The organism is Burkholderia orbicola (assembly GCF_900100915.1).
In the GTDB taxonomy this organism is placed as follows: domain Bacteria; phylum Pseudomonadota; class Gammaproteobacteria; order Burkholderiales; family Burkholderiaceae; genus Burkholderia; species Burkholderia orbicola.
Genome location: NZ_FNKW01000001.1, coordinates 1,134,560 through 1,191,207, shown reverse-complemented (window position 1 = coordinate 1,191,207; position 56,648 = coordinate 1,134,560). Strand labels below are relative to the sequence as shown.

Annotated in this window: 49 protein-coding genes (2 of these 49 running past the window's edge); 34 read left to right on the top strand and 15 right to left on the bottom strand. The window is 67.7% G+C overall.

Annotation, left to right across the window (positions count from 1 at the left end; translation table 11 throughout):
* The 3 genes in view from BLS50_RS05610 to thiL are tightly spaced (at most 31 nt apart) and all read right to left on the bottom strand, a layout consistent with a single transcriptional unit that may run on beyond the window.
* Positions 1 to 102, bottom strand: the 5' end (the start) of a protein-coding gene (locus BLS50_RS05610) for a CinA family protein (RefSeq protein WP_011544551.1). 399 nt of this gene lie to the left of the window's left edge; the window shows 102 of its 501 coding nt (coding positions 1-102); its start codon is at positions 100 to 102; the stop codon falls past the left edge of the window.
* Positions 103 to 133: 31 nt separating this feature from the next.
* The gene (locus BLS50_RS05605) at positions 134 to 679 is read right to left on the bottom strand and encodes a phosphatidylglycerophosphatase A family protein (protein WP_006476949.1); all 546 of its coding nucleotides are present in this window, start codon (positions 677 to 679) and stop codon (positions 134 to 136) included.
* Entirely contained in the window at positions 669 to 1,667 is a 999-nt protein-coding gene (gene thiL / locus BLS50_RS05600; RefSeq protein ID WP_074801314.1) for a thiamine-phosphate kinase, read from the bottom strand. Before thiL ends, BLS50_RS05605 begins: the two co-directional genes overlap by 11 nt.
* A gap of 134 nt (positions 1,668 to 1,801) precedes the next feature.
* Between thiL and BLS50_RS05590 the strand changes: the two genes are divergently transcribed.
* The 4 genes from BLS50_RS05590 (at position 1,802) to BLS50_RS05575 (ending at position 6,481) form a co-directional block, all read left to right on the top strand.
* Positions 1,802 to 4,144, top strand: coding sequence for an NADP-dependent malic enzyme (locus tag BLS50_RS05590; protein WP_412668056.1), 2,343 nt, complete (start codon positions 1,802 to 1,804; stop codon positions 4,142 to 4,144).
* 373 nt (positions 4,145 to 4,517) lie between these two features.
* A complete protein-coding gene (locus BLS50_RS05585; RefSeq protein WP_006476946.1) occupies positions 4,518 to 4,949 on the top strand; it encodes a guanyl-specific ribonuclease in 432 nt (143 codons plus the stop codon).
* A 16-nt stretch (positions 4,950 to 4,965) separates the two neighbouring features.
* The gene (locus tag BLS50_RS05580; RefSeq protein ID WP_006476945.1) at positions 4,966 to 5,529 is read left to right on the top strand and encodes a barstar family protein; all 564 of its coding nucleotides are present in this window, start codon (positions 4,966 to 4,968) and stop codon (positions 5,527 to 5,529) included.
* A 208-nt stretch (positions 5,530 to 5,737) separates the two neighbouring features.
* A complete protein-coding gene (locus BLS50_RS05575) occupies positions 5,738 to 6,481 on the top strand; it encodes a hypothetical protein (protein WP_074801306.1) in 744 nt (247 codons plus the stop codon).
* A 313-nt stretch (positions 6,482 to 6,794) separates the two neighbouring features.
* On the opposite strand, the gene BLS50_RS05570 is transcribed toward BLS50_RS05575, so the two are convergent.
* From BLS50_RS05570 to speE, 3 genes are all read right to left on the bottom strand, one after another.
* The gene (locus BLS50_RS05570; protein WP_074802762.1) at positions 6,795 to 7,562 is read right to left on the bottom strand and encodes a 16S rRNA (uracil(1498)-N(3))-methyltransferase; all 768 of its coding nucleotides are present in this window, start codon (positions 7,560 to 7,562) and stop codon (positions 6,795 to 6,797) included.
* A 17-nt stretch (positions 7,563 to 7,579) separates the two neighbouring features.
* Positions 7,580 to 7,996, bottom strand: a complete 417-nt coding sequence (locus tag BLS50_RS05565) for a VOC family protein (RefSeq protein ID WP_011544556.1) — start codon at positions 7,994 to 7,996, stop codon at positions 7,580 to 7,582.
* An 88-nt stretch (positions 7,997 to 8,084) separates the two neighbouring features.
* On the bottom strand, positions 8,085 to 8,942 hold the full coding sequence (gene speE, locus BLS50_RS05560; RefSeq protein ID WP_011544557.1) for a polyamine aminopropyltransferase: 858 nt from the start codon (positions 8,940 to 8,942) through the stop codon (positions 8,085 to 8,087).
* A gap of 215 nt (positions 8,943 to 9,157) precedes the next feature.
* Between speE and tkt the strand changes: the two genes are divergently transcribed.
* Together tkt and gap are read left to right on the top strand one after the other, a co-directional pair.
* Entirely contained in the window at positions 9,158 to 11,230 is a 2,073-nt protein-coding gene (gene tkt / locus BLS50_RS05555) for a transketolase (protein ID WP_006485709.1), read from the top strand.
* Positions 11,231 to 11,321: 91 nt separating this feature from the next.
* A complete protein-coding gene (gap, locus tag BLS50_RS05550; protein WP_006476940.1) occupies positions 11,322 to 12,332 on the top strand; it encodes a type I glyceraldehyde-3-phosphate dehydrogenase in 1,011 nt (336 codons plus the stop codon).
* A gap of 77 nt (positions 12,333 to 12,409) precedes the next feature.
* Here the strand turns inward: gap and BLS50_RS05545 are convergent, their stop codons facing one another.
* On the bottom strand, positions 12,410 to 13,300 hold the full coding sequence (locus BLS50_RS05545) for a LysR family transcriptional regulator (RefSeq protein WP_074801303.1): 891 nt from the start codon (positions 13,298 to 13,300) through the stop codon (positions 12,410 to 12,412).
* A 152-nt stretch (positions 13,301 to 13,452) separates the two neighbouring features.
* On the opposite strand from BLS50_RS05545, the gene BLS50_RS05540 reads away from it, so the two are divergent.
* Together BLS50_RS05540 and BLS50_RS05535 are read left to right on the top strand one after the other, a co-directional pair.
* On the top strand, positions 13,453 to 14,226 hold the full coding sequence (locus BLS50_RS05540) for an SDR family NAD(P)-dependent oxidoreductase (protein ID WP_027812441.1): 774 nt from the start codon (positions 13,453 to 13,455) through the stop codon (positions 14,224 to 14,226).
* A 13-nt stretch (positions 14,227 to 14,239) separates the two neighbouring features.
* Positions 14,240 to 15,298 carry an L-idonate 5-dehydrogenase gene (locus tag BLS50_RS05535; protein WP_012327885.1) on the top strand — a complete coding sequence of 353 codons (1,059 nt, stop codon included), beginning with the start codon at positions 14,240 to 14,242 and terminating at the stop codon, positions 15,296 to 15,298.
* A gap of 133 nt (positions 15,299 to 15,431) precedes the next feature.
* Here BLS50_RS05535 and BLS50_RS05530 read toward each other — a convergent pair whose 3' ends face one another.
* A complete protein-coding gene (locus BLS50_RS05530; RefSeq protein ID WP_074801300.1) occupies positions 15,432 to 16,631 on the bottom strand; it encodes an MFS transporter in 1,200 nt (399 codons plus the stop codon).
* Between the two features lie 312 nt (positions 16,632 to 16,943).
* Here BLS50_RS05530 and cynR point away from each other — a divergent pair, with 312 nt between their 5' ends.
* The gene (cynR, locus tag BLS50_RS05525; protein ID WP_027812439.1) at positions 16,944 to 17,834 is read left to right on the top strand and encodes a transcriptional regulator CynR; all 891 of its coding nucleotides are present in this window, start codon (positions 16,944 to 16,946) and stop codon (positions 17,832 to 17,834) included.
* Positions 17,835 to 17,876: 42 nt separating this feature from the next.
* Here cynR and BLS50_RS05520 read toward each other — a convergent pair whose 3' ends face one another.
* Positions 17,877 to 18,599 carry a FadR/GntR family transcriptional regulator gene (locus BLS50_RS05520; RefSeq protein ID WP_027812438.1) on the bottom strand — a complete coding sequence of 241 codons (723 nt, stop codon included), beginning with the start codon at positions 18,597 to 18,599 and terminating at the stop codon, positions 17,877 to 17,879.
* A 210-nt stretch (positions 18,600 to 18,809) separates the two neighbouring features.
* Between BLS50_RS05520 and BLS50_RS05515 the strand changes: the two genes are divergently transcribed.
* From BLS50_RS05515 to BLS50_RS05505, 3 genes are all read left to right on the top strand, one after another.
* Positions 18,810 to 20,129: a C4-dicarboxylate transporter DctA gene (locus BLS50_RS05515; RefSeq protein WP_023475575.1), complete on the top strand. Its 1,320-nt coding sequence runs from the start codon at positions 18,810 to 18,812 to the stop codon at positions 20,127 to 20,129.
* Between the two features lie 104 nt (positions 20,130 to 20,233).
* Positions 20,234 to 21,241, top strand: coding sequence for an allantoicase (gene alc / locus BLS50_RS05510; protein ID WP_027812437.1), 1,008 nt, complete (start codon positions 20,234 to 20,236; stop codon positions 21,239 to 21,241).
* 14 nt (positions 21,242 to 21,255) lie between these two features.
* The gene (locus BLS50_RS05505; protein ID WP_011544566.1) at positions 21,256 to 21,789 is read left to right on the top strand and encodes an ureidoglycolate lyase; all 534 of its coding nucleotides are present in this window, start codon (positions 21,256 to 21,258) and stop codon (positions 21,787 to 21,789) included.
* A 93-nt stretch (positions 21,790 to 21,882) separates the two neighbouring features.
* On the opposite strand, the gene fur is transcribed toward BLS50_RS05505, so the two are convergent.
* On the bottom strand, positions 21,883 to 22,311 hold the full coding sequence (gene fur, locus BLS50_RS05500; RefSeq protein ID WP_006400349.1) for a ferric iron uptake transcriptional regulator: 429 nt from the start codon (positions 22,309 to 22,311) through the stop codon (positions 21,883 to 21,885).
* A gap of 141 nt (positions 22,312 to 22,452) precedes the next feature.
* Here fur and BLS50_RS05495 point away from each other — a divergent pair, with 141 nt between their 5' ends.
* The 9 genes from BLS50_RS05495 to BLS50_RS05455 all read left to right on the top strand — a co-directional run bounded on the left by BLS50_RS05495 (position 22,453) and on the right by BLS50_RS05455 (position 31,777).
* A complete protein-coding gene (locus BLS50_RS05495) occupies positions 22,453 to 23,259 on the top strand; it encodes an outer membrane protein assembly factor BamE (protein ID WP_011544567.1) in 807 nt (268 codons plus the stop codon).
* A gap of 65 nt (positions 23,260 to 23,324) precedes the next feature.
* Entirely contained in the window at positions 23,325 to 24,122 is a 798-nt protein-coding gene (dapB, locus tag BLS50_RS05490; RefSeq protein ID WP_011544568.1) for a 4-hydroxy-tetrahydrodipicolinate reductase, read from the top strand.
* Between the two features lie 18 nt (positions 24,123 to 24,140).
* Entirely contained in the window at positions 24,141 to 24,809 is a 669-nt protein-coding gene (locus BLS50_RS05485; RefSeq protein WP_023478171.1) for a MotA/TolQ/ExbB proton channel family protein, read from the top strand.
* Between the two features lie 24 nt (positions 24,810 to 24,833).
* Entirely contained in the window at positions 24,834 to 25,286 is a 453-nt protein-coding gene (locus BLS50_RS05480; RefSeq protein WP_074801297.1) for an ExbD/TolR family protein, read from the top strand.
* Between the two features lie 293 nt (positions 25,287 to 25,579).
* Positions 25,580 to 28,174, top strand: a complete 2,595-nt coding sequence (gene leuS, locus BLS50_RS05475; RefSeq protein WP_027807423.1) for a leucine--tRNA ligase — start codon at positions 25,580 to 25,582, stop codon at positions 28,172 to 28,174.
* Between the two features lie 38 nt (positions 28,175 to 28,212).
* Entirely contained in the window at positions 28,213 to 28,764 is a 552-nt protein-coding gene (locus tag BLS50_RS05470) for an LPS-assembly lipoprotein LptE (protein WP_006476923.1), read from the top strand.
* Between the two features lie 18 nt (positions 28,765 to 28,782).
* Complete coding sequence (holA, locus tag BLS50_RS05465) at positions 28,783 to 29,877, top strand: DNA polymerase III subunit delta (protein WP_053524953.1); 1,095 nt, start codon at positions 28,783 to 28,785, stop codon at positions 29,875 to 29,877.
* Positions 29,878 to 30,059: 182 nt separating this feature from the next.
* Positions 30,060 to 31,331, top strand: a complete 1,272-nt coding sequence (locus BLS50_RS05460; RefSeq protein ID WP_074801294.1) for a glutamate-5-semialdehyde dehydrogenase — start codon at positions 30,060 to 30,062, stop codon at positions 31,329 to 31,331.
* A 23-nt stretch (positions 31,332 to 31,354) separates the two neighbouring features.
* A complete protein-coding gene (locus BLS50_RS05455; RefSeq protein ID WP_089434541.1) occupies positions 31,355 to 31,777 on the top strand; it encodes a CopD family protein in 423 nt (140 codons plus the stop codon).
* A 94-nt stretch (positions 31,778 to 31,871) separates the two neighbouring features.
* On the opposite strand, the gene BLS50_RS05450 is transcribed toward BLS50_RS05455, so the two are convergent.
* Complete coding sequence (locus tag BLS50_RS05450) at positions 31,872 to 32,720, bottom strand: MurR/RpiR family transcriptional regulator (protein ID WP_006476919.1); 849 nt, start codon at positions 32,718 to 32,720, stop codon at positions 31,872 to 31,874.
* 294 nt (positions 32,721 to 33,014) lie between these two features.
* Here BLS50_RS05450 and edd point away from each other — a divergent pair, with 294 nt between their 5' ends.
* The 4 genes from edd (at position 33,015) to BLS50_RS05425 (ending at position 37,613) form a co-directional block, all read left to right on the top strand.
* Complete coding sequence (gene edd / locus BLS50_RS05445) at positions 33,015 to 34,871, top strand: phosphogluconate dehydratase (protein WP_074801291.1); 1,857 nt, start codon at positions 33,015 to 33,017, stop codon at positions 34,869 to 34,871.
* A 19-nt stretch (positions 34,872 to 34,890) separates the two neighbouring features.
* Complete coding sequence (gene eda / locus BLS50_RS05440; protein WP_011544577.1) at positions 34,891 to 35,517, top strand: bifunctional 4-hydroxy-2-oxoglutarate aldolase/2-dehydro-3-deoxy-phosphogluconate aldolase; 627 nt, start codon at positions 34,891 to 34,893, stop codon at positions 35,515 to 35,517.
* Between the two features lie 217 nt (positions 35,518 to 35,734).
* A complete protein-coding gene (locus BLS50_RS05430; protein WP_011544578.1) occupies positions 35,735 to 37,096 on the top strand; it encodes a GntP family permease in 1,362 nt (453 codons plus the stop codon).
* A gap of 13 nt (positions 37,097 to 37,109) precedes the next feature.
* Positions 37,110 to 37,613, top strand: coding sequence for a gluconokinase (locus BLS50_RS05425; protein WP_074801289.1), 504 nt, complete (start codon positions 37,110 to 37,112; stop codon positions 37,611 to 37,613).
* A gap of 72 nt (positions 37,614 to 37,685) precedes the next feature.
* Here the strand turns inward: BLS50_RS05425 and BLS50_RS05420 are convergent, their stop codons facing one another.
* Positions 37,686 to 38,333 carry a TetR/AcrR family transcriptional regulator gene (locus tag BLS50_RS05420; RefSeq protein ID WP_074801286.1) on the bottom strand — a complete coding sequence of 216 codons (648 nt, stop codon included), beginning with the start codon at positions 38,331 to 38,333 and terminating at the stop codon, positions 37,686 to 37,688.
* Between the two features lie 284 nt (positions 38,334 to 38,617).
* Between BLS50_RS05420 and BLS50_RS05415 the strand changes: the two genes are divergently transcribed.
* Positions 38,618 to 40,039, top strand: a complete 1,422-nt coding sequence (locus BLS50_RS05415) for an NAD(P)/FAD-dependent oxidoreductase (protein ID WP_074801283.1) — start codon at positions 38,618 to 38,620, stop codon at positions 40,037 to 40,039.
* A 77-nt stretch (positions 40,040 to 40,116) separates the two neighbouring features.
* Here the strand turns inward: BLS50_RS05415 and purB are convergent, their stop codons facing one another.
* Complete coding sequence (gene purB / locus BLS50_RS05410) at positions 40,117 to 41,505, bottom strand: adenylosuccinate lyase (protein ID WP_023477700.1); 1,389 nt, start codon at positions 41,503 to 41,505, stop codon at positions 40,117 to 40,119.
* Positions 41,506 to 41,771: 266 nt separating this feature from the next.
* Here purB and BLS50_RS05405 point away from each other — a divergent pair, with 266 nt between their 5' ends.
* From BLS50_RS05405 to BLS50_RS05380, 6 genes are all read left to right on the top strand, one after another.
* On the top strand, positions 41,772 to 42,737 hold the full coding sequence (locus BLS50_RS05405) for a LysR substrate-binding domain-containing protein (protein WP_074801280.1): 966 nt from the start codon (positions 41,772 to 41,774) through the stop codon (positions 42,735 to 42,737).
* Between the two features lie 286 nt (positions 42,738 to 43,023).
* A complete protein-coding gene (locus BLS50_RS05400) occupies positions 43,024 to 44,310 on the top strand; it encodes a Glu/Leu/Phe/Val family dehydrogenase (protein WP_011544584.1) in 1,287 nt (428 codons plus the stop codon).
* A 275-nt stretch (positions 44,311 to 44,585) separates the two neighbouring features.
* The gene (locus BLS50_RS05395) at positions 44,586 to 45,479 is read left to right on the top strand and encodes a glutamate/aspartate ABC transporter substrate-binding protein (protein ID WP_012327897.1); all 894 of its coding nucleotides are present in this window, start codon (positions 44,586 to 44,588) and stop codon (positions 45,477 to 45,479) included.
* An 84-nt stretch (positions 45,480 to 45,563) separates the two neighbouring features.
* Entirely contained in the window at positions 45,564 to 46,304 is a 741-nt protein-coding gene (locus tag BLS50_RS05390; protein ID WP_006476908.1) for an amino acid ABC transporter permease, read from the top strand.
* Positions 46,304 to 46,981: a glutamate/aspartate ABC transporter permease GltK gene (gene gltK, locus BLS50_RS05385; protein WP_011544586.1), complete on the top strand. Its 678-nt coding sequence runs from the start codon at positions 46,304 to 46,306 to the stop codon at positions 46,979 to 46,981. The genes BLS50_RS05390 and gltK overlap by 1 nt, the downstream gene beginning before the upstream one ends.
* Entirely contained in the window at positions 46,978 to 47,703 is a 726-nt protein-coding gene (locus BLS50_RS05380; RefSeq protein WP_011544587.1) for an amino acid ABC transporter ATP-binding protein, read from the top strand. Before gltK ends, BLS50_RS05380 begins: the two co-directional genes overlap by 4 nt.
* A gap of 79 nt (positions 47,704 to 47,782) precedes the next feature.
* Here BLS50_RS05380 and BLS50_RS05375 read toward each other — a convergent pair whose 3' ends face one another.
* Positions 47,783 to 53,074: an autotransporter outer membrane beta-barrel domain-containing protein gene (locus tag BLS50_RS05375; protein ID WP_074801277.1), complete on the bottom strand. Its 5,292-nt coding sequence runs from the start codon at positions 53,072 to 53,074 to the stop codon at positions 47,783 to 47,785.
* Positions 53,075 to 53,660: 586 nt separating this feature from the next.
* Positions 53,661 to 54,575, bottom strand: a complete 915-nt coding sequence (locus tag BLS50_RS05370) for a class II glutamine amidotransferase (RefSeq protein WP_006476906.1) — start codon at positions 54,573 to 54,575, stop codon at positions 53,661 to 53,663.
* Between the two features lie 205 nt (positions 54,576 to 54,780).
* On the opposite strand from BLS50_RS05370, the gene pyrC reads away from it, so the two are divergent.
* Both pyrC and BLS50_RS05360 read left to right on the top strand, forming a co-directional pair.
* The gene (pyrC, locus tag BLS50_RS05365; RefSeq protein ID WP_012327899.1) at positions 54,781 to 55,845 is read left to right on the top strand and encodes a dihydroorotase; all 1,065 of its coding nucleotides are present in this window, start codon (positions 54,781 to 54,783) and stop codon (positions 55,843 to 55,845) included.
* A protein-coding gene (locus BLS50_RS05360) for a DUF3025 domain-containing protein (protein WP_074801275.1) crosses the window boundary here: on the top strand, positions 55,842 to 56,648 show its 5' portion. 84 nt of this gene lie beyond the right edge of the window; 807 of the gene's 891 nt are visible here — the first part of the coding sequence; the start codon lies at positions 55,842 to 55,844; the stop codon falls past the right edge of the window. The genes pyrC and BLS50_RS05360 overlap by 4 nt, the downstream gene beginning before the upstream one ends.

Genomic DNA, 56,648 nt, shown 5'->3' with positions numbered 1-56,648 from the left:
CCCGCCGGTGCAGGATTCGGCGGTGGCGAGCGTCAGGTGCTCGTCACGCAGCTTGTTGCCTGCGCGGATCGCAAGCTGGTGGACGACGGAATCGGTTGGCATGCGCGTCGGGAAACGGGAGTCGGGAAATCGGTCAGCCGACCACGGAGCGCCACAGCGCGATCACGAGCAGCGTCATGAACGCGGCGACCAGATCGTCGACCATGATGCCGAGCCCGCCTTTCAGGCGGCGGTCGAAGTAGCGGATCGGCGGCGGCTTGAGCATGTCGAAGAAGCGGAACGCGACGAACGCCCACAACTGGCCGACGAAGGTCGCGGGCGTGACGAACAGCATCACGAGCCAGATCGCGACGATCTCGTCCCAGACGACGGCGCCCGGGTCGGCCACGCCGGCCTTCTTCGCGGTGAAACCGGTGACCCACGTGCCGGCCGCGAAGCCGACGGCGATCAGCGCCCACCATTCGGGCACCGTCAGGTAGCGGTTGAGCACGACGAACGTGAGCCAGCCGAACAGCGAGCCGAACGTGCCGGGCATGATCGGCGCGAGCCCGCTGCCGAAGCCGAGCGACACGAGATGCGCGGGGTGCGACAGCATGAAGCGGGCCGTCACGCGGGTCGGCGCGGGCGGCGCGGCGCCGGGCTCGGCCGCGGCGTGCGCGGGCGTCGGATCAGTCTGCATGGAAGTGGTCGAAGCCGTGCAACGTGAGAGCGAGGGGCGCGCCGGCGGCGTCGCGCCACGCGATGGCGGGGTGCGCCGACGGCGCGGACAACGCGCGTATTGTACCGATTCGCGTGACCCGCACGCCGGCCGTGGCGCCGGCCGCTTCGACCGCCGCGCGGGCCGCTGCCGGCGCGGTGAAGCACAGTTCGTAGTCGTCGCCGCCCGCCAGTGTGCAGCGGCGCTGCACGTCGGCCGGCAGCGTCGCGAGCGCCGCCGAGCGCGGCACCGCGTCGGCGTCGATCTCGGCGCGCACGTTCGAGCGCGTCAGGATGTGCTGGAGGTCGCCGGCCAAGCCGTCCGACAGGTCGAGCGCCGCGTGCGCGACGCCCGCGAGCGCCAGGCCGAGCGCGACGCGCGGTTCGGGCCGCTCGAGCGCGCGCCGGAACGCGGCAGCTTCATCCGCACCGGCCGTCCATTCGCCGCGGGCGACGCCGAGGCCCGCGCGCGCATCGCCGAGCGTGCCGGATACCCATACGTCGTCGCCGTCGCGCGCGGCATCGCGCCGCAGCGCCGCGTCGGGCGCGACTTCGCCGAACACGGTCACGCACAGGTTCAGCGGCCCGCTTGTCGTGTCGCCGCCGATCAGTTCGCAGCCGTATCGCTCGGCCAGCGCGAACAGCCCGTTGCTGAACGCTTCGAGCCATGCGGCCTCGGCGCGCGGCAGCGCGCACGCGAGCGTGAACGCGCGCGGCTCGGCGCCCATCGCCGCGAGGTCCGACAGGTTGACCGCGAGCGTCTTGTGGCCGAGCGCGTCGGGCGCGACATCGGGGAAGAAGTGGCGGCCTTCCACCAGCATGTCCGTCGAAATGGCCAGCAATTTCCCGGATCGGGGCGTAATCAGTGCGCAATCGTCGCCGATGCCGAGCGTCGACGCGCGGGCGCCCTGCGCGGCGCGGCGCGTGAAGAAGCGTTCGATCAGCGAAAACTCGGAGAGGGCGGCTGGCACGGCGGGCGATCCGAAACGGTTGAAGGAACGGCATTGTACGAGGCGGGCGACGGCGCTCCTGTACCGTCCAGTTCATTTTTGTCGCGACTGTTGTACCCGAATCGCCGGTCTGGCGGCCGATGATTGGCGCTACAATGCCGTCGAACAGTTATTCTAATCCGCCCGTCTCGAGACACATGTCCACCCAAGCCTCCTCCAAAGCCAAGCTCCGCGAAGCCGCGCTCGACTATCACGAATTTCCGACCCCCGGCAAAATCGCGATCGCCCCGACCAAGCAGATGATCAACCAGCGCGATCTCGCGCTCGCGTATTCGCCGGGTGTGGCGTACGCGTGCGAGGAGATCGTCGAGAACCCGCTGAACGCCGCGCGCTTCACCGCGCGCAGCAACCTGGTCGGCGTTGTGACGAACGGCACGGCGGTGCTCGGTCTCGGCAACATCGGCCCGCTCGCGTCGAAGCCGGTGATGGAAGGCAAGGCCGTGCTGTTCAAGAAGTTCGCGGGCATCGACGTGTTCGACATCGAACTGAACGAATCGGACCCGCACAAGCTCGTCGACGTGATCGCCGCGCTGGAGCCGACCTTCGGCGGGATCAACCTCGAAGACATCAAGGCGCCGGACTGCTTCATCGTCGAGCGCGAAGCCCGCAAGCGGATGAAGATCCCGGTGTTCCACGACGACCAGCACGGCACCGCGATCGTCGTGGCCGCGGCCGTCACGAACGGCCTGAAGGTCGTCAACAAGGACATCAAGAAGGTCAAGCTCGTCGCGTCGGGCGCCGGCGCGGCCGCGCTCGCGTGTCTCGACCTGCTGGTCGACATCGGCCTGCCGCTCGAGAACATCACGGTGACCGACCTGGCCGGCGTGGTCTACAAGGGCCGCACCGAGCTGATGGACCCGGACAAGGAGCGTTTCGCGCGCGAAACCGACGCCCGCACGCTGGCCGAAGTGATCGACGGCGCGGACATCTTCCTCGGCCTGTCGGCCGCCGGCGTGCTGAAGCAGGAGATGGTGAAGGGCATGGCCGAGCGCCCGCTGATCCTCGCGCTCGCGAATCCGACGCCGGAAATCCTGCCGGAGCTCGCGCTCGAAGTGCGCCCGGACGCCGTGCTGGCCACCGGCCGCACCGATTACCCGAACCAGGTCAACAACGTCCTGTGCTTCCCGTTCATCTTCCGCGGTGCGCTCGACGTCGGCGCGACGACGATCACGCGTGAAATGGAGATCGCGGCCGTGAATGCGATCGCCGAGCTCGCGCAGCACGAGCAGAGCGACATCGTCGCGACCGCGTACGGCATCCAGGATCTGTCGTTCGGGCCCGAATACCTGATTCCGAAGCCGTTCGATCCGCGCCTGATCGTGAAGATCGCACCGGCCGTCGCGCAGGCCGCGATGGACGGCGGCGTCGCGACGCGCCCGATCGAGGACATGGAGGCGTACCGCGTCCACCTGCAGCAATTCGTGTATCACAGCGGCACGACGATGAAGCCGATCTTCCAGATCGCGCGCGCCGCGCCGGAAGAGAAGAAGCGCGTCGTGTTCGCGGAAGGCGAAGAAGAGCGCGTGTTGCGTGCCGTTCAGATCATCGTCGACGAAAAGCTCGCGAAGCCGATCCTGATCGGCCGCCCGTCGGTGATCGAGCACCGTATCCAGCGGTACGGCCTGCGCCTCACGCCGGGCATCGATTTCACGGTCGTCAACACCGAGCACGACGAGCGTTACCGCGACTTCTGGCAGACGTACCACAAGATGATGGCGCGCAAGGGCATCAGCGAGCAGCTCGCGCGCGTCGAAATGCGCCGCCGCACGACGCTGATCGGCTCGATGCTGGTGAAGAAGGGCGAAGCGGACGGGATGATCTGCGGCACGATCAGCACCACGCACCGCCACCTGCACTTCATCGACCAGGTGATCGGCAAGCGTCCGGGCTGCAGCGTGTACGCGGCGATGAACGGCCTCGTGCTGCCGGGCCGCCAGATTTTCCTCGTGGATACGCACGTGAACGTCGATCCGACCCCGGAAGAGCTGGCCGAGATCACGATCATGGCCGCGGAAGAAGTGCGCCGGTTCGGCATCGAGCCGAAGGTCGCGCTGCTGTCGCACTCGAATTTCGGTACGAGCAATGCCCCTTCGGCGAAGAAGATGCGCGATACGCTCGCGATCCTGCAGCAAACCGCGCCGGAACTGAAGGTCGACGGCGAAATGCACGGCGACGTCGCGCTCGACGCGGCGCTGCGCAAGGAAATCCTGCCGGAATCGACGCTGGAAGGCGACGCGAACCTGCTGATCCTGCCGAACATCGACGCCGCCAACATCGCGTACAACCTGCTGAAGACGGCCGCCGGCAACAATATCGCGATCGGGCCGATCCTGTTGGGCGCCGCGGAGCCGGTGCACGTGCTGACCGAATCGGCGACCGTTCGTCGCATCGTCAACATGGCGGCGCTGCTGGTGGCCGACGTGAACGCCGCGCGCTGAGTCAAAACGAACGCGCCAGCCGGTCGAACGGCTCGGCGCGCGGGAAAATTGTAAACAAAAGCAAAAAGAGGCGTGCCCGCAATGGGCACGCCGCCGGGCAGGGCGCACACGCGCTTCCCGCAAAGCAACAGCAGCATCTCTCCACTCCAGGCAGCGAGCGAGGCAAGGAGGCAGTTCTTGCCAACCGAGAGGTGCCGCACGCATTTTATCTTATGTAAGATAAATGTAGTGTAATTTCGGTAAGAAATACGGTGTCCGGCGCATCACGAGGCTTTCGATTCCCAAACGGACATTGATTCGCGCGGCCAATAACGCTACGCTAACGCCTTTGTTGGTCGTCAACTACTTGATTTAACAGCGGGAACCCTGGTTCATGGCACGCAAGTGGCTCCGCAACGGCGCGCTCGCGTCCGTCTTCGCGATGTTCGCGATGGGTATCGTCGGCACGCCGACGGGCAGTCTGGTTTCCGCCGCTTACGCACGGGAGGCCGTTCCGGCCGACGTGGCTGCCAGCGGGCTCGATACGATCCCGACTGCCAGTCTTCCTCGCGAGGCCGTGACCACGCTGGGCCTGATCGGCGCCGGCGGCCCCTATCCGTACGAGAAAGACGGCGTCGTATTCGGCAATCGCGAGCGAATCCTGCCGAAGGCGAAGCGCGGCTATTACCATGAGTACACGGTGCCGACGCCGCGTGCGCGCAATCGCGGCGCGCGCCGGATCGTCTGTGGCGGGCCGTTGCGCCGGATCGACAACTGTTATTACACGGGCGACCACTACAACAGTTTTAAACGTATTGTTGAATGACTTCGGGACGAATGGCATGAGCGACTCCATCTACGCGCACGATACGGCGGCGGCGGAACTGTTCGCGGCCGGCGACGGCAATCTGTTTCAGCGTGTGATTCAGCTGCACGCGGCGGCGCAGGCCGGCGGCACGCCGGAGCAACAGGAAGCCGAGCCCGGGCTTTCATCGAACGAGGAGCCTATGAGCCTTTTCACGACCGTGCGACCCAATCTCGTGCAGTCGATCCGCGCGTTCCGCGTGCAGGATCTCGCCGACGAAGCCGGTCGGCTCGGCCAGCATTTCCTGTATGCGTATTGCGGCGCCGCGCAGTCGAAGCAGGAAGTAATGGAAACGATCGCGACCTCGTTCCTGTTTCCGAAGCATTTCGGGAAGAACTATGACGCGCTGTACGACTGCCTGACCGACCTCGTCGCGAAGGCGGGCGCGCAGCCCGGTTTCGTGATCGTCCTCGAAGGGTTGCCGATCGCGCAGAAATTCGACAAGGAAGGGCGCGAAACGCTGCTCGACGTGTTCCGCGAGGCGGCCGAATTCTGGGCCGAGCGCAAGGTCGCGTTCCGGGTGTTCTACTCGTTCGCGTAAGCGCATCGGCCCGCGCGGCCGATTCGTCGAACGACCAGTCAAAAGCCCGCTTCGAGCGGGCTTTTTTGTGTCTGCGCGTGTCGCGCGCGGCACGCAACCCGACACAAGCCTTTCATCGCGCACTTTTTTCCTCGACAATCGGTCGGCCCGGCCGCGGATGACGCGCCGGGCGCACAACACCAATCATTCGAGAGAGGGCCGTCTTCCTATGACCGCTACCCGATTCGCGGCGCGCGCTCGTGCGCGCCATCCGCTCGTCTGCGCGCTGACCCTGTGCGCGCTGTCGTTCGGCATCCCGCCGGCCGCGCAGGCCGCGGTGCTGACCCCCGAACAAACCACCGACCTGTATCTCGGCGCATTCGTCAATGGCGACGTATCGAAGGCCGAGCTGTTCAACGAGGCAACGCGCACGCACTTCGACGGCAAGGGCGTGCTCGACGTGGCGGCTGTTGCGAAGTTCGCCGACAAGGTGAGCGAGGTTATCGTCGCCTCCATCCTGAACAAGGTGCCGGCGACGGTGCGCGCAACGGTGAGGGAGCCGGCCACCGCGGCGATCGAGTCATTTCAGCATGCACTCGCGCGTTCCGAGTGCAAGGCCACCGGTTCGACCCGGAAGCCGAACGAATCCGTGGAAGGCGAATCGATCGCGACGGTCGAATTCGCGTGCCGCGTCGTCGAGGCGGAGCCTGGCTTGAGGGCGTTGCAGGAGAAGATCGAGGAGCCGCGTTCGGAGGACGACAACGCGCGCGCGGCATACCTCGCGACGTTCTTGAAGGGCCTGGTCCCCGTGTTCGACCACGCGCCGACGAGCCGACCGATGACGGGCCGGATCGACCTGCATGGCGCGGACGGCAAGGGCTGGATCGCGGATTCCCCCGCTCAGGTGCTGCGGCCCGTCGTCAACGCGCTGATGAGCCAGATGCGGGAGGCGAACGGCGACGCCGGCGAGTAATGAAAAGCGGCGCTGGATCGAGCTGAACACGCGGATCGACGCCGGCGGTTTCATCCAGGGCTGGAACGACACGGTCGATGCGGCCACGGCGCAGCACGACGGCCGGCCGGTCGGTATCGCGCAGGTCGTGCCGAGGCCGATGAACCTGCGCTATCGCGGCCCGTTGATCGAGGCGATCCAGGCGACGCCGCCGTTACGGGCCACCGCGACGACCTTCTCGTTCGAGACGGCCGGCATCGGTGCGTTCGCGTTGGTGCTCAAGGGTTCCGGCGTCATCGACATCGAACCGTTGAACGCGGCGCGCCGATACGCTTTACCACCCGCCCCAGCGCGCCGCCAACGCCGCGAGCACGGCCGCGCCGGCCGTCTCGGTGCGCAGCACGCGCGGCCCGAGCGACAGCGCGGTGAACCCGCGTGCGCGTGCGGCATGTTCCTCGTCGGGCGACAACCCGCCTTCGGGTCCGATCAGCAGCGTGACGGCCGCCGCGGGCGGCGCGTCGGGCAGCGACGCGAACGGGCTGCTTGCGCGCGGCGACAGCAGCAGCCGCAGCTCGCCGTCGGCCGGCGCGGCCGGCAGCGCGTCGAGCCACGCGTTGAAGCCGGCGACCGGCGCGACGTCGGGCACGCGGTTGCGTCCGCACTGCTCGCACGACGCGCGCACGACGCCGCGCCAGTGCGCGACCCGCTTGTCCGCCCGCTCGCCGGACAGCTTCACGACGCCGCGCGCGGTCGACAGCGGCACGACCGCCGCGACGCCGAGCTCGACGGCCTTCTCGATCACCCAGTCCATCTTGTCGCCGCCGGCGATCCCCTGCGCGAGCGTCACGCGATAGGGCGGCTCGGCCTCGGCGGGCTCGAACGTATCGACCTGCACGAGCGCGCTGCGCTTGTCGACTTCGACGAGTCGTGCGCGGTACTGGCCGCCCGTGCCGTCGAACAGCGCGAGCACGTCGCCGGGCTGCAGGCGCAGCACCTGCACGTGACGCGCGACGTCGGTCGGCAACGCGAGCGTGGCGTCGGCGCGCAGCGCGGCGTCGACGAAAAAGCGCGGCACGGCCGCGGTGGTGGTGGCTTCGTTCATGCGTGTGGCGGTTTCGGTCATGCGTCGAGACGGCACCCGAGCGCCCAGCGGTAACCGTCGAGATCCTCGATCTGCGCGAACCGGTCGCCCCAGAACTGATCCTGCGGCGCGCTCAGCGATTTCGCGCCCGCGTCGAGCGCGCGCTGCCAGGTGGCGTCGACGTCGTCGACATACAGATAGAACGATTGCGGCGCGGTGGCGTTCGCGCGCTTCGGTGTGAGCGCGGGCGAGCCGAACGCGCCTTCGGGCGCGAACATCACGATCAACTGGCCGCGATAGGCCATCTCGACGTGCATGATCACGCCGTCCTCGTCGTGCACGTCGCGCAGCGTGAAGCCGAATGCGGCCTGGAAGAAGTCGATGGCCGCGCGCGCGTTGCGTACGGCCAGGTAGGGCGTCAACCAAGGCACGTTGGCCGGACGTGGATCGGTCATGAAAATCTCCTGTTGCACGGTGTCGGCGCTTCTCGCGCCTGCGCCGGTCTCATGCTGGAACAACGGAACGTTGCGACCGTCCGGCTGTTCAGCGGCGAACGCCCAGTGTATCGCGCAGCGCGCGCGGCAGGGCAAAGAGGGACGCATGCAGCCGCGCATCGTAGTAGCGCAGGCCGTCGACGCGGCGGGCCGCGAGCCGTGCGTCGACGTCGTGCGCGAACAACGCGGCCGCATCGAGCGTGTCGCTCGCGATCGCCATCAGCCACTGCGAGCCGTACAGCGGCACGTGCGCGGACAGCGGATCGACGACCGCGAAGCTCGCGCGCAGGTCGTCGAGCAGCGCGGCGATGCGCGCGGCATGGAACACCGGCGAGCCGAGATGCATCGAGATCGCGCCGCAGCGCGTGAGGATTCGCTTGAGCCGCGCGTAGAACGCGCGCGTATAGAGGCCGGCCGCCGGCGAATCGGGCGGCGTGAGGTCGAACACGACGAGATCGAAATGTTCGATCGTCGAATCGACGAAATGCGCGGCGTCGCCGATCACGACCTCGACGCGCGGGTCGTCGAGCGCGCCCTGGTGCACGTCGTCGAGATAGCGGCGCGCCATCCCGACCACCTCGTCGTCGAGTTCGGCGATCACGATCCGTTCGATGCACGCGTGCTTGAGCAGCTGGCGCGCCGCGCCGCCGTCGCCGCCGCCGAGCACGAGCGCCTTCCTCGGCGCCGGATGCGCGAGCGCGGCCGGGTGCGTCATGCACTCGTGATAGACGAATTCGTCGCCGACCGACGTCATCGGCCGGCCGTCCAGCGTGAACAGCCGGCCGAGCTGCGGGGTTTCCCAGACTTCGATCTGCTGGTGCGGGGACGCGACGTGCGCGAGCCGCCGCGCGTTCGGGAAGCCGTAGGTGGCGTCGGGCGTCGGGTGAAAGAGAAGGGTGGTGCTCACGGGCGGGCCGCTGGGGCAGGCAGTTCCGACGCCTGAATTATAGGAGGCAGGCGGTTTGGCGGAAAACCGTGCCGGAACACTACGCGCCGACAAGGGAAATGTCAGCCCATCTGTTAAAATGACGAGCTTTGCAGCCCCGTCCGTTGGCTCCGTCCGCTTCGCGTCCGTCAGGCGCCGCACCGCGCGCCGGGAACGATTGACGCTCGAGCTTCCGGATGCCGCCGTGCCCCCGTTTCCTCGACTCGTTCTCCGGACTCGACATGACGACTTCGTCTCCCGCCTCCACCACCCTGATGGCCAACGCGATCCGTGCGCTCGCGATGGACGCCGTCCAGCAAGCGAACTCCGGCCACCCCGGCATGCCGATGGGCATGGCCGAAATCGGCGTCGCACTCTGGTCGCGCCATCTGAAGCACAACCCGACGAACCCGCACTGGGCCGATCGCGACCGTTTCGTGCTGTCGAACGGCCATGGCTCGATGCTGCTGTACTCGCTGCTGCACCTGACCGGCTACGACCTGCCGATCGAAGAGCTGAAGAATTTCCGCCAGCTGCACTCGAAGACCCCGGGCCACCCGGAATACGGGATCACGCCGGGCGTCGAGACGACCACCGGCCCGCTCGGCCAGGGCCTCGCGAACGCGGTCGGCATGGCGCTCGGCGAAGCGCTGATGGCCGACGAGTTCAACCGTGACGGCGCGAAGATCGTCGATCACCACACGTACGTGTTCCTCGGCGACGGCTGCCTGATGGAAGGCATTTCGCACGAAGCCTGCTCGCTCGCGGGCACGCTGAAGCTGAACAAGCTGATCGCGCTGTACGACGACAACGGCATCTCGATCGACGGCGACGTCGTGAACTGGTTCCACGACGACACGCCGAAGCGCTTCGAAGCGTACGGCTGGAACGTGATCCCGAACGTGAACGGCCACGACGTCGACGCGGTCGACGCGGCCATCGCGAAGGCGAAGCTGTCGGACAAGCCGACGCTGATCTGCTGCAAGACGGTGATCGGCAAGGGCGCGGCCACCAAGGCCGGCGGCCACGACGTGCACGGAGCGGCGCTCGGCGCGGAAGAAATCGCGAAGACGCGCGAAGCGCTCGGCTGGAAGTGGGAGCCGTTCGTGATTCCGCAGGAAGTCTATGCGGCCTGGGATGCGAAGGAAGCCGGCAAGCGCGCCGAGTCCGAATGGGACGCGACGTTCGCCGCGTATCGCGCGAAGTTCCCGGCGGAAGCCGCCGAATTCGAGCGCCGGATGGCCAACAAGCTGCCGGCCGACTGGGCCGAGAAGGCTGCGGCGATCATCGCCGGCGCGAACGAGCGCGCCGAGACGGTCGCGACCCGCAAGGCGTCGCAGCAGGCGATCGAAGGCCTCGCCGCCGCGCTGCCGGAGCTGCTCGGCGGCTCGGCCGACCTGACCGGCTCGAACCTGACCAACTGGAAGGCGTCGAAGGCGGTGCGCGCGAATCCGGAAGGCGCGGGCGTGCTGCTCGGCAACCACATCAACTACGGCGTGCGCGAATTCGGCATGAGCGCCGCGATCAACGGCCTCGCGCTGCACGGCGGCCACAAGCCGTTCGGCGGCACGTTCCTGACGTTCTCCGACTACAGCCGCAACGCGCTGCGCGTGGCCGCGCTGATGAAGGTGCCGTCGATCTTCGTGTTCACGCACGATTCGATCGGCCTCGGCGAAGACGGCCCGACGCACCAGTCGATCGAGCACGTGTCGAGCTTGCGCCTGATCCCGAACCACGACGTCTGGCGTCCGGCCGACACGGTCGAGACGGCCGTCGCCTGGACCCACGCGGTCGCCGCCGACCGTCCGTCGAGCCTGATCTTCAGCCGCCAGAACCTCGCGTTCAACCCGCGTACCGATGCGCAGATCGCCAACATCGAGAAGGGCGGTTACGTGCTGAAGGACTGGGATGAAGAGATCGTCGCACGCAAGATCATCCTGATCGCGACGGGCTCGGAAGTCGAACTCGCGATGAAGGCCGTCGAGCCGCTCGCGCAGCAGGGCATCGCGGCGCGCGTCGTGTCGATGCCGTCGACCAACGTGTTCGACCGCCAGGACGCCGAATATCGCGAACGCGTGCTGCCGCACGGCGTGCGCCGCGTCGCGATCGAAGCGGGCGTGACGAGCTTCTGGCACAAGTACGTTGGCCTCGAAGGCGGCGTCGTCGGGATCGACACGTTCGGCGAATCGGCGCCGGCCGGCGTGCTGTTCAAGTACTTCGGCTTCACCGTCGAGCACGTCGTCGAGACGGCCAAGGCCGTGCTGGCCTAAATAAAAGCATACGCGACGCGCGCCACCCGTTGCGCGCGTCGCACCGTGAAGCTGCACGAAACGAATTTTTTCAGCCATCAGGAGATAGACCATGACGATTCGCGTCGCAATCAACGGCTACGGCCGTATCGGCCGCAACACGCTGCGCGCGTTCTATGAAAACGGCAAGAAGCACGATCTCGAGATCGTCGCGATCAACGACCTGGGCGATGCGAAGACCAACGCGCACCTGACCCAGTACGACACCGCGCACGGCAAGTTCCCGGGCGAAGTGTCGGTCGACGGCGACTACCTCGTCGTGAACGGCGACAAGATCCGCGTGCTGGCGAACCGCAACCCGGCCGAACTGCCGTGGGGCGAGCTGGGCGTCGACGTCGTGATGGAGTGCACGGGCTTCTTCACGACGAAGGAAAAGGCGAGCGCGCACCTGAAGGGCGGCGCGAAGAAGGTGATCATCTCGGCGCCGGGCGGCAAGGACGTCGACGCGACGATCGTCTACGGCGTGAACCACGACGTGCTGAAGGCCGAGCACACGGTCATCTCGAACGCATCGTGCACGACGAACTGCCTCGCGCCGCTCGTCAAGCCGCTGAACGACAAGATCGGCCTCGAAACCGGCCTGATGACGACGATTCACGCGTACACGAACGACCAGGTGTTGACGGACGTCTATCACGAAGACCTGCGCCGCGCGCGTTCGGCCACCCACAGCCAGATCCCGACGAAGACGGGTGCCGCATCGGCCGTCGGCCTCGTGCTGCCGGAACTGAACGGCAAGCTCGACGGCTACGCGATCCGCGTCCCGACGATCAACGTGTCGATCGTCGACCTGTCGTTCATCGCGAAGCGCGACACGACCGTCGAGGAAGTCAACGCGATCATGAAGGAAGCATCGGAAGGCGCGCTGAAGGGCATCCTCGGCTACAACGACGCACCGCTGGTGTCGATCGACTTCAACCACAACCCGGCTTCGTCGACGTTCGACGCGACGCTGACCAAGGTGTCGGGCCGCCTCGTGAAGGTGTCGAGCTGGTACGACAACGAGTGGGGTTTCTCGAACCGCATGCTGGATACGGCAATCGCATTCGCGAACGCGAAGTAATCCCGCACGTCGCGCGGCCGCGGCACCGCGGCTGGCGTGGCGAACGAACCCGGCCCGGGGTTTCCCGGCCGGGTTTTTTATTGCCCGGCGTGCACCGTCACGTGCTCGACCGCATCGACGAACGCGCGCTTCAGCGGGCTGTCGAGATCGGTCCACGCGAGCCCGATGCCGCTGCGGTGACCGGCCAGGTCGAGCGGTCGCGCGAGCACGTTCGGCGGCAGCGCGTTGGCCGCCTGCGCCGGAATCAGCCCGATCCCCATCCCCGCCGCGACGAGCGCGAGCATCGTCGTGAATTCGCCGAATTCCTGCGCGATCTCGAGCGTCGTGCCCGCGCGGCTCAGCGCGAGCAGCATGTCGTCGTGAAAGCCGGGCGCGTAGCGGCGCGCGAGCACGAACGCGGGGTGGTCGCGCAACGCGGCCGGCGCGATCGTGTCGTGCGCGGCGAGCGGATGATCCAGCGGCAGTGCGACCACGAAGCCTTCCTCGAGCACCACCCGCGTGTCGATGCCCGCATACGCGGCCGGCAGCCGGATCATCCCGAAATCGATCCGCCGGTCGCGCAGCGCGGCGATCTGGTCGGGCGTCGGCATGTCCTTCAGTTCGAGCGCGATCAGCGGATAGCGCTCGCGCATCGTGCGCAGCACGGCCGGCAGCAGCGTGGGCAACACCGACGATACGAACGCGATCCGCAGCGTGCCGATTTCGCCGCGGCTCGACAGCCGCGCCAGCTGCTCCGCGCGCGCGGCCTGCTGCAGCGTCGCGCGCGCTTCCGGCAGGAACACGCGCCCGGTGTCGCTCAGTTCGACCTTGTGCCGGTCGCGCTCGAACAGGCGCGCGCCGAGTTCCGCCTCGAGCGCCTTGATCTGCATGCTCAGCGCGGGCTGCACGATGCACAGGCGTTGCGCGGCGCGCCCGAAATGCAGTTCTTCCGCGAGTGTGACGAAGGCGCGCAATTGCTTGAGTTCCATGTGGCGGCGGGCGAGAGAGAGCGGTAATCAATTTTCATGATAACCGGATCAAAAAAGACCATTGGCGCTGGCCGGGCCGGCGGCCGAAGATAGCGTGAACGCGAGACCGGCCGCGACAAGGCAGCCGGCTCGACTGGCACGAGGAGACCTCCATGACCCATGCGCTTGACCGATTCCGCCTCGACGGCCGCCGCGCGCTGATTACCGGTTCCGGCCGCGGGATCGGGCTGACGCTCGCCCGCGGGCTCGCGGAAGCGGGCGCGGCGATCGTCATCAACGATCGCAATGAAGAGAAGGCCGCGACGCTCGCGCGCCAGTTCCGCGACGAAGGCTTCGCGGCCGACCATGCGGTGTTCGACGTGGCCGAGCACGCGCAGGTACGTGCGGCGGTCGACGATTTCGAGGCGCGCGTCGGCGCGATCGACATCCTCGTGAATAACGCGGGCATCCAGCGCCGCGCGCCGCTCGACGCTTTCGACCCGGACGACTGGCATGCGCTGATGCGGGTGAATCTCGACGGCGTGTTCAACGTCGCGCAGGCCGTCGCGCGGCACATGATCGCGCGCGGCCACGGCAAGATCATCAACATCTGCTCGGTGCAGAGCGAACTCGCGCGGCCGACGATCGCGCCGTATGCGGCGACCAAGGGCGCGGTGCGGATGCTGACCAAAGGGATGTGCGCCGACTGGGCGCGCCACGGCATCCAGGCGAACGGCCTCGCGCCCGGCTATTTCGAAACCGAACTGAATCGCGCGCTGGTCGACGACGCGGCGTTTTCGGACTGGCTGTGCAAGCGCACGCCGGCCGGTCGTTGGGGGCAGGTCGACGAGCTGTGCGGCGCGGCGATCTTCCTCGCGTCGGCCGCGTCCGATTTCGTGAACGGCCAGACGCTGTTCGTCGACGGCGGGCTGACCAGTGCCGTCTAACCAGGAGCGCGTCATGCGGTTGCGTTGCATGTGTGTGGTGATCCACGGGCCGAACGACCTGCGGGTCGAGGAGCAGGACGCGGGCGAGATCGGCCCGGGCCAGGTGCGCGTCGACGTCGCGATGGGCGGCATCTGCGGCTCCGACCTGCATTATTTCCGGCATGGCGGCTTCGGCGCGATCCGCCTGCAGCAGCCGATGGTGCTCGGCCACGAGGTCGCCGGCACGGTCGCGGAAGTGGCGCCGGACGTGACGTCGGTGAAGGTCGGCGATCGCGTTGCGGTCAATCCGAGCCGGCCGTGCGGCGCGTGCCGCTACTGTCTCGAAGGGCTGCCGAACCAGTGTCTCGACATGCGCTTCTACGGCAGCGCGATGCGGATGCCGCACGTGCAGGGCGCGTTCCGCAACGCGCTCGTGTGCGACGCGGTGCAGTGCGTGAAGGTCGCCGATCACGTGCCGCTGTCGCTCGCGGCGCTCGCCGAGCCGTTCGCGGTCGGGCTGCATGCGGTGTCGCGCGCGGGCCCGCTGATCGGCAAGCGGGTGCTCGTGTCGGGGTGCGGGCCGATCGGCGTGCTGGCGGTCGCGGCGGCGCGCGTGCACGGTGCCGCGGAGATCGTCGCGACCGACGTCGTCGACGCGCCGCTGGCCGTGGCGAGCGCGCTAGGCGCGGACCGCACGATCAATGCGGCGGCCGATGCCGGCTGGGTCGAGCGCTACGGCGCCGACAAGGGCACGTTCGACGTGATGATCGAGTGTTCGGGCAATGCGCGCGCGCTGCGCGACGGGCTGGACGTGATGCGTCCGCGCGGCGTCGTCGTGCAGCTCGGGCTGGGCGGCGACGTGAGCCTGCCGCAGAACGTGGTGGTCGCGAAGGAGCTGTCGATCTGCGGTTCGTTCCGGTTCCACGCGGAATTCGCGCTCGCGGTGCAGTTGATCAACGCGGGGCGCGTCGACCTGCGGCCGGCCGTCACGCGCGTGTTCCCGATGCGCGACGCGAACCTCGCATTCGAACTGGCGGGCGACCGCCAGCGTGCGATGAAGGTGCTGATCGATTTCGCGAACGAGGCCGCGTGACGGCGCGGCGCTAGCGCGTCGAGACGGCAGCGACGCCCCTGGCAAAAAGGCACGCCCGCGATGCGCGGCGCGTGCCTTTTTCGTCGTGCGGCGCAAACGGATCGCCGGATTGCCGGACCGCCGGTCTACCGCCTCACTGCGTGACCTGCCGCGAGCCGACGCGTTGCGACGCGAGCCACAGCGCGATCAGCACGCCCGACAGCGCCGCACCCGCGATACACACGCCGCGCCAGCCGTCGAGGCCGTACGCGACGCTCGCCGCGAACGAGCCGAGCGCGCCGCCGATGAAGTAGCTCGTCAGGTAGATCGTCGTCACGCGGCTGCGCGCATGACCGGCGAGCGCATAGATCACGCTCTGGTTCGAGATGTGCATGCCCTGCACGCCGACGTCGAGCAGCAGGATGCCGGCGATCAGCGCCGCGAGCGAATGCGCGCCGGTCGCGATCAGCGCGAACGAGCCGAGCACGGCCGCCGCGAACAGGCCGGTGGCCGCATTGCCGTGACCGCGATCGACGAGCCGGCCGGCCGACGTCGCCGCGAGCGCACCGACCGCGCCGACGATGCCGAACAGGCCGATCTGTCCTTCGGAATAGCTGTACGGCGGCTGGCTCAGCAGGAACGTCAGGCCGGTCCACAACAGGCTGAAGCACGCGAACACGAGCGCGCCGTAGGTCGAGCGCAGCGCGATCAGCGGCTGCGCGCGCACCAGCGCGACGAGCGACTTCATCAGCGCCGGATAGTCGACGCGCGCGTGGCGGCGATCCTTCGGCAGCTTCACGGCGAGCACGACGGTCAACGCGAGCACCATCGCCGCGGCGATGCCGTACACCGTGCGCCAGCCGAACCCGTCGGCGATCGCGCCGGCCGCGACGCGCGCGAGCAGGATGCCGAGCAGGAGGCCGCTCATCACGGTGCCGACCGCGCGGCCGCGCGAGCGCGCATCGGCGAGCGACGCCGCGAACGGCACGAGCAGCTGCGTCGAACAGGTGACGAAGCCGACCGCGACGTTCGCGACGACGAACATCGTGAAGTTCGTGCTGAACGTGACCGCGACCAGCGCGACGACGTTGAGCATCAGCAGCCGCACGATCAGCGTATGGCGGTTGACCGCGTCGCCGAGCGGGACGATCAGCAGCAGGCTGGCCGCATAGCCGAGCTGCGTCAGCGTGACGAGATAACCGAGTTCGGTCGGCGCCCGCCCGAAGCTGTGCGCGATCGCGGCGAGCAGCGGCTGCGCGTAGTAGATGTTGCCGATGACGATGCCGCACGCGCACGCGAACAGCAGTGTCATGCCGCGGGTAAGGGGAGGGTGGTTGTCGTGATGCGGTTCCATGGTCGCGAAAAACGGCGGCGCCGGCCGGCGGCACGGGGCCGTCGGCTGCGCGGGGTGACGGAAATCGGGGCCGGCGTCGACGGATCGGCGGTGAGCCGATGCGCGCCGGGCGGATCGCGGCCGGACCCGGATCGGGCGGGCGGCGGATCGTCGTGCGGCGGGCGAAGGCAGGGCCGGCCCAGGCGTGCCGCTCCGGTACGCCGGCAGCGGCGTTGCACGGAAGCGGATGTGCGTATGATGCGGGCATCGACTCATAGCGTCCAAGACTGGATCGTTATGGTCTCCATTGGCAAAACCAATACGTTGGCCGCGATGCTTCTCCGCCACATCCGCTATTTCCTTGCCGTCGCCGAGCAGCGCAGCTTCACGCGCGCGGCCGACGCGCTGCACGTGTCGCAGCCGACGCTGTCGCAGCAGATCCGTCAGCTCGAGGACACGCTCGGTGTGCAGTTGTTCGACCGCTCGGGCCGCACGGTGCGGCTCACCGAATTCGGCGAGGTCTATGCACGCCATGCGCGCGCCGCCCTGCAGGCGCTCGATACCGGACAGCGCGCGCTGCACGACGTCGCCGAGCTTGGCAGCGGCTCGTTGCGGCTCGCGATGATGCCGACTTTCGCGGCCTACCTGAGCGGCTCGCTGATCGACGCATTCCATGCCGACCATCCGAACGTCGCGCTGACGATCGACGCGATGCCGCAGGAGCGCATCGAGGCGTTGCTCGCCGACGACCGGCTCGACGCCGGCTTCGCGTTCATGCCGCCGCGTGCGCCGGACATCGATGCGCTGCCGCTGTGGGACGAGCCGCTCGCGCTGGTGACGGGCCGCACGCATCGTCTCGCGCGCCGGCGCCGTGCGCTCACGCCGGCCGAGCTCGGCGGCGAGCCGCTGGTGCTGCTGAGCCGCGCGTTCGCGACGCGCGAGCGCATCGACCGGTATTTCGTCGAGCACGGCGCGCGGCCGTTGGTCGCGATCGAGACGAATACGGTTACTTCGGTGCTGGAACTCGTGCGGCGCGGCCGGCTCGCGACGGTGCTGCCGGACGCGGTCGCGCGCGAGAGCGGCGACCTGTGCGCGCTGGAGATCGATCCGCCGCTGCCGACGCGCACGGCCGCGCTGCTCACGCGCAAGGGTGCGTACCGCAGCGTCGCGGCGCGCGCATTCATCGAGCGCGTGCTCGCGTATCGCGATCCGTCGGAACGGTGACCGGACTGGCCGGGCGGAAGGTCGGGCGGCGGCGCGGGAGGATTACGCGCCGGGCGTCGGGAAGAAGACGCCCGCGCGCTGCGCCGCGTTCGCGATGTGCGTTTCGATCGCGGTGCCGGCGGCTGCCGCATCGCGTGCGATCAGCGCGTCGACGATCGCGCGGTGCTCGTGCCACGTCGACAGCAGCAGCTCGCGCCGGTAGAACGGCATGCGCTGGCTTTCCTTCATGATGTCCGCGCTGCTGCGCAGGATCGATTCGATCGCCGCGTTGCCGGCCAGATGGATGATCCGCATGTGGAAGTCGAAGTCGAGCCGCGATGCCTCGTCGAGCGCGCTTTCGGTCAGCGCGACGTGCAGGTCGGCGAGATTGTCCTCGAACCACGCGATGTCTTCGTCGCTGACGACGTGCGCGGCCATCCGCGCGGCGAAGCCTTCGAGCGCATAGCGCATCTGGTACGTATCGGGCGGGGACGACTGCTCGGCGAATTGCCACGGATGCGCGGCGGACGCCTGCGCGCTTTCGACGTACACGCCCTTGCCCGCGCGGATGCGCAGCATCCCGAGCGCCTCGAGCGTCGACAGCGCCTCGCGCAGCGACGCGCGGCTGATCTCCAGCTCCTCGGAGAGCTGGCGCTGGGCCGGCAGCAGGCTGCCGACCGGATAGACGCCTGCCTCGATCCGGTCGCGGATCGTCGCGATGGCGGCGTCGGTCACGGTATGCGGAACGTTCTTCATGATGTGAGCGATGGCCGGTCTGACCGGCATTGTAATCCGCACGCGGGCGATGCATGACCACCCTACGGGAAAGCCACGATCCGCCCCTTTGCGCGGCGCGCAAACGGGGCGCAGGGGCGGGAAATCCCTATTTTGTCCGTCCTTGACGCCACTATATCGGCTTCCTACTATCCACCATAACATCACTGGTCTTACCAGTATGAACAGACGAAACTGCAACCGTTGGATCGGGAGAGCGCCGTGTCGAAATTCCTCAATTCGCTGTTTGGCCGGGTAGTCGTCGCATTGATACTGGGGGTCGCGCTCGGCGCGTTCTTCCCGCACTTCGCCGAGTCGCTACGACCGCTCGGCGACGGTTTCCTGAAGCTGATCAAGATGGTGATCGGCCCGATCGTGTTCTGCGTCGTGGTCAGCGGGATGGCCAATGCGGGCGATCTGAAGAAGGTCGGCCGGGTCGGCCTGAAGGCCGTCGTCTACTTCGAGGTGATGACGACGCTCGCGCTCGGCATCGGGCTCGTGCTCGCGTGGGTCACGCGCCCGGGCGTCGGGATGAACATCGACCTGCGCTCGCTCGACGCGGCGTCGCTGTCGACGTACGCGAAGAACGCCGAGAGCCTGAAGGACACGGCCGGCTACCTGATGAAGATCATTCCCGAGACTGCGATCGACGCGTTCGCGAAGGGCGACATCCTGCAGATCCTCGTGTTCGCGGTGCTGTTCGGCTCCGCGCTGTCGCTGCTCGGCGACAAGGCGCAGCGCGTGAACAGCCTGATCGAGGAGCTGTCGCACGTGTTCTTCAAGATCATCGGCTTCATCATCAAGCTCGCGCCGCTCGGCGTGCTCGGCGCGATCGCGTTCACGACCGGCAAGTACGGCGTCGCGTCGCTCAAGCAGCTCGGCTACCTGGTCGCGGTGTTCTACCTGAGCTGCTTCGTGTTCGTCACGGTCGTGCTCGGCGCGGTGATGCGGCTCGCGGGCTTCTCGGTGTTCAAGCTGATCCGCTACCTGCGCGAGGAACTGTCGATCGTGCTCGGCACGGCGTCGTCGGACGCGGTGCTGCCGCAGGTGATGAGCAAGCTCGAATACATGGGGATCAAGGATTCGACGGTCGGCCTCGTGATCCCGACCGGCTATTCGTTCAACCTCGACGGCTTCTCGATCTACCTGACGCTCGCCGTGCTGTTCATCGCGCAGGCCACCAACACGCCGCTGTCCACGCACGACCTGATCGTCGTGCTGCTCGTGTCGCTCGTCACGTCGAAGGGCGCGCACGGGATTCCCGGCTCGGCGATCGTGATTCTCGCGGCGACGCTGTCGGCGATCCCCGCGATTCCGGTGCTCGGCCTCGTGCTGATCCTGCCGGTCGACTGGTTCGTCGGCATCGCCCGCGCGCTGACCAACCTGATCGGCAACTGCGTCGCGACGGTGGTGGTCGCGGTGTGGGAGAACGACATCGACCGTGCCCGCGCGAAGCGCGTGCTGAACCGCGAGCTGCGCTACGTGGCCGATGTGCCGGGCGGCGGCGCACCGGTCGCGGGCGATCAGGCCCACGCGCTCTGAACCCGACACGCGCGCGGCGCGGCTTCCCCGGCCGCCTCGCGCGACCGAATTTCCCGCGACCGGCGTGATGACGCGCCGGCGCTTCTCAAAATAATGGAGACGACATGGCAGCCCCCATCCTCGATCCGAACGCGCCGGCTTTCACGCGGCGCTACATGAACCTCGCCGATCCGCGCCTGGGCGCGCAGGCGCTCTTCGCCAGCGACGAATTCTTCGCGCCGAAGGAGCGCATGCTCAATCCCGAGCCGGCCGTGTTCATTCCCGGCAAGTACGACGACCACGGCAAGTGGATGGACGGCTGGGAAACGCGCCGCAAGCGTACGACCGGCCACGACTTCTGCGTGATCCGGCTCGCGCGGCCGGGCGTGATCCACGGCGTCGATCTCGATACGAGCCACTTCACCGGCAACTTCCCGCCGGCCGCGTCGATCGAGGCCTGCGCGGTGGACGGCGACACGCCGCCGGACGATGCCGCATGGCGCACGATCGTTCCCGCGACGACGCTGCAGGGCAATTCGCATCACTACGTGAGCGTCGACGACGCGCGGCCGGTCACGCACCTGCGCGTGAACCTGTACCCGGACGGCGGGCTCGCGCGGCTGCGCGTGTACGGCCAGCCGCAGCGCGACTGGCGCCACGTGCCGGCCGGCGAGCTCGTCGATCTCGCGGCGATCGAGAACGGCGGTTATCTGGTGGCCGCGAACAACCAGCATTTCGGCCCGGCGTCGCAGATGCTGATGCCGGGGCGCGGCGTGAACATGGGCGACGGCTGGGAAACGCGGCGGCGCCGCGAGCCCGGCAACGACTGGGCGATCGTCGCGCTCGCGCGGCCGGGCATCATCCGGCGCGTCGAGGTCGACACGGCGTTCTTCAAGGGCAATTTCCCCGACCGCTGCTCGCTGCAGGCCGCGCACGTCACGGGCGGCACCGACGATTCGCTCGTCACGCAGGCGATGTTCTGGGCCGAACTGCTCGGCGAGCAGAAGCTGCAGATGGACCACGTCCACACGTTCGACGCGCTCGCGGCGCTCGGCCCCGTCACGCACGTGCGCTTCAACATCTTCCCGGACGGCGGCGTGTCGCGCCTGCGTCTGTGGGGCGAGCCGGCTTGAAGGAGGGCAGCGGCATGAGCGGAACTCCGATCCTGCGCGTCGAGCGCCTGACCCGCGAAGCATTCGCGCCGTTCGGCGACGTGATCGCGCTCGAAGGCGCGCGGCATTTCCCGATCAACGGCGGCACGACCGAGCGCTTTCACGATCTCGCGACGATCGACGTCTGCGCGGACGGCGGCCGGCCGCTCGTCAGCGTGTTTCGCGCGCAGCCGCGCGCGTTGCCGGTCGCGGTCACGCTGATGGAGCGTCATCCGCACGGCAGCCAGGCGTTCATCCCGCTCGCGGCGGTGTCGCGCTACGCGATCGTCGTCGCGCCGGCCGGCGAATTCCGGCCCGACGCGATGCGCGCGTTCCTGGCCGAGGGCTGGCAGGGCGTCAATTATGCGAAGGGCGTCTGGCACCATCCGCTGCTCGCGCTCGACGCGGTCAGCGATTTCGTGATCGTCGATCGCGGCGGCCCGCAGCCGAACTGCGACGAGATCCCGCTGGAACGCGCGTGGGCGCTCGATTTCGAGCCGGCCTGCGCGGGCGCCGAAGGGCTTTCGTAAGCATGTCGGGCGCGCGGCAGGCGCGCCGAAAAAGCACACGGCCCGGGCGGCGAGATGCCGGCCGGGCCGTGCTGCGTGCGCGGGTGGCGCGATTCAGTGCTTGCGGTGCGGGCAGTTCTCGGTCGTGCACGAGCCGTACATCGCGAGCGAATGCTCCTGGAGCCGGAAGCCGCGCTCCTTCGCGATCGCCTGCTGGCGGCTCTCGATCTCGGCGTCGAAGAATTCCTCGACGCGGCCGCAATCGAGGCACACGAGGTGGTCGTGGTGCGAACCTTCGTTCAGCTCGAACACCGCCTTGCCGGATTCGAAGTTGCTGCGCGACAGCAGGCCGGCCTGCTCGAACTGCGTGAGCACGCGGTAGACGGTGGCGAGCCCGATGTCGAGTTGCTCGTTGAGCAGGTTGCGGTAGACGTCTTCGGCCGTCAGGTGGCGCACGGGGCTCTGCTGGAAGATCTCGAGAATCTTGAGGCGCGGTAGGGTGGCCTTTAGCCCGATATTCTTGAGATCCGTCGGATTGGTCATGGCTAGGCATCCCTAGAGTACAATGCAGGGCTTCAATGTTACCGGCTTTTCGCCGTTCCAGATATACGCGCGGCCTGCACGCGGGCCAGCACGGTGAAGGAAATGATCCCAGAATCGCTTTCGCACTTTCAGAGGAGTCGCATGCGGAGTGCCATCATCGCTGCCGCCGCCGTTGTCGCGCTGGCGGGTTGTTCGTCGTACGACAGCGTGACGCAGCGCATTGCGCAGAGCATCACGCCGTATCGGATCACCGTCGTGCAGGGCAACTTCGTGTCGCAGGAGAAAGCCGCACAGTTGCAGGCCGGCATGACGCGCGAGCAGGTCCGCGCGCTGCTCGGCACGCCGCTGCTGGCGGACATGTTCCACGCGGATCGCTGGGATTACCTCTTCTACTTCAAGCGCGGCTCGACGTCGATCGTCCAGCAGCGTGACCTCGTGGTCAACTTCTCCGGCGATCGCGTCGCGAGCTGGACCGGCGCCGACAACCTGCCGTCCGAACTCGACCTGCTGGCCGACATCGACGGCGACCGCGGCGGCAAGAAGGCGAAGGCCGCTGCCGCGGCGAAGAAGGCTTCCGAAGCCGCTGCGGCCGCGAGCGCCGCAAGCGCCGCGCAGGCTGCCGCTGCCGCGAGCCCGGCCACGGTGCCGGCGTCCGGCGCGGTGGTCGACCAGGATGCGAACGCCCAGGCGGCGCGCGCGGCGAACCGCGCGACCAACCAGGTGTCGGGGCAGGGTTCGGGTTCGCGCCGGTTCACGCCGGCCGCGCAGGCCTCGGGCGGCGCGCCGGTGCCGGGCGGGCAGCCGCCGGGCGCCGCGCCGGCGATCCAGCCGCAGTTCCAGTTCCATCGTCCGCCGCAGCCGAACGTGTCGAACGAAGCGTCGCCGCCGGTCGGCCCGCAAGGCTCGGACAACCTGCAGAACCAGCCGCTCACCGCACCGGCGCAGTAAGCGGCCGGCGTGCGGAAACGGGGCGGCATGCGCCGCCCGCCTTTAGACTTGTCGTGTAGAAAGCCATGAAGATTGCGATTGCCGGCGCATCGGGCCGAATGGGCCGGATGCTGATCGAAGCCGTTCTCAACGATGCCGACGCGCAGCTCGTCGGCGCGCTCGACCGCGCCGGTTCGCCGTTCCTCGGGCAGGACGCCGGCGCGTTCCTCGGCAAGGACACCGGCGTCAAGCTGACCGACGACCTCGACGCCGTGTTCGCGCAAGCCGAGTACCTGATCGATTTCACGCGTCCGGAAGGCACGATGGCCCATATCGAGGCCGCGCTGCGCCACGACGTGAAGCTCGTGATCGGCACGACCGGCTTCACCGCCGAGCAGAAGGCCGACCTGCAGGCCGCGGCGGCCAGGATCGGCATCGTGTTCGCGGCGAACATGAGCGTCGGCGTGAACGTCACGCTGAAGCTGCTCGAATTCGCGGCGCAGCATTTCTCGCACGGCTACGACATCGAGATCATCGAAGCGCATCACCGCCACAAGGTCGATGCGCCGTCGGGCACCGCGCTGATGATGGGCGAAGCCGTCGCCGGCGCGCTCGGCCGCTCGCTCGACGACTGCGCGGTGTACGGCCGCCACGGCGTGACGGGCGAGCGCGATCCGTCGTCGATCGGCTTTGCCGCGGTGCGCGGCGGCGACATCGTCGGCGACCACACCGTGCTGTTCGCCGGGATCGGCGAGCGCATCGAGATCACGCACAAGTCGTCGAGCCGCGTGTCGTACGCGCAGGGCGCGTTGCGTGCGGTGCGCTTCCTGTCGGCGCGCGGCGCCGGCCTGTTCGACATGCAGGACGTGCTCGGCCTGCGCTGACACCGCGAGGAAACTCCGATGGCGATTCCCACCGGCGTTGTCCACTACCTCGAAAGCGGCGATGCGATCACGCACGCCGTCTCCTATGTGCTGCTGGCGATGTCCGTCGCCAGCTGGTGCTTCCTCTTCATGAAAGCCTGGCTGCTGGTCCGCGCGAAGCGGCAGGGGCCGCGCGCGCTCGCCGCGTTCTGGCGCGCGCCGTCGCTCGACGCGGGCATTGCCGCGCTGGCCGGCGCCGATCGCGAGCGCGTGTTCGTGCCGCTCGCCGAAGCCGCGCGCGATGCGGCCGACGATCACGACCCCACCGCGCTGGCCGCGCGCGTCGAGCGTAGCGAACGCGTGCTGCGCGCGTTGCGTCACGCGATGCTGCGCTCGCAGCGGCGCCTCGAATTCGGCCAGGTGCTGCTTGCGTCGATCGGCAGCACCGCGCCGTTCGTCGGGCTGCTCGGCACCGTATGGGGCATCTATCACGCACTCGGCAGCATCGCCGCGAGCGGGCAGGCGCAGATCGAGAACGTCGCGGGGCCGGTCGGCGAGGCGCTGATCATGACCGCGTTCGGGCTGGTCGTCGCGATTCCCGCGGTGCTCGCGTACAACATCCTCGGCCGGCTCGTCCGGCAGCTCGCCGAGGAACTCGACGGCTTCGCACGCGATCTGCACGTCTTCGTGTGCGCGCAGGGCGCCTGACGCGCCGGCTCCGGAGGAACGATCATGGCATTCGGCGGGCTCGAGCACCACAAGACGTCCGCGCCGATGGCGGAGATCAACATGACGCCGCTGATCGACGTGATGCTCGTGCTGCTCGTCATCTTCATCATCACCGCGCCGCTGATGACGCACGCGATCCGGCTCGATCTGCCGAAGGTCGCGGCGAGTGTCGCGCGCGACACGCCGCAATCCGTCACACTGTCGATCGACGACGCGGGCAAGCTCTACTGGGACGATGCACCGGTGGCGCTCGACGCGCTGCCCGCGCGGTTCAAGGCCGCCGCCGCGGGCGCCGTGCCGCCCGAGCTGCGGCTGCGTGCGTCGCGCGCGACGCGCTACGACGTGATCGCGCAGGTGATGGGCGCCGCGCAGGCCGCGGGCCTTACGCGGATCGGCTTCGTGACCGACGTGCCGCCGGCGGGTGCTGCGGCGCCCGCCGCCGGCGCGAAACCCTGACGCGCCGCTGGGCCGCCACGCCAATCGTCAGGCAAGTTCCCGCCCGTCGCGGGGGCGGGCCGCACGCCGCAAGACCGGCCGGATGCGCGGGCGCTGACGGTATAATCATTGTTTTTCCCGGCTGGCAGGTTTTTTCCAGGTAACCCGGTATTTTCCAGGCAACCCGGAAAATATCCGGACACCCCGAACAGGTCCCGCCACAGCGAACCTGCAGCGCCGCCGGGCCAGCACGATTTCCGATCCAATCCGCGCGCGAGCCGTCGCGCCGCTTAAAGCCTAGCCCGAACCACACCATGCACGAGAGATACGTACCCGCCGACGTCGAAGCCGCCGCCCAGGGCGACTGGCGCGCAGCCGATGCCTACAAGACGAAGGAAGATTCGCAGAAGCCGAAGTTCTACTGCGTATCGATGCTGCCGTACCCGTCCGGCAAGCTGCACATGGGTCACGTGCGCAACTACACGATCAACGACGTGATGTACCGCTATCTGCGGATGAACGGCTACAACACGCTGATGCCGATGGGCTGGGATGCGTTCGGGATGCCGGCCGAGAACGCCGCGATGGCGAACGGCGTGCCGCCCGCGAAGTGGACCTACGACAACATCGACTACATGAAGGGCCAGATGCAGTCGATGGGCCTCGCGATCGACTGGTCGCGCGAAATCGCGACGTGCAAGCCCGACTACTACAAGTGGAACCAGTGGCTGTTTCTGAAGATGCTCGAGAAGGGCATCGCGTACAAGAAGACGGGCACCGTGAACTGGGACCCGGTCGACCAGACCGTGCTCGCGAACGAGCAGGTGATCGACGGCCGCGGCTGGCGCTCGGGCGCGCTCGTCGAGAAGCGCGAGATCCCGATGTACTACCTGCGCATCACGCAGTACGCGGATGAGCTGCTGAACGATCTCGACGGCCTCGGCTGGCCCGAGCGCGTGAAGATCATGCAGCAGAACTGGATCGGCAAGAGCTTCGGCGTGAACTTCGGTTTCCCGTACGAACTCGACGGCGAGCAGAAGCTGCTGCGCGTGTTCACGACGCGCGCCGACACGATCATGGGCGTCACGTTCTGCGCGATCGCGGCCGAGCACCCGCTCGCCACGCGCCTCGCGCAGGACAAGCCGGAACTGCTCGCGTTCATCGAGGAATGCAAGCGCGGCGGCGTCGCCGAGGCCGACGTCGCGACGATGGAGAAGAAGGGCGTCGCGACCGGCTTCTCGGTCAAGCACCCGCTGACCGGCGAGCCGGTCGAGGTGTGGATCGGCAACTACGTGCTGATGAGCTATGGCGAAGGCGCGGTGATGGGCGTGCCGGGTCACGACGAGCGCGATTTCGCGTTCGCGAAGAAATACGATCTGCCGATCAAGCAGGTGATCGCGAGCGAAGGGCAGACGTACTCGCTCGACGCATGGCAGGAGTGGTACGGCGACAAGGAAACCGCGGTCTGCGTGAACAGCGGCAAGTACGACGGCCTGCGCTACGCGGAAGCGGTCGACGCGGTCGCGGCCGACCTGAAGGCTGGCGGCTTCGGCGACAAGCAGGTCACGTGGCGCCTGCGCGACTGGGGCGTGTCGCGCCAGCGCTACTGGGGCACGCCGATCCCGATCATCCACTGCCCGTCGTGCGGCGACGTGCCGGTGCCGGAGCAGGACCTGCCGGTCGTGCTGCCGGAAGACCTCGTGCCGGACGGCTCGGGCAACCCGCTCGCGAAGTCGGAAGCGTTCCTGAACTGCACGTGCCCGAAGTGTGGCGCGGCCGCGAAGCGCGAAACCGACACGATGGACACCTTCGTCGATTCGTCGTGGTACTTCTCGCGCTACACGGCGCCGGACGCCGAGACGATGGTCGACGCGCGCACCGACTACTGGATGCCGATGGATCAGTACATCGGCGGCATCGAGCACGCGATCCTGCACCTGCTGTATTCGCGCTTCTGGACCAAGGTGATGCGCGACCTCGGCCTCGTGAAGTTCGGCGAGCCGGCGAAGAACCTGCTCACGCAGGGGATGGTGCTGAACGAGACGTACTACCGCGAGGACGCGGCGGGCAAGAAGACCTGGTACAACCCGCTCGACGTGACGGTCACGCACGACGACAAGGGCCGCCCGGTCGGCGCGACGCTGAACGCGGACGGCCAGCCGGTCGTGCTCGGCGGCATCGAGAAGATGTCGAAGTCGAAGAACAACGGCGTCGATCCGCAACTGCTGATCGACCAGTACGGCGCCGATACCGCGCGTCTGTTCACGATGTTCGCCGCACCGCCCGAGCAGCAGCTCGAGTGGTCGGGCGCGGGCGTCGAGGGTGCGAGCCGCTTCCTGCGCCGCGTGTGGAGCTTCGGCTACGGTAACCGCGAAGCGCTCGCCGCGCGCGCCGGTTTCGACGCCGCGACGCTCGGCGATGCCGACAAGGCGCTGCGCCGCGAGATCTACAGCGTGCTGAAGCAGGCCGATTTCGACTACCAGCGCCTGCAGTACAACACGGTCGTGTCGGCCGCGATGAAGATGCTGAACGCGATCGACGGCGCGAAGGGCGCGACGCCCGCCGTGCTGCGCGAGACGTACGGCGTGCTGCTGCGCGTGCTGTACCCGGTCGTGCCGCACGTCACGTTCGAGCTGTGGAAGACGCTCGGCTACGCGGACGAATTCGGCCCGCTGCTCGATGCGCCGTGGCCGAAGGTCGACGAGGCCGCGCTGGAGCAGGCCGAGATCGAACTCGTGCTGCAGGTGAACGGCAAGGTGCGCGGCGCGCTGAAGGTCGCGAAGGACGCGAGCCGCGACGCGATCGAAGCGGCGGCGGTGGCCGACGAGGCATTCGCGAAATTCAGCGACGGCAAGCCGGCGAAGAAGATCGTCGTCGTGCCGGGCCGCCTCGTGAACATCGTCGTCTGACGGCCGCCGGCCGTCGGACGTACCCAGAAGGAGCGAAGGTGATCCGCAGATCGTTTTTGATGCTCGTCGGCAGCACGGTCGTGCTGTCGGCATGCGGCTTCCAGTTGCGCGGCCAGCAGGACTACGCGTTCAAGCACCTGTTCGTGGCCGGTGCGCCGGCGCCCGTCGAGGCGCGGCTCACGCGCCTCGTCCAGGCCGGCAGCGACACGAAGATCGTCAAGTCGGCGGACGACGCCGACGCTGTGCTGCGCATGTGGGAGTCGCGTGGCCAGAACACGCTGACGCTCAACAAGTACGGCTCCGCGCAGGAGTACGCGCTGTTCTACACGCTGAACTACACGCTGACGAGCAAGGACGGCACCGTGCTGATCCCGCCGAGCGCGATCGCGCTGAACCGCGCGATGACGTACAGCGACCAGTACACGAACGCGAAGGCGCAGGAAGCCGACATCCTGTACGGCGACATGCAGAACGACGCGGTCGACCAGCTGATGCGGCGTCTCGCGATCGTCCACTCGCTGACGCCGGCGCCGGAGGACGTGGTGCCGGGCGTGGCGCCGCGTGCGCCGCTGCCGCCGCCGCCGCTCTGATCGCGGGCGCACGCAGCGATGCAATTGCGACTTGATGCGCTGGAGCCGCACCTCGCGAAGGGGTTGGCCGGGCTCTATACCGTGTACGGCGACGAGCCGCTGCTCGCGCAGGAAGCGTGCGACCGCATTCGTGCGGCCGCGCGCGCGGCCGGCTTTACCGAGCGTTCGGTGCATACGGTCGAGCGCGGCTTCGACTGGAGCGTGCTGCTCGGCGCGACCCAGGCGATGTCGCTGTTCGGCGAACGTCAGCTGATCGAACTGCGCATTCCGTCGGGCAAGCCCGGCAAGGAAGGCGCCGACGCGTTGAAGACGCTTGCGGCCACACCCAATCCCGACGCGCTGATGCTCGTCACGTTGCCGCGCCTCGACGCGGCCACGCAGAAATCCGCGTGGTTCACCGCGCTGCAGAACGGCGGCGTCGCGCTGAAGATCGATCCGGTCGATCGCGCGCAACTGCCGAACTGGATCGGCCAGCGCCTGTCGATGCAGGGGCAGCGCGTCGCATCCGGCGACGACGGGCGCCGCGCGCTGCAGTTCATCGCGGAGCGCGTCGAGGGCAACCTGCTCGCCGCGCACCAGGAAATCCAGAAGCTCGGGCTGCTGTATCCGCAGGGCGCGCTGTCGTTCGAGCAGGTGCACGACGCGGTGCTGAACGTCGCGCGCTACGACGTGTTCAAGCTGAACGAAGCGATGCTCGCCGGCGACGCCGCGCGGCTCGCGCGGATGATCGACGGGCTGAAGGGCGAAGGCGAGGCGATCGTGCTCGTGATGTGGGCCGTCGTCGAGGAATTGCGCACGCTGCTGCGGATCAAGCGCGGCACGACGGCCGGCAAGCCGCTCGCGACGCTGTTGCGCGAGAACCGCGTGTGGGGGCCGCGCGAGCGGCTGATCGCGCCCGCGCTGAACCGCGTGTCGGAAGCGGTGCTCGAAAAGGCGCTCGCATTCGCCGCGAAGCTCGACCGGCAGGTCAAGGGCTTGTCCGCCGTCACGCCGGGCCGCCGCACGCAGGACGAACCGCCGCCCGACCCGTGGGACGGGCTGTTCCAGCTCGCGATGACGGTCGCGGGCGCCCGCGGCGAACGACCGCCGACCGCGGGTCGCGTGCGACGCTAAGTCCCGTTCGGGCCTTCAGCGCGCGCTGCGCAACCCGCTTACAATGCTTCGATAGCTGGCGCGGCATATCGGCCGCTGCCCTGCACGGACGGCTGTCCCGCGGATCGTCACTCCCGGGTGGCCGTCCCCCGCTTCCCCACGAATTCATGCCGCCCCGCGCGGCTCGCTTCTCGAGTCACACGATGGATATCGATCAGTACATGACCGACCTGGGCCGTCGCGCCCGGCACGCTTCCCGCGCGATGGCGCGCGCCAGCACGGCCGCGAAGAACGCGGCGCTCGACGCCGTGGCCCGCGCGATCGAACGCGATGCGCAGGCGCTGAAGGACGCGAATGCGCGCGACGTCGCCCGTGCCCGTGAAAAGGGGCTCGATGCGGCGTTCATCGACCGCCTGACGCTGTCGGACAAGGCGCTGAACACGATGGTCGAGGGGCTGCGCCAGGTCGCGTCGCTGGCCGATCCGATCGGCGAGATCGGCAACCTCAAGTTCCGCCCGAGCGGAATCCAGGTCGGCCAGATGCGCGTGCCGCTCGGCGTGATCGGCATCATCTACGAGTCGCGCCCGAACGTGACGATCGACGCGGCCGCGCTGTGCCTGAAGTCGGGCAACGCGACGATCCTGCGCGGCGGCTCCGAGGCGCTCGAATCGAACGCGGCGCTCGCGAAGCTGATCGGCGAAGGGCTGGAGGCGGCAGGCCTCCCGCAGGACGCGGTGCAGGTCGTCGCGACGGCCGATCGCGCGGCGGTCGGCAAGCTGATCACGATGACCGAATACGTCGACGTGATCGTGCCGCGCGGCGGCAAGAGCCTGATCGAACGGCTGATCAACGAGGCCCGCGTGCCGATGATCAAGCACCTCGACGGCATCTGCCACGTGTACGTCGACGATCGCGCCGATCTCGCGAAGGCGCTGACCGTCTGCGACAACGCGAAGACGCACCGATACGGCACCTGCAACACGATGGAGACGCTGCTCGTCGCGAGCGGCATCGCCGCGAAGCTGCTGCCGCCGCTGGGCAAGCTGTATCGCGACAAGCAGGTCGAGCTGCGCGTCGACGCGGCCGCGCGCGCGGTGCTCGCCGATGCGGGCGTCGGCCCGCTCGTCGACGCGACGGAAGAAGACTGGCACACCGAATATCTGGCGCCGGTGCTCGCGATCAAGGTCGTCGACGGCCTCGACGCCGCGATCGAGCACATCAATCATTACGGCTCGCATCACACGGATGCGATCGTCACCGAGGATCACGACCGCGCGATGCGTTTCCTGCGCGAAGTCGATTCGGCGAGCGTGATGGTCAATGCGTCGACGCGCTTTGCGGATGGCTTCGAATTCGGCCTCGGCGCGGAAATCGGCATCTCGAACGACAAGCTGCACGCACGCGGCCCGGTCGGCCTGGAAGGGCTCACGTCGCTGAAGTACGTGGTGCTCGGGCACGGCGAAGGCCGTCAGTAAGTCAACAGCGAGGCGCACAACCAATGGCAATGCTCTGGGTCAAGACGTTCCATGTCGTTCTGATCGCCGCGTGGTTCGCGGGGCTCTTCTACCTGCCGCGCATCTACGTGAACCTGGCCATGGAGACCGATCCGGCCGCGGTGCGGCGCCTGCTGCTGATGGCGCGCAAGCTGTTCCGCTTCATGACGATGATCGCGGTGCCCGCGCTCGCGTGCGGGTTGTGGCTGTGGCTCGTGATCGGCATTGGGCAAGGGCAGGGGTGGATCCACGCGAAGGTGACGGTGGTGCTGCTGCTGATCGTCTATCACGCGTATTGCGGGCACCTGCTGCGGGTGTTCGAGCGCGGCGAGAACCGCCGCACCGACAAGTGGTATCGCGTGTTCAACGAACTGCCGGTGCTCGGCATGCTCGCGGCGGTCGCGCTGGTGGTGATCAAGCCGTTCTGAGCGGCGCGGCCGGCGAAACCGTCGCCGTCGAATCATGCGCAACGGCGCCCCTCGGGGCGCCGTTGTTCGTTTACGCGCGGCGTTCCGCGAACCGCTACTCCTTCGTCGGATCGTCGATCCGCCTGCGCGTGATCGCTTCCTTCGCGCGGCCGACGCGCTCCATCAGCGCCGGCCCGCGCGACAGCGCGACGCCGACCGCGAGGATGTCGCCGATCGCGAGATGCGACATCCGCGACGTCATCGGCGAGAACACGTCCGTTTCCTCGGCGACGTTCGACGCGAGACTGACCGTCGCGAGCTTCGCGAGCGGCGAATGGCTCTGCGTGATCGCGACGACTTTCGCGCCGCACGCGAGCGCGGAGCGCGCGGCGTCGACGATGTCGCGCGTGCGGCCGGTGTTCGAGATCGCGACGACGACGTCGTGCGGCCCGAGCAGCGCCGACGACATCGAGAACGTGTGCGGGTCCGAATACGCGACGCTCGGCACGCCGAGCCGGAAGAACTTGTGCTGGATGTCCTGCGCGGCGATGCCCGAACCGCCGGCGCCGTAGAACTCGATGCGCGACGCGTTCGACAGCAGCGCGATCGCGTCGGCGACGCTGCCGGCGGACAGGCTGTTGCGTACTTCGATCAGCGCGCCGATCGTGCGGTCGAACACCTTGCCGATGATGCCGGGCGCCGGTTCGTTCGGCTCGACGTCGCGGTACACCGACGACACGCCCGGCGCGACGCTCTGCGCGAGCCGGATCTTGAACTCGCGAAAGCCGCTGCAGCCGAGCGCCTGGCAGAAGCGCGCGATGGTCGGCTGGCTGACGCCGGCGCGCATCGACAGCTCGGTCATCGCGAGGTCGAGCACCTCGCGCGGCGCGGCGAGGATGTAGTCGGCGAGCTTGCGCTCGGACGGGCGCAACTCGGCGCGGATCGCTTCAATGCGGGGCAGCATGGGACGGCAGGTGGAAATCGGGTTCGGATGAGCGAGTGTATCGCAATCGAATTGTAGAAAATCTACATGAAAATACTAGCGCAATCGCAATGGTTTCGATGCGAGGTTAGCGACGCGAATTAGGGTTTTCACTGATTAAAGCCTTGCTGGTAGCGGGAATGGCGGTTGCGGGCGTGCTAATCAGCATTGCGTGCTTGTAGTTTTTCTACTAGACTGCCTTCGTTCGATCGACGAAGCTCGACCGTCCCCACGATTCCAACCGCCGGTGTCGGCCGGCATACAGGAGCGCCCAGCATGACATCGCTGCACCCCACTCTGGCGAAGGTCACCGAACGCGTGATCGCCCGCAGCCAATCGACCCGTTCCGCCTATCTGCAGCGCATCGACGGCGCGCAAGGCAAGTTCCCGGCACGCGGCGCGCTGTCGTGCGCGAACCTCGCGCACGGCTTCGCGGGCCTCGAGGGCAACGACAAGTTCACGATCAAGGCGATCCGCGAGCCGAACATCGGCATCGTGTCCTCGTACAACGAGATGCTGTCCGCGCACGCGCCGTACAAGGATTTCCCCGAGATCATCAAGGCGGCCGCGCGCGAGAACGGCGGGGTCGCGCAGTTCGCGGGCGGCGTGCCGGCGATGTGCGACGGCGTCACGCAGGGCAACCCGGGGATGGAGCTGTCGCTGTTCTCGCGCGAGGCGATCGCGATGGGCACGGCGATCGCGCTCACGCACAACATGTTCGACGCGGCGCTCTGCCTCGGCATCTGCGACAAGATCGTGCCGGGTCTGCTGATCGGCGCGCTGCAGTTCGGCCACCTGCCGACGATCTTCGTGCCGGCCGGCCCGATGACGAGCGGCCTGTCGAACGACGACAAGGCGAAGATCCGCCAGCAGTTCGCGACCGGCCAGGTCGGCCGCGACGCGCTGCTCGAAGCCGAATCGGCTGCATATCACGGCCACGGCACCTGCACGTTCTACGGCACCGCGAACAGCAACCAGATGCTGATGGAGCTGATGGGGCTGCACCTGCCGGGCTCCGCTTTCGTTCACCCGCACACGCCGCTGCGCACCGCGCTGACGGCCGAGGCCGCGCGCCGCGTGCTCGACCTGACCGTCGAGCGCGGCCACTACACGCCGATCGGCCATGTGATCGACGAAAAGGCGATCGTCAACGGCATCGTCGCGCTGCTCGCGACGGGCGGCTCGACCAACCACACGCTGCACTTGGTCGCGATCGCGCGCGCGGCCGGCATCCTGATCGACTGGAACGACTTCGACGAGCTGTCTGCCGTCGTGCCGCTGCTCGCGAAGATCTACCCGAACGGCAAGGCCGACGTGAACCATTTCCACGCGGCGGGCGGTGTCGCGTTCCTGGTACGCAACCTGCTCGAAGGCGGGCTGCTGCACGAGGACGTGACGACGGTCGCAGGCAAGGGGCTTGCGCACTATACGAAGGAGCCGAAGCTGATCGACGGCAAACTGACGTGGGTCGACGGCGCGGCCGAGAGCCACGACACGAAGGTGCTGCGCGGCATTCGCGAGCCGTTCCAGCCGGACGGCGGCCTGCGCCTGATGCAGGGCCGCCTCGGCCGCGGCGTGATCAAGATCTCGGCGGTCGCGCCGGAGCACCGCAAGGTGACGGCGCCCGCGATCGTGTTCGACTCGCAGGAAGCCGTGCAGGAAGCGTTCGATCGCGGCGAGCTGAAGCGCGATTTCGTCGCGGTGGTGCGCTTCCAGGGCGCGCGCGCCAACGGCATGCCCGAGCTGCACCGTTTGACGCCGCTGCTCGGCGTGCTGCAGGATCAGGGCTTCCACGTCGCGCTGGTGACCGACGGCCGCATGTCGGGCGCATCGGGCAAGGTGCCGGCCGTGATCCACGTGTCGCCGGAGGCGCTGCTGGCCGGCCCGATCGGCAAGGTGAAGACGGGCGACATGCTCGTGATCGACGCCGAAGCCGGCGTGCTCGACATCGAGGTCGACGACGCCGAGTGGCGCGCGCGCCCGGTCGCGCAGCCGCGGCACCAGGCCGAGAACGAAGTCGGTTTCGGGCGCGAACTGTTCGGCGTGTTCCGCGCGGCCGCGGCGCCGGCCGAGCAGGGCGCATCGGTTTTCGGGACGCTGGTCGGCGAAACGGCCGCCCACGTCACCGCATGAATTTCAAGGAGCCAATTCAATGAAGACGATTGCTGAAATCGTGAAGCTGGGCCCGGTCATTCCGGTGCTCGCATTCGACTCGGTCGAGCAGGGCGAAAACGTGTCGCGCGCATTGCACGCGGGCGGGGTGAAGGTGCTCGAGATCACGCTGCGCACGCCGGCCGGGCTGGAAGCGATCCAGCGCGCGAGCCAGCTCGCGGACGACATCGTCGTCGGCGTCGGCACGATCACGAAGCCCGAGCACTGCGCGCAGGCCAAGCGTGCGGGCGCGAAGTTCGGCGTGTCGCCGGGCCTGACGAAGGAGCTGCACCTCGCGTCGCTCGACGCCGGCCTGCCGCTGCTGCCGGGCGTGATGACGCCGAGCGACATCATCCAGGCGCTCGAATTCGGCTACGACATCGTGAAGTTCTTCCCCGCGCAGCAGGCGGGCGGCGTGCCGATGCTGCAGGCGTTCCATGGCCCGTTCCCGGCGCTGAAGTTCTGCCCGACCGGCGGCATCACGGTCGACACCGCGCCGAACTTCCTGAAACTGCCGAACGTCGTGTGCGTCGGCGGCTCGTGGCTCACGCCGAAGGCCGCACTCGCCGCGCAGGATTGGGCCGAAGTCACGCGCCTCGCGCAAGCAGCGAGCCAACTGCCCCGTTAAGGCTTGTACCAGATGACGGTTCAGCCCTCGGAAAGCAAGCGTTAGTGCTTGTTTTACCGAGGGTTTTTGCTGATGGAACCGGTTCTATCCGCGGATCGCAAAGATAAGTAAAATTCAGCGTCCTGACGGGGGGGTACCCCCGTGTTTCGGAGACCCGCATAGCCGGGCATACTCGCAACGACTCGCCCGGTTCGAACAATTCTAGGAGGAGTGCCACATGGGGGCCGTCCAAGGCAGCATGCTGCTCGTATTCACGCTGATCGCGATTGCCGCGCTGATCCTGATGATCGCGCGCTACAAGATCTACCCGTTCCTGGTGCTGATCATCGTCTCGCTCGGCCTCGGTCTCGTCGTCGGCATGCCGATGGACAAGATCGTCAAGTCGTTCGAGACGGGCACCGGCGGCACGCTCGGCCACATCGCGATCGTCGTCGGCCTCGGCACGATGCTCGGCAAGATGATGGCCGAATCGGGCGGTGCCGAACGGATCGCGACCACGCTGATCGACTGGTTCGGTGAAAAGAACATCCACTGGGCGATGATGTTCGTCGCGATCATCGTCGGCCTGCCGGTGTTCTTCGAAGTCGGCTTCGTGCTGCTGATCCCGATCGCGTTCAACGTCGCGAAGCGCACCGGCAAGTCGCTGCTCGTCGTCGGCCTGCCGATGGTGGCCGGCCTGTCGGTCGTGCACGGGCTGATCCCGCCGCACCCGGCTGCGCTGCTGGCCGTCCAGCAATACGGCGCCGATATCGGCAAGACGATCGCCTTCGGCCTGGTCGTCGGCGTGCCGACCGCGATCATCGCGGGCCCGCTGTTCGCGCTGATGATCTCGAAGTTCGTGAAGCTGCCGGAAAACAACCCGCTCGCGTCGCAATTCGTCGATTCGCGCACGGACGGCGGCAAGCGCGAACTGCCGAGCTTCGGCATCACGCTGTTCACGATCCTGCTGCCCGTCGTGCTGATGCTCGTCGGCAGCTGGGCCGACCTGGTGTTCACGCCGAAGTCGCTGCCGAACAACCTGCTGCGCTTTGCTGGCAACTCGGACGTCGCGCTGCTGATCGCCGTGCTCGTGAGCTTCTGGACCTTCGGCGCGAAGCAGGGCTTCAACCGCGACCAGATCCAGAAGTTCTGCGGCGAGTGCCTGGCGCCGATCGCCGGCATCACGCTGATCGTGGGCGCGGGCGGCGGCTTCGGCGGCGTCCTGCGCGACAGCGGGATCTCGCAGCAGATCGTCGAGACCGCGAAGCACGCACACCTGTCGCCGCTGCTGCTCGGCTGGTTCGTCGCGGCGCTGATGCGTCTCGCGACGGGTTCGGCGACGGTCGCGATGACGACGGCTTGCGGGATCGTCGCGCCGATCGCGGCGGCGTCGGGCGCGTCGGTCCGGCCGGAGCTGCTGGTGCTCGCGACGGGCTCGGGCTCGCTGATCTTCTCGCACGTGAACGACGGCGGCTTCTGGCTGATCAAGGAATATTTCGGGATGACGGTGGGCCAGACGTTCAAGACCTGGTCGCTGCTTGAAACCATCATCTCGGTGCTCGGTCTGAGTTTTACGCTGTTGCTGAGCGTGGTTCTGTAACAAGGGGTAGTCAATGATTCTGATCGCAATGGGCGTGTCGGGCGCGGGCAAGTCGCTGATCGGCGAAATGCTGGCGGAACGCCTGTCGTGCAGCTATACCGATGGCGACGCGTTTCACAGCGCGGCGAACAAGGAAAAGATGCACCACGGCATTCCGCTGACCGATGAAGACCGCTGGCCGTGGCTGCGCACGATTCGCGCGGCCATCGAGGAAAAGCAGCGCGCCGGCGAAACCGCCGTGTTCACGTGCTCGTCGCTGAAGCGGTCGTACCGCGACGTGCTGCGCGGCACCGACACCGACGTGCGGTTCGTGTATCTGAAGGGTTCGTTCGAGGTGTTGCAGGAGCGTCTGAAAAGCCGCACCGGCCATTTCTTCGATCCGTCGCTGCTGAAGAGCCAGCTGGACACGCTCGAGGAGCCGGGCCCGGACGAGGCGGTCGAGGTCAGCATCGAGCTGACGCCCGAGCAGATCGTCGATCAGGTCATGCTGAAGATCGGCCTCGCGCAGCAGCACTGAGCGCGGTTCGCGGTCATCGTCATGAAAAAGGCGCCTTCGGGCGCCTTTTTCGTTGGCGGCGCGGCCGCACGGTCAGGCCGTGCGTGCGCGTTGCGCGATGCCGTCGAGCAGCACGTCGAGCATCGTGTCGTGCACGACGGCCGGATCGAGCTGCGCGTAGAGCGGAGCGGCCGACTTGACGAGCGGATGCGCGGCGTCGGACAGCGCGTGCATTTCCGCGAGCTCGACGTCGTTCGCGGCGCGCGTGAGGCCGCCCGCTTCGGCGGCGGCGAGCCCGATCACGCTCGCGTACCAGCCGACGCATACCGACGGCAGCGCCGCGCGCGGGATGCCGGCGTCGGTCAGCGCACGATGCACGGCCTCGATGTGCGCGAGATCGGCCGGGCCGGTGCTCATGTGCCGCTGCAGCAGCGCGAATGCGGCGGGGTAGCGCAGCGCGAGCGTGCGGTACTGGCGCGCGAGGTCGCGCAGCCGTTCGCGCCACGGCAGTGAAGGCTCGACCGGCACGAGCGAGCGCGACAGCGCATTCGCGATCGCGCGGCTCAGGCCTTCCTTCGACTTGAAGTGATACAGCACGCTCATCGGGTCGCAGCCGACCGATTGCGCGAGCTTGCGCACGCTGAACGCGGCTTCGCCGACGTCTTCGAGCAGCGCGAGCGCGGCCGCGACGATCGCGTCCTTGTCGAGGCCGCGCGGCCCTTGGGCGGGTTTGTCTTTCATCGAGGCAGGCTGGCAGGCCGGTACCGTACCGGCTGTAAACTTGACGAAAGCTTATTCTACACTGTAGAATTATTTCTGCGGTGTAGAAATTGGGTGTCCCGGCACCTTTCAAGACGTGCTTTCGCACAGTCCGGGATCCAGGCGGCACGAGCGTGCCCGCCGTCAACACGGGCCATCGCGCCCCTTTTCTCGTTGACTCCCATGTGGAACCGGCTGCCCCACCCGCGAAGCCTCGAAGCAACGAGGCTCTTCGACAGGCGGCCCAAGACCATGCAAGTGCAATCATGACTTCCAACAACACCCCGCTGATCCGGGGCGAAGCGCGTTTCGAGCAAACGCAACTGAACATCGAAAAAGACAACTGGAACTGGTGCGATCCGGCTCGCTACGACGGCGAGCATCCGGCCAACTGGTACGAGGCGTCGCTGTCGCGCCATGAAAACAGCGCGCCGCTCGCGCACGACGCCGTCTGCGACGTGCTCGTGATCGGCGCGGGCTTGCTCGGCGCATCGGCCGCGCTGCATCTCGCGGAAGCGGGCGTCGACACGATCCTCGTCGACAAGCATCACGTTGGCTCGGCCGCGTCGGGCCGCAACGGCGGGCAACTGACGCCCGGCCTCGCGCGCTGGGAAGCGGCCGACATGATCGAGAACCTGTCGCACGACGATGCGAAGCGGCTGTGGCGCTTCGCGTCGGCCGAGTCGATGGACCTGATCGACGAGATCGGCGCGCGTTACGCGCTCGATCTCGACCGCAAGCGCGGCCACGTCACGGCGGCGGTCCACCCCGGCCACATGAGCGCGCTGCTCGACGGCGCGGATGCGCGCCGCCATCTCGGCGACGCGGGCGTGACCCTCGTCGGCCGCCATCAGCTGCACGACGAATACGTGCGCTCGGGGCTGTATCACGGCGCGGCGATCGACGCGATCGGCGGCCAGATTCACCCGCTCGCGCTGGTGCGTGGCCTCGTGCACGGCTTCCGGCTGAACGGCGGCGTGCTGTTCGAAGGCACCGAGGTGCTCGAGCTCGACGAGACGCCCGCCGGCGTCGTCGCGACGACGCCGGGCGGCACCATCACCGCGCGCAAGGGGGTGGTGCTCGCGCTGCACAACACGACGTTCCGGCTGCTCGACGACGGCGCGGCGACCACGGTGCCGTTCTTCACGTACGTGAGCGTGACGGCGCCGCTCGACGTCGACGTCGCGACGCTGCTGCCGGCCGGCATGCCGGTGTACGACACGCAGTTCCAGATCGACTACTACCGGCCGGTGCGCGGCAACCGCCTGCTGTTCGGCGGGCAGGGCACCGGCAGCTGCTGGGCGCAGCCCGACGTCAACGCGTATCTGCTGACGCGACTGAACACGGTGTTTCCGCAGCACGACGGCCGCTTCGCGCTCGACTACTGCTGGAGTGGCGTGAGCGACTTCACGCTGAACGGCGCGACCGACAGCCGCAAGACCGACGGCCGCGTGCCGATGTACATGGTGCAAGGCTGGAGCGGGCACGGCGTCGCGCAGACGGTGCGGATCGGCAAGGCGATCTGCGACGATTTCGTCGGCCGCAACGACGATTTCTCGATGCTCACGGGCATCGACCATCGCGCGATTCCGCTCGGCCGGCAGTTGTCGCCGATCGCGATTCCGGCCGCGAAGGCAGCGATGAGCGTGATGAGCGCGCTGAACCCGGGGCGGATGATCTCGTTCTGATCGGCCGCGGCAGGCAACAAAAAGCCCGATGCGAATTGCTTCGCATCGGGCTTTTTTTGTCGGGGCGACGGCGGCGCTTACGCGATCCGCTTCGCGAGTTCGACGGCCTTGCCGATGTACGACGCCGGCGTCATCGCGAGCAGGCGGTCCTTCGCATCCTGCGGGATCGCCAGCGTGCCGACGAATTCCTGCAGCGCTTCGCGTGTGATGCCCTTGCCGCGCGTCAGTTCCTTCAGCTGCTCGTACGGGTTCTCGATGCCGTAGCGGCGCATCACCGTCTGCACCGGCTCGGCCAGCACTTCCCAGCAGTTGTCGAGATCTTCGTTCAGGCGCTGCGGGTTCACTTCGAGCTTGTCGAGGCCGCGGATCAGCGAGTCGTACGCGAGCAGCGAGTAGCCGAGCGCGACGCCCATGTTGCGCAGCACCGTCGAGTCGGTCAGGTCGCGCTGCCAGCGCGACACCGGCAGCTTGTCGGCGAGGTGGCGCAGCGTCGCGTTCGCGAGGCCGAGGTTGCCTTCCGAGTTCTCGAAGTCGATCGGGTTGACCTTGTGCGGCATCGTCGACGAGCCGATTTCGCCGGCCTTCGTCTTCTGCTTGAAGTAGCCGACCGAGATGTAGCCCCACACGTCGCGGTCGAGGTCGAGCAGGATCGTGTTCGCGCGCGCCACGGCGTCGAACAGTTCGGCCATGTAGTCGTGCGGCTCGATCTGGATCGTGTACGGGTTGAACGTGAGCTTCAGGCGGTTCTCGATCACGTCGCGCGAGAACGCTTCCCAGTCGAATTCCGGATACGCCGAGAGATGCGCGTTGAAGTTGCCGACCGCGCCGTTCATCTTGCCGAGGATCTCGACCTTCTCGATGCGCGTGATCGCGCGGGCGAGGCGTGCGGCGACGTTCGCGAGTTCCTTGCCGAGCGTCGTCGGGCTGGCCGGCTGGCCGTGCGTGCGCGACAGCATCGGCTGCTCGGCGTGCGCGTGCGCGAGCGCGACGAGGCGCTGGTAGACCGTGCGCAGTGCCGGCAGGATCACGTGTTCGCGCGCGCCGGCGAGCATCATGCCGTGCGACGTGTTGTTGATGTCCTCGGACGTGCACGCGAAGTGGATGAATTCGCTCGCCTTCTCGAGTTCGGCCTGGCCCTTCACCGATTCCTTCAGCCAGTATTCGACGGCCTTCACGTCGTGGTTCGTCACGCGCTCGATTTCCTTGATGCGTGCGGCGTCGTGCGCGGTGAAGCGCTCGGCGAGCTGCAGCAGGAACTGCTCGGAGGCTTCCGAGAAGCGCGGGACTTCCGCGAAGCCGGCGCGCGACAGCGCGATCAGCCAGTGCACCTCCACGGTGACGCGGTGGCGCATGAAGGCGGCTTCGGAGAGCCAGTCGCGCAGCGCTTCGGTCTTGCTGGCGTAGCGGCCGTCGATGGGCGAGAGCGCGGTGAGGGCGAAAAGCGTATCGGGACGAGTGTCGGACATGATCGGGCAGGGCCTTTTGGGGCCGGGGCGAACGAGGGGAGGAGAATCCGGCATTTTACCATCGGCGCGCGTCGATTCCGGCCGAACCGGTCCGGCTGCGACTGCCGCGGGCGCGCGCGGTCCGGGCGGCACCGGGGCGGCGCGCGAATGGCGTGCCGGCGGGTGCCCGCGCCGGCTTGCCGGGCCGCGTTCGACGCCGCCGGCCGGGGCCGCCCGCCGGTAGAATGCAGGCTTCTTCCCGACCGCCGCCCGCCGCGCCCGCCTGCATGGAACTGAAATGGCTCGAAGACTTCGTCTCGCTCGCGGAGACGCGCAGCTTTAGCCGGTCCGCCGAGCTGCGGCACGTATCGCAGCCGGCGTTTTCGCGGCGCATCCAGGCGCTCGAGGCGTGGCTCGCGACCGAGCTGATCGATCGTTCGGTCTATCCGACGCGGCTCACGCAGGCCGGGCAGATCTTCTACGAGCAGGCGCTGACGATGCTGTCGCAGGCGCACGAGGCGCGCACGCTGCTGCGCGGCCACGTCGGCGCGCCGGTGCCGACGATCGAATTCGCGGTGCCGCACACGCTGTCGCTCACGTATTTTCCGCGCTGGCTCGAGCGGATCGAGGCGAAGATGGGCCAGGTTCACACGCGGCTGCGCGCGCTGAACGTGCACGACGCGGTGCTGTCGCTGGTCGAGGGCGGCTGCGACCTCGTGATGGGCTATCACCACCCGAGCCACCCGGTCGCGCTCGACCCGGCCCGCTACGACATGCTGATCCTCGGCAGCGAGCCGATCAGCCCGTTCTCGGCGCCCGGCCGTGCGGGCCGGCCGCGCCATACGCTGCCGGGCGCGGCCGACGCGCGCGTGCCGTACCTGTCGTATACGCCGAACGCGTATCTCGGCCGGATGACCGAAGTCATCATCGCGAACGCGCCGACGCGGCTGTTTCTCGATCGCGTGTACGAAACCGACATGGCCGAAGGGCTGAAGGCGATGGCGCTCGCGGGCCACGGCGTCGCGTTCCTGCCGCACAGCGCGGTCGAGGACGCGGTCGCGGGCGGCCGGCTGATCCGGCTCGACCGGTCGGCGCGCGGCGGTGCGCATCCGTTCACGCTGACGATGGAGATCCGGCTGTACTGCGACAAGCTCGCGCTGCAGGGCGACGATCCGCGGCAGAAGCTCGTGCGGGCGCTGTGGGACGTCGTGCGCGACGAACTGCGCGACACGACCGGCGACGCCGCCGCTTGATCGCCGGATAACCGACGGTTAACCGCCGACGGTCAATCCGGCCGGCTGACGGCGCCCCCTGCAGCGCCTGCCGAACGGCTGTCCCGCGGCCGGCCCGCGCCTGTCCAATCCTGTTTTTCGCGAACGCGATGCACGGCCGATCGCGGGCGTTCTTGCGCAAATCGACCGCGGATTTGCGAAAAATCGCGATCATGCAAGAAACGCATAATCGAATAAACAAACGGCATTGGATAAAAAAAACGGCTTTTTCGACAATGTGCGCAATCCGTTGAACGTTGGAGTGTCCATGTCTTCGCAACAGCAGTCCATCCCGTCCTACCTGCACGCCGACGATCTCGGCCCGTGGGGCAACTACCTTCAGCAGGTCGATCGCGTCGCGCCGTACCTCGGTTCGCTGTCGCGCTGGCTCGAAACGCTGAAGCGTCCGAAGCGCATCCTGATCGTCGACTGCCCGATCGAGCTCGACAACGGCACCGTCGCGCACTTCGAAGGCTATCGCGTGCAGCACAACGTGTCGCGCGGTCCGGGCAAGGGCGGCGTGCGCTACCACCAGGACGTGACGCTGTCGGAAGTGATGGCGCTGTCGGCATGGATGTCGGTGAAGAACGCGGCCGTGAACGTGCCGTACGGCGGTGCGAAGGGCGGTATCCGCGTCGACCCGCGCAAGCTGTCGCGTGGTGAGCTCGAGCGCGTGACGCGCCGCTACACCAGCGAAATCGGCATCATCATCGGGCCGAACACCGACATTCCGGCGCCGGACGTCAACACCAACGAACAGGTGATGGCGTGGATGATGGACACGTACTCGATGAACCAGGGCCAGACGTCGACCGGCGTCGTGACCGGCAAGCCGATCGCGCTCGGCGGTTCGCTCGGCCGCAAGGAAGCAACGGGCCGCGGCGTGTTCGTCGTCGGCTCCGAAGCGGCGAAGAAGAAGGGCCTGGAAATCGAAGGCGCACGCATCGCGGTGCAAGGTTTCGGCAACGTCGGCGGCATCGCGGCGAAGCTGTTCCAGGAAGCGGGCGCGAAGGTGATCGCGGTGCAGGATCACACGGGCACGATCTACCAGCCGGCCGGCCTCGATTCGAACAAGCTGCTCGACCACGTCGCCCGCACCGGCGGCGTCGCGGGCTTCGAAGGCGCGGAACCGATGCCGAACGACGAGTTCTGGACGGTCGAGACCGACATCCTGATCCCGGCGGCGCTGGAAAACCAGATCACCGAGAAGAACGCGGCGAAGATCCGCACGAAGATCGTCGTCGAAGGCGCGAACGGCCCGACGACGACGGCGGCTGACGACATTCTGAGCGCGAACGGCGTGCTCGTGATCCCCGACGTGATCGCGAACGCGGGCGGCGTGACCGTGTCGTACTTCGAGTGGGTGCAGGATTTCTCGAGCTTCTTCTGGACGGAAGACGAGATCAACCATCGTCTCGAGCGCGTGATGCGCGAAGCGTTCGCCGGCGTGTGGGCGGTCGCGGAAGAGCACAAGGTGACGGTGCGTACGGCGGCGTTCATCGTCGCGTGCAAGCGCATCCTGATGGCGCGCGAAATGCGCGGCCTCTACCCCTGATCGGACGTCCCCGACCGGGCGCCCCTGACCGGGCGTCCCTGACCGGGCGTCCCCGATCGACGACCATGATCGATTCATGACGCAATCGACCCGATTGTGGATATGAACCCGCGCGGGCGGTGCCGAATCCGGCACCGCCCGCGCGTGCATCTGGAGCGCCCGGAGCCGGGAGGAAGGCTTCGCACAGGGCGATTCGTAGTGCGGTAAACAACCAGTACTTTCAAAAATATTACTTTGATACACTGGCGCGGGTTTTAGCCAAGGAGATGACCAAAATGAAATACCACAAGGCAGTCCTGATGGCCGCGGCGCTGTGCGCGTTCGCAAGCGGCGCGTACGCTCAGGAGACTGGCACGCTGAAGAAGATCAAGGACACGGGCGTGATCGCGCTGGGCCACCGCGAATCGTCGATTCCGTTCTCCTACTACGACCAGAACCAGCAGGTGGTCGGCTATTCGCGCGAGTTCCAGCTGAAGATCGTGGACGCGGTGAAGAAGAAGCTGAACCTGCCGAACCTGCAGGTGAAGAACATCCCCGTCACGTCGCAGAACCGCATTCCGCTGGTGCAGAACGGCACGGTCGACATCGAGTGCGGCTCGACCACCAACAACCTCGAGCGTCAGCAGCAAGCCGCGTTCTCCGACACGATCTTCGTGATCGGCACGCGCCTGATGACGAAGAAGGATTCGGGCGTCAAGGATTTTGCCGACCTGAAGGGCAAGACGGTCGTGACGACCGCCGGCACGACGTCGGAGCGCCTGCTGCGCAAGATGAACAACGACAAGCAGCTCGGCATGAACATCATCAGCGCGAAGGATCACGGCGATTCGTTCAACACGCTGGAATCGGGCCGCGCGGTCGCGTTCATGATGGACGACGCGCTGCTCGCGGGCGAGCGCGCGAAGGCGAAGCAGCCGGGCGACTGGGTGATCGTCGGCACGCCGCAATCGGAAGAGGCTTACGGCTGCATGATGCGCAAGGGCGACGCCGACTTCAAGAAGGTCGTCGACGACGCGATCTCGCAAGTCGAGAAGTCGGGCGAGGCCGCGAAGATCTACGCGAAGTGGTTCGAGAACCCGATTCCGCCGAAGGGGCTGAACCTGAACTTCCCGCTGTCCGATTCGATGAAGAAGCTGTACGCGAACCCGAACGACAAGGCGCTCGACTGACCACACGGCCGTTGATGCAGAAATGACGCTAATGAGACGGAAGAGGCGCTGCTTCTTCCGTTTCTTTTTGCTGGAGTCTTGCCCATGTCTTACCACTGGAACTGGGGCATCTTTCTGAGCCCCGTGTCGACCGGCGAGCCGACGACTTATTTCGGATGGCTGATGTCCGGCTTCTGGGTGACGATCGAAGTGTCGCTCGTCGCCTGGGTCATCGCGCTGATCGTCGGGTCGCTGTTCGGCGTGCTGCGCACCGTGCCGAACAAGTGGCTCGCCGCGATCGGCACCGTGTACGTGTCGATCTTCCGGAACATCCCGCTGATCGTGCAGTTCTTCGTCTGGTATCTCGTGATACCCGAGTTGCTGCCCGCGTCGATCGGCACCTGGATCAAGCAGTTGCCGCCCGGCACGCAGTTCTTTACCGCGTCGATCGTCTGTCTCGGCCTGTTCACGGGCGCGCGCGTGTGCGAACAGGTGCGCTCGGGGATCAACGCGCTGCCGAAGGGCCAGCGCGCGGCCGGCCTCGCGATGGGCTTCACGCAATGGCAGACGTATCGCTACGTGCTGCTGCCCGTCGCGTACCGGATCATCGTGCCGCCGCTCACGTCGGAATTCCTGAACATCTTCAAGAACTCCGCCGTCGCGTCGACGATCGGCCTGCTCGACCTGTCCGCGCAGGCGCGCCAGCTCGTCGACTACACCGCGCAGACCTACGAGTCGTTCATCGCGGTCACGCTCGCCTACGTGCTGATCAACCTCGTCGTGATGGCATTCATGCGCTGGATCGAAGGCCGCACGCGGCTGCCCGGCTATATCGGAGGCAAGTGATGCATCAGTTCGACTGGAGTAGTATTCCCGGCGCGCTGCCGACGCTGTGGTCGGGGGCGGTCGTCACGTTCAAGATCACGCTGATCGCGATCGTGATCGGGATCGTCTGGGGCACGCTGCTCGCGCTGCTGCGGCTGTCCGGCGTGAAGCCGCTCGCATGGTTCGCGAAAGCGTACGTGACGGTGTTCCGCTCGATCCCGCTCGTGATGGTGCTGCTGTGGTTCTTCCTGATCGTGCCGCAGTTGCTGCAGGGCGTGCTCGGGCTGTCGCCGACGATCGACATCCGCCTCGCGTCGGCCATGGTCGCGTTCTCGTTGTTCGAAGCCGCGTATTATTCCGAGATCATCCGCGCCGGCATCCAGGCGGTGCCGCGCGGGCAGGTGAACGCCGCGTTCGCGCTCGGCATGAACTACGCGCAGGCGATGCGCCTCGTGATCCTGCCGCAGGCGTTCCGCGCGATGGTGCCGCTGCTGCTCACGCAGGCGATCGTCCTGTTCCAGGATACGTCGCTCGTGTACGTGATCAGTCTCGCGGACTTCTTCCGCACGGCCGCCAACGTCGGCGATCGCGACGGCACGACCGTCGAGATGGTCCTGTTCGCCGGCGCATGCTATTTCGTGATTTGCTCGTTGGCGTCTGCTCTCGTCAAGGGTCTCCAGAAAAAGGTCACAAGATGATTTCCATCAAGAACGTTTCGAAGTGGTACGGCCAGTTTCAGGTCCTCACCGAATGCACGACCGAGGTCAAGAAAGGCGAAGTGGTCGTCGTGTGCGGCCCGTCGGGCTCCGGCAAGTCGACGCTGATCAAGACCGTGAACGGCCTGGAGCCGTTCCAGCAGGGCGAGATCCTCGTGAACGGCCAGTCGGTCGGCGACAAGAAGACGAACCTGTCGAAGCTGCGCTCGAAGGTCGGGATGGTGTTCCAGCATTTCGAGCTGTTCCCGCACCTGTCGATCACCGAAAACCTGACGCTCGCGCAGGTCAAGGTGCTCGGCCGCGGCAAGGACGAGGCGAACGAGAAGGGCATGAAGCTGCTCGATCGCGTCGGCCTGAAGGCGCATGCGCATAAGTTCCCTGGCCAGCTGTCGGGCGGTCAGCAGCAGCGGGTCGCGATCGCGCGCGCGTTGTCGATGGACCCGATCGCGATGCTGTTCGACGAGCCGACGTCCGCGCTCGATCCCGAGATGATCAACGAAGTGCTCGACGTGATGGTCGAACTCGCGCAGGAAGGGATGACGATGATGGTCGTCACGCACGAGATGGGCTTCGCGAAGAAGGTCGCGCATCGCGTGATCTTCATGGACAAGGGTGCGATCGTCGAGGACGACCGCAAGGACGATTTCTTCTCGAATCCGAAATCGGACCGCGCGAAGGACTTCCTCGCGAAGATCTTGCACTGAGCGTTCGCGCGTTTTCGCGCGCACCCATGCGAAAACCGCCCGGCATGCCGCCGGGCGGTTTTTTTTCGTCCGCCGGGCGTTACCAGCTGTACCGGTAGCCGACCTGCCCGACGATCCCGCGCCGGTAATCGCCGCCGATGTTGCGCGCGATCTTCGCATTCGCGTACAGCTCGCCCGACTTGCCGAAGCCGGCGGTCACGCCGACGCCGAGCTCGTACCAGGTGCGCCCGAGATGCGTCGCGAACGGCGTGCCGCCGACCACGGTCTGCCCCGGCGACAGAAAGTCGTGCAGCACGTCGGCCGTGAAGTACGGCGTCGCGGCGCCGCCGCCCGCGTCCGACTGGAGGTTCGGCCGGAAGATGCGCACGCCGACGCGGCCGCGCAGCGCATTCGTCGTCGTGCTCGACACGGCCGACACGTTGTCGTTGAACCCGTTCAGCTTCAGGTACTGATACATCAGCTGCGCTTGCGGCTCGACCGCGACCGGCAACGTGCCGATCGCGAACGGCTTGCCGACTTCCTGCGACAGCGCGACGCCGAAGCCGTTCTGCGACGCCTCGTTGCCGTAGCTGTCGCGATAGCGGTTGCCGTAGTGCGTGACCTGCCCGACGCTGTCGAAGTAGGTGCCGTCGGGCAGATAGCGCGTCCAGTAGCCACCGACGCTTTGCGCGTGCATCTCGACCGAGCCGGTCGACGTCGACAGGTCGGGCGAGCCTGCGCGCGCCATGTCGCTGAAGCTCGCGTTCGACACGCCGATGCTGGCCGTCACGCCCGCGTGCGTGCTGCCGGCGCCGTCCGGCGCCTGGTCGAGGGTCCAGTCCTTGCCGAACTGCGCGAAGAACGTGCGTTCGTCGGCCGAGAAACGGCCCGCATTCGCATCGAGGCTCTGGCCGCCGATGCGCCCCCACACGCCATCGCGATTGCCGGGCTGCTGTTTCTCGACGTTGTAGATGTCGCCGACGCGCTCGTGCAGCCTGCCGAGCGTCGAGAAGCCGTAGTCGGCGTTCAGCAGCGGCGTCATCGCGTAACCGGACACGCCCGGACGATACGCGAGCGTGCCGCCGTTGCCGTTTGCGTTGCCATTCCCGTTGTTGCCGCCGTCGCCGCCGCCGGACGGGTGGATCGGGTCGCCGGGGTCGGTCTGGTCGAGTTGCGAGCGCAGGTACCAGCCGTTCGCATCGCCTTGCCCGCCGCGATAGAGCCGGTATTCGTACGCGCCGGCCTGTACCGGGCCGGCGAGATGGAATGCCGACGCGGCGGTCGTGCCGCCGTTGGCCGTGACGACCACGGGAATCCCGTCGCCGGTCGTCTGCGCGCCGGTGCCGGCCGTGTTGGCGATCTTCAGGCCGGTCGTGCCGCTCGCCGTGCCGCCGTTCACGATCAGCCGGTCGGTCGGTGACGTATCGGCGCCGAGATACGTGTTCAGCGCGAGCGTGCCGCCGTTGCCGACGTAGCCGCCGGTCGTCAGCGTCTTGTAGCTGCCGGTCAGCGTCGGCGAGCCGGTCGGCGCGGCGAATGCGACGAGGCCCGCGTTGTTCAGGCTGCTCAGGACCGAACTGCCCGTCATGCGCCACGTGCTCGTGCCGTCGACGCTCAGCGCGACCGGGTCGATCTTCCCGGTCAGCGTCGTGCCGTTCGCGAGGAACACGTTGCCGGTGCTCGACGCGTCCGACACGATGTCGCCCGCGAGGTTGACCGCCGATGCGCTGAACGTCACGTTGCTGCCGTTCGCGAGGTTCAGCAGCGTGCCGTTGCCGGCCGTCACGACCGTGCCGTTGCGTACCGCGATGTCGGCCGTGCCGCCGCGCGCGGCGAACGCCGGCCCGGTGGATGACGTCACGCTGCCGCCGTCGACGAGCACCGAGCTGGTCGCGCCGTTCGCGAGCGTGTCCGACGTCAGCACGCCGGCCGTCGCGCCCGTGAGCGCCGTGCCGGTCAACGCGAGCACGCCGCCGCTGTTCGCGGTGGCGCCGTTGCCGGCCACGCTGGCGAGCGACGAACCCGTATCGGCGATGCGGCCGCCGTTTTGCGCGACGATGCCATCGGCCGCGGCACCCGATGCGGAAATCTTCGCGCCCGACAGCAGGGCTGTCGCGCCGCCGTCCATGACGATCGCATGCGCGTTCGCGCCGGTCGTCGCGACGGTCGTTCCGTTGGCCGTGAGCGTGGAATCGGCACCCGACACGGACAGGCCGAGCGCGTCGGCCCCCGCCGTGCGGACGACCGTGGCCGCAGCGGTCGCGATACGCGCACCCGCGCCGGTCGACACGAGGCCGGCGGCGCCGTTGCCGGTCGTGGCAACCTGCGTGCCGGACAGTGCGATCGTTGCATTCGCACCGAGGTTGCGGATGCCGCTGCCCGAGCCGCCGACCGCGATCGACGTCGGCCCGGCCGTGATGCCACCGCCCGTCACGGTCGAGTCGATCAGCACGCCGTCGGCGCTGCCGTTCGCGACGACGGTGCCCGCGCCCGACAGCGCGACCGATGCGCCGGCCCCCGTGAGACGCACGCCCGCGATACCGTCGTCGGCTTCGATCGAACCCGTATTGGCGAGCGTGGCCGACGCACCCTGCACGAGCGCGCCGGTGCCGTTGGAGACGCGGATCGTCGACGCGTTGTTCACCGTGCCGAGCGTGCCGGCCACGACGCCCGTCGAGCCGGGGCCGGTCAGCAACACCGTGCTGCGGTTCTCGAGCGTGCCGAGGTTCTGCGCGATGAAGCCGGTCACGCCGGCGGTCGACGACGTGACGGCGGCGTGATTGGTCAGCGTCGTCGCGACCGGTGCGCCGGCAGCCGCGCCGGCGAGGTCGTGCGCCTGGCCGTCGACGATGCCCGCCGTTGCGCCGGCCGCGTTCAGGTTGATCGTCGTGCCCGGGTCGATCGTGCCTGTCGCGCCGCCTTCGACCGCGATCGCGATGCCGTTCGCGCCTTTGACGTCGTAGATCGCGTTGCCGGTCGACAGCGTGGTGCCGACGTCGGTCGCGAGCACGCCGCGCGAGCGCTGGCCGTTGACGTCGGTGATCAGTGCGCCGGCCGCCGACGCGCCCGTGTAGGCCGCGCCGCCCGCGACGCGGAACAGCGTCGAATCGTCGGTGTCGACACTCAGGTGCTGCGCGGCGACGTTGATTTTCGAGCCTGCGCCGTATGCATAGAAGCCGATCTGGTGCGTGCCGGACATGAAGGCCGGCACGGCGTTCGCGCCGACGTCGATCGTCGCGCCGGAACGCGCGTGTACGCCGATCGCGCCGGTGCCCGTCAGGTTCAGCGCACCGTCGAGCGTGGCCTTCGCGAGCGGCCCTTCGGCCCAGACGCCGTAGTTGCGCGTGCCCGACGCGGGATCGAGCCCGCCGGCCACGTCGATCGTGCCGGTCGACGTCGCGGCCGTCGCGTTCGTGCCGGTGCCGACGACCATGATGCCGATGCCGTTCACGCCGTTCAGCGTGATCGTGCCCGTGTTGGTCACGGTCGCGGCGGTGTCGGCCGCGAGCATGCCGACGTTGGCGAGCGGCGTGCCCGGCGCGGCGCCGTTGACGACGATCGCGCCCGCGTTGGTCAGCGTGCCGGAAGTCGACCCGATGCTCGCCAGCGCGGCGCCGTTCTGCGTCTGCGTGCCGATCACGATCGTGCCGAGGTTGCTGGCGGTGCCGGACGCGCCGAGCAGGATGCCGTACCCGTGCGCGGACAGCGCGACGTCGTTCGCGGCTTCGGGGGAGCTGGGGTCGTACTGCGCGGCGCGGCCGAGATAGATCGTGCCGCCGGCTTCGTTCGTGAAGCTGCCGCCGGCGACGAGGCCGCCGATCACCTGGCTGTCGAGCGTCGTCGCGTTGACACCGACGTTGATCGTGCCGGCGTTCGACGCGCGCGCGCCGTCCGTCGCGGCTACCGCGTAGTTCTGCAGGTCGGGGCGCGTGCTGTTGAAGGTCCAGGCGCCGACGTTCATCACGCCGTTGTTGACGAAGGTCGTGCCCGCGCCGTTCGCATAGATGCCGCTGCCCTCGGTGTACGCGTTGAGACTGAAGTTGTAGGGCAACGCGGCGCCGCCCGTATTGAAGTTGTCGCCGGCTGCGTAGCCCGACGAGATTACGCCGTTATTCACGCCGCTCGCGCCGGTCAGCAGGCGCACGAGCGTGAAGTCGCCCGACAGCCGCCCGTCGTTGACGAAGTGCGCGCCGTTTTCCGCGAAGACCGCCGAGCTCGAGTCGATCGTGTTGGTGCCGCGGAAGTCGATCTGGCCGTCCTTGCCGATATGCAGCGTTGCGTTTGCGCCAGTGCCGTGCATGACCGTCAGGTAGTCCATTTGCAGCGTGTTCTTGTCGCCTGGCGACACGTTGTTCGCATACTCGAACGATTGCGTGGAGAACGTGACGGCCTGGCTGAACGCGTGGTCGTAGGCGGCCTGCGAGCCGAGCGCGCCGCTCTGAACCGAGCGCACGAGAAAGGTGTTGTACGCGGCGAGCGACGCGGCGTCGGTGACCGTCCACGTGCTGCCGTCGAAGGCCGTGAAGGTGCCGGTATACGCCGGCACGTCGAGCAGCACGTGGCTGACGGGGCCGCCGCTCGCGAGATAGTCGCCGGTGCCGAGCCAGATCTGGTTGCGCGAGTTCCAGTTGATGACGCTTTGCGCCGTGCCCGTGCCGTCCGCGACGAACAGGTCGGTCTGCTTCGGGGCCATCGTGATCGCGTTGCCGGCCGCCGTCGGCGCGCCCGCCGGATCGCCGATCGACACGTCGAGCGTGCCGCCGGAGCGCTCGACGGTGCCGATCCGCGTGTTCACGTACTGGTTGCCGTTCACGTCGTGATAGACCGGCACGTTGGTCGAGCCGGCGCTAGATGCGGCGAACGCGCCCGAATCGTAGGTCGCGACCGACGCATGGCTGCCAGTGATCGAGTCGGGCGTGCTGACGCTTTGCGTCTTGCCGCCGATCGACAGCAGCGGCTGGTTGGGGTTGCCCGATACCCCGGAGGCGCTGCCGAGCGGCGTCAACGTGTAGCCCATGTCGCCGGTCGCGCCCGTCCAGGCGCCGGTCAGGCCGACCCGGTCGCCGCCCGACACGGTCGTGGCGCCGACGAGATCGTTGTTGACGGTCGGGCTGAAACTGCCGAGCGCGCAGGTGGCGCCGTTCGCGACGGCCGTGCCGTTGCCGCAGGTCGATGCGTGCACGGTGCCGGCCGACAGTGCCGCCAGTGCGGCGCCGAGCGCCGCGACGCGAAGCGGCGACGGGCGCGTTGCGTGATGCGTTGCCTTGCGGGCGGTGCGCTGACTTGGCCCCGATGCAGCGCCCGAGCGCTTGCCGCGCGCCCGGGTCGTTTCCGCGACCGCGACCCAGCAGCCGGCGGCCTCGCTCCATATCGATCGAAATGAGTGATTCACGACATACCCCTCTTTCTTCTTTTTGACGTGGCATTCGCCGTCATTCGGCGAATTCGCATTCCGCGGTGGGGAAATGATCCGAAGGGGCGTGCGGCGGCTATGGCAGCGTGTCGCGCCAATCGTGTTTCGTTACACCGAGGATGGGCGGAGTCTACTGATTCAGATGGCCGTCGATTATCGAGAAACTGGAAACTGTAATGATGCGAACCGTAATGCGTGGTATTTTTGATTTGTGTGGTTAATCGAACCGAAGGCTATGGCGGGGGCGGGCTGGGAAGGGTTTTGCGGAGATCTGGAACGGCTGCCGGAGTAGGTGGGATAGCGAACGGTTCCGCCAGATGCGGTGCGTTAAAATCCGGATCAGGGGTTCTTGTTTTAATTGATGGTTATCTTTCTGATTCCATCTTTTATTTTCTTTCGCTTGTAAATTAATAAAATCAAGCGGATGTCGGGTGATGTCAATCGATTGCGCCGGGTGGCGGTTAAAACGAAACCGTATTGACCGGAGCGAGGCGATTTGCGCCGATGACGCATGAAGTGCGCGCAGCAGTTCGGAAAGCGGGCGCAGCCGGTGCCGCGCCGGGCTTCAGAAATCGATCGCGTCGTCGGCATCGCCGTCGGCCGCGGTGGCGAGCGCTTCGCGAACCACCGCGCGCGGCGCGGATGCCGACGCATCGAGCGACGGATTGCGCAGCTTCTCGAGCACACGCTCGGGCACCGGAATCTGCATCCGCGCGGCGACGTCGCCGCACTGGAACATGATCAGTTCGCCCGGCTCGAACGCGGTCCAGACTTCGTTGTCGGTGAGCGGCTGCGTTGCGATCACCGCGACGCGATCCTCGGGGGTCGTGTATTTCGCGAAGTCGATCGACAGGTCTTCGTCGACGAGATGCGCGGTCGAGAACGGCCAGCGCCGCACGAGGTAGTGCAGCCGCGTCGAGCAGTGCGCGAAGAGCGCCTGGCCATTCGACATCAGGAAGTTGAACACGCCGTGATCGGTAATGCCGCGCGTCAGTTCGCCGACCCGCTCGAACAGCTCGGGCAGCGGCGGCTGCGCGCCGGGAAAGGCCTCGCGCAGCCCCTGCATCAGCACGCAGAACGCCTGTTCGCTGTCGGTCGTGCCGACCGGGTGGTAGACGCTGCCGTCCATGTCCGGCGCGTAGTCCTGCAGGTCGCCGTTATGCGCGAAGATCCAGTGCCGGCCCCACAGCTCGCGCATGAACGGATGGCTGTTCTCGAGCAGGATGTGCCCTTGCGTCGCCTTGCGGATGTGGGCGATCGTGTTCTTGGACTTGATCGGGTAGCGCTTCACCATTTCGGCGATCGGCGACGTGGCCGATGCCTGGTGATCGATGAAGAGGCGGCAGGCCTTGTCTTCGAAGAACGCGATGCCCCAGCCGTCGGCATGGTGATCGGTGAGCCCGCCCCGGGCCGCGAAACCTGTGAAGGAGAATGTGACGTCCGTCGGCGCGGCGCAGTTCATTCCAAGGAGTTGGCACATTTTACGTGGGGCGGCAGGCTGAAGCGGGGGGTAACGAACCGGGCGAACCCCGGTACAATGCGGCTTCTAGCATATCACCGAGCCCTGAGCGGTAAAAAGCGGATTCCGCTGGCCAAAGGCCCCGTGTTGCGGTTTGCCGTCAGTCGGCCCGCGCACGCGCGTTCCGGCCCCGCCGATGGCAAGCCCGTTCCTCACGACGCCTCCTATGACTGCCTCGAACGCTTCTTCCCCGGCGACGCTTTCGCTCGCCCGTCCCGACGACTGGCACCTGCACCTGCGCGACGGCGACATGCTCGCCGCCGTGCTGCCGCACACCGCCCGCCAGTTCGGCCGCGCCATCGTCATGCCGAACCTGAAGCCGCCGGTCACGACCACCGCGCAGGCGCAGGCCTATCGCGAGCGCATCCTCGCCGCGCTGCCGGCCGGGATGACGTTCGAGCCGCTGATGACGCTGTACCTGACCGACAACACGCCGCCCGACGAAATCCGCCGCGCGCGCGAAAGCGGCTTCGTGCACGGCGTGAAGCTGTATCCGGCAGGCGCGACGACGAATTCCGACCACGGCGTCACCGATCTCGCGAAATGCGCGAAGACGCTCGAGGCGATGCAGGACACCGGCATGCCGCTGCTCGTGCACGGCGAGGTGACCGATGCGTCGATCGACCTGTTCGACCGCGAGAAGGTGTTCATCGACCGCGTGATGACGCCGCTGCGCCGCGATTTCCCGGGCCTGAAGGTCGTGTTCGAGCACATCACGACGAAGGACGCGGCCGACTACGTGCGCGATGCCGACGCGGCGCCCGGCCTGCTCGGCGCGACGATCACCGCGCATCACCTGCTGTACAACCGCAACGCGCTGTTCGTCGGCGGGATTCGCCCGCATTACTACTGCCTGCCGGTGCTCAAGCGCGAGACGCATCGCGTGGCGCTGGTCGAGGCCGCGACGTCGGGCAACCCGCGCTTCTTCCTCGGCACCGACAGCGCGCCGCATGCGCGCGACGCGAAGGAAACCGCGTGCGGCTGCGCGGGCTGCTACACGGCGCTGCACGCGCTCGAACTGTACGCGGAAGCGTTCGACACGGCCGGCGCGCTCGACAAGCTGGAAGGGTTCGCGAGCTTCTTCGGCGCCGATTTCTACGGGCTGCCGCGCAGCGCCGAGACGGTCACGCTGCGCCGCGAGCCGTGGGAACTGCCGCGCGAGATCTTCGCGGGCGATACGCCGGTCGTGCCGCTGCGCGGCGGCGAGACGATCGGCTGGAAGCTGGCGTGACCGGCACGCCGCCGCGCGAACCCGGCCTTGCGGCCGGTCGCGCGGCGGCGGATTTCGCGCGGATCGACTGGTCCGCGCCGTGGCTCGCGCCTTACGCGGAGCCGGGCCGCGCGTGGCAGGCGGCCGCCCGCGCGGGCGAGGCCGCGCTGCTCGATGCGTTGAACGGCGCGTTGGGCGGCGTGTCACGAGGCGGCGATCGCATCACCGGCCGCGGCAGGCCGCTGCGCTTCGTGCCGCAGGCCGAGCTGCCGCCCGGCGTCGCGTACGAGACCCATATCGCGGACACCGGCCACGTGCCGACCCGCCACCATCTTCACGACTTCTTCAATGCGCTCGTCTGGTTCGCGTACCCGCGCATCAAGGCCGCGCTGAACGCGCGCCAGGCCGCTGCGATCGACGCGGCGGGCGGCGTCGGCCCCGTGCGCGGGACGTTGCGCGACGCGCTCACGTTGTTCGACGAGAACGCCGCGCTGTTCGTCACCGCCGACCGCGCGCTCGCCGACGCGCTGCGCGGCTTCGACTGGCGGCGGCTGCTGGTGACCGCGCGCGATGCGTGGGGCACGCGTTGCGAAGCGCGACTCGTCGGCCATGCGCTGCTCGAACAGCTCGTCGCACCCTACAAGTCCTGCACCGCGCACGCATGGATCGTCGAAGTGAGCGCCGACTATTTTTCATGGCCCGACGCGGAACGGAGCGCGCATGTCGACGCCCGAATCGCTGCTGAACTCGCGACGCGCGCGCTGACGAGCCGCGATTTCGCGCCGCTGCCGGTGCTCGGCGTGCCGGGCTGGTGCGCGGCGAAC

Excerpts from the sequence above, each read along its gene's own strand:
- BLS50_RS05605 (WP_006476949.1), bottom strand. The coding sequence starts at position 679 with ATGCAGACTGATCCGACGCCCGCGCACGCCGCGGCCGAGCCCGGCGCC.
- BLS50_RS05590 (WP_412668056.1), top strand. The coding sequence starts at position 1,802 with ATGCCGTCGAACAGTTATTCTAATCCGCCCGTCTCGAGACACATGTCC.
- BLS50_RS05585 (WP_006476946.1), top strand. The coding sequence starts at position 4,518 with ATGGCACGCAAGTGGCTCCGCAACGGCGCGCTCGCGTCCGTCTTCGCG.
- BLS50_RS05580 (WP_006476945.1), top strand. The coding sequence starts at position 4,966 with ATGAGCGACTCCATCTACGCGCACGATACGGCGGCGGCGGAACTGTTC.
- BLS50_RS05575 (WP_074801306.1), top strand. The coding sequence starts at position 5,738 with ATGACCGCTACCCGATTCGCGGCGCGCGCTCGTGCGCGCCATCCGCTC.
- BLS50_RS05570 (WP_074802762.1), bottom strand. The coding sequence starts at position 7,562 with ATGAACGAAGCCACCACCACCGCGGCCGTGCCGCGCTTTTTCGTCGAC.
- BLS50_RS05565 (WP_011544556.1), bottom strand. The coding sequence starts at position 7,996 with ATGACCGATCCACGTCCGGCCAACGTGCCTTGGTTGACGCCCTACCTG.
- tkt (WP_006485709.1), top strand. The coding sequence starts at position 9,158 with ATGCCGCCGTGCCCCCGTTTCCTCGACTCGTTCTCCGGACTCGACATG.
- gap (WP_006476940.1), top strand. The coding sequence starts at position 11,322 with ATGACGATTCGCGTCGCAATCAACGGCTACGGCCGTATCGGCCGCAAC.
- BLS50_RS05545 (WP_074801303.1), bottom strand. The coding sequence starts at position 13,300 with ATGGAACTCAAGCAATTGCGCGCCTTCGTCACACTCGCGGAAGAACTG.
- BLS50_RS05540 (WP_027812441.1), top strand. The coding sequence starts at position 13,453 with ATGACCCATGCGCTTGACCGATTCCGCCTCGACGGCCGCCGCGCGCTG.
- BLS50_RS05535 (WP_012327885.1), top strand. The coding sequence starts at position 14,240 with ATGCGGTTGCGTTGCATGTGTGTGGTGATCCACGGGCCGAACGACCTG.
- BLS50_RS05530 (WP_074801300.1), bottom strand. The coding sequence starts at position 16,631 with ATGGAACCGCATCACGACAACCACCCTCCCCTTACCCGCGGCATGACA.
- cynR (WP_027812439.1), top strand. The coding sequence starts at position 16,944 with ATGCTTCTCCGCCACATCCGCTATTTCCTTGCCGTCGCCGAGCAGCGC.
- BLS50_RS05520 (WP_027812438.1), bottom strand. The coding sequence starts at position 18,599 with ATGCCGGTCAGACCGGCCATCGCTCACATCATGAAGAACGTTCCGCAT.
- alc (WP_027812437.1), top strand. The coding sequence starts at position 20,234 with ATGGCAGCCCCCATCCTCGATCCGAACGCGCCGGCTTTCACGCGGCGC.
- BLS50_RS05505 (WP_011544566.1), top strand. The coding sequence starts at position 21,256 with ATGAGCGGAACTCCGATCCTGCGCGTCGAGCGCCTGACCCGCGAAGCA.
- fur (WP_006400349.1), bottom strand. The coding sequence starts at position 22,311 with ATGACCAATCCGACGGATCTCAAGAATATCGGGCTAAAGGCCACCCTA.
- BLS50_RS05495 (WP_011544567.1), top strand. The coding sequence starts at position 22,453 with ATGCGGAGTGCCATCATCGCTGCCGCCGCCGTTGTCGCGCTGGCGGGT.
- dapB (WP_011544568.1), top strand. The coding sequence starts at position 23,325 with ATGAAGATTGCGATTGCCGGCGCATCGGGCCGAATGGGCCGGATGCTG.
- BLS50_RS05485 (WP_023478171.1), top strand. The coding sequence starts at position 24,141 with ATGGCGATTCCCACCGGCGTTGTCCACTACCTCGAAAGCGGCGATGCG.
- BLS50_RS05480 (WP_074801297.1), top strand. The coding sequence starts at position 24,834 with ATGGCATTCGGCGGGCTCGAGCACCACAAGACGTCCGCGCCGATGGCG.
- leuS (WP_027807423.1), top strand. The coding sequence starts at position 25,580 with ATGCACGAGAGATACGTACCCGCCGACGTCGAAGCCGCCGCCCAGGGC.
- holA (WP_053524953.1), top strand. The coding sequence starts at position 28,783 with ATGCAATTGCGACTTGATGCGCTGGAGCCGCACCTCGCGAAGGGGTTG.
- BLS50_RS05460 (WP_074801294.1), top strand. The coding sequence starts at position 30,060 with ATGGATATCGATCAGTACATGACCGACCTGGGCCGTCGCGCCCGGCAC.
- BLS50_RS05455 (WP_089434541.1), top strand. The coding sequence starts at position 31,355 with ATGGCAATGCTCTGGGTCAAGACGTTCCATGTCGTTCTGATCGCCGCG.
- BLS50_RS05450 (WP_006476919.1), bottom strand. The coding sequence starts at position 32,720 with ATGCTGCCCCGCATTGAAGCGATCCGCGCCGAGTTGCGCCCGTCCGAG.
- edd (WP_074801291.1), top strand. The coding sequence starts at position 33,015 with ATGACATCGCTGCACCCCACTCTGGCGAAGGTCACCGAACGCGTGATC.
- eda (WP_011544577.1), top strand. The coding sequence starts at position 34,891 with ATGAAGACGATTGCTGAAATCGTGAAGCTGGGCCCGGTCATTCCGGTG.
- BLS50_RS05430 (WP_011544578.1), top strand. The coding sequence starts at position 35,735 with ATGGGGGCCGTCCAAGGCAGCATGCTGCTCGTATTCACGCTGATCGCG.
- BLS50_RS05425 (WP_074801289.1), top strand. The coding sequence starts at position 37,110 with ATGATTCTGATCGCAATGGGCGTGTCGGGCGCGGGCAAGTCGCTGATC.
- BLS50_RS05420 (WP_074801286.1), bottom strand. The coding sequence starts at position 38,333 with ATGAAAGACAAACCCGCCCAAGGGCCGCGCGGCCTCGACAAGGACGCG.
- BLS50_RS05415 (WP_074801283.1), top strand. The coding sequence starts at position 38,618 with ATGACTTCCAACAACACCCCGCTGATCCGGGGCGAAGCGCGTTTCGAG.
- purB (WP_023477700.1), bottom strand. The coding sequence starts at position 41,505 with ATGTCCGACACTCGTCCCGATACGCTTTTCGCCCTCACCGCGCTCTCG.
- BLS50_RS05405 (WP_074801280.1), top strand. The coding sequence starts at position 41,772 with ATGGAACTGAAATGGCTCGAAGACTTCGTCTCGCTCGCGGAGACGCGC.
- BLS50_RS05400 (WP_011544584.1), top strand. The coding sequence starts at position 43,024 with ATGTCTTCGCAACAGCAGTCCATCCCGTCCTACCTGCACGCCGACGAT.
- BLS50_RS05395 (WP_012327897.1), top strand. The coding sequence starts at position 44,586 with ATGAAATACCACAAGGCAGTCCTGATGGCCGCGGCGCTGTGCGCGTTC.
- BLS50_RS05390 (WP_006476908.1), top strand. The coding sequence starts at position 45,564 with ATGTCTTACCACTGGAACTGGGGCATCTTTCTGAGCCCCGTGTCGACC.
- gltK (WP_011544586.1), top strand. The coding sequence starts at position 46,304 with ATGCATCAGTTCGACTGGAGTAGTATTCCCGGCGCGCTGCCGACGCTG.
- BLS50_RS05380 (WP_011544587.1), top strand. The coding sequence starts at position 46,978 with ATGATTTCCATCAAGAACGTTTCGAAGTGGTACGGCCAGTTTCAGGTC.
- BLS50_RS05370 (WP_006476906.1), bottom strand. The coding sequence starts at position 54,575 with ATGTGCCAACTCCTTGGAATGAACTGCGCCGCGCCGACGGACGTCACA.
- pyrC (WP_012327899.1), top strand. The coding sequence starts at position 54,781 with ATGACTGCCTCGAACGCTTCTTCCCCGGCGACGCTTTCGCTCGCCCGT.